Source organism: Rhodococcus sp. EPR-147 (assembly GCF_001647185.1).
GTDB lineage: Bacteria > Actinomycetota > Actinomycetes > Mycobacteriales > Mycobacteriaceae > Rhodococcoides.
The window spans coordinates 1-47643 of record NZ_LVCU01000158.1; the positions used below are offsets into that span (position 1 = coordinate 1).

46 protein-coding genes and 1 pseudogene are annotated in these 47643 nt (G+C 64.5%); 24 read left to right on the plus strand and 23 right to left on the minus strand.

Annotation, left to right across the window (positions count from 1 at the left end; all coding sequences use genetic code 11):
- On the plus strand, nt 1–536 hold a 536-nt coding region (locus A2J02_RS07680; protein ID WP_197477970.1), incomplete at its 5' end, for an acyl-ACP desaturase.
- A gap of 21 nt (nt 537–557) precedes the next feature.
- Here the strand turns inward: A2J02_RS07680 and A2J02_RS07685 are convergent.
- The 4 genes from A2J02_RS07685 to A2J02_RS07700 form a co-directional block, all read right to left on the minus strand.
- On the minus strand, nt 558–1250 hold the full coding sequence (locus A2J02_RS07685; RefSeq protein WP_068048841.1) for a response regulator: 693 nt from the start codon (nt 1248–1250) through the stop codon (nt 558–560).
- On the minus strand, nt 1243–2925 hold the full coding sequence (locus tag A2J02_RS07690) for an ATP-binding protein (RefSeq protein ID WP_442971458.1): 1683 nt from the start codon (nt 2923–2925) through the stop codon (nt 1243–1245). The genes A2J02_RS07685 and A2J02_RS07690 overlap by 8 nt, the downstream gene beginning before the upstream one ends.
- Before the next feature lie 47 nt (nt 2926–2972).
- Complete coding sequence (locus A2J02_RS07695; protein WP_094640452.1) at nt 2973–4358, minus strand: GntP family permease; 1386 nt, start codon at nt 4356–4358, stop codon at nt 2973–2975.
- A 90-nt stretch (nt 4359–4448) separates the two neighbouring features.
- Nucleotides 4449–5462, minus strand: a complete 1014-nt coding sequence (locus A2J02_RS07700; RefSeq protein WP_068048947.1) for a Bug family tripartite tricarboxylate transporter substrate binding protein — start codon at nt 5460–5462, stop codon at nt 4449–4451.
- Nucleotides 5463–5571: 109 nt separating this feature from the next.
- Between A2J02_RS07700 and A2J02_RS07705 the strand changes: the two genes are divergently transcribed.
- A complete protein-coding gene (locus A2J02_RS07705; protein WP_068048949.1) occupies nt 5572–6276 on the plus strand; it encodes a M50 family metallopeptidase in 705 nt (234 codons plus the stop codon).
- Between the two features lie 25 nt (nt 6277–6301).
- Here the strand turns inward: A2J02_RS07705 and A2J02_RS07710 are convergent, their stop codons facing one another.
- Nucleotides 6302–6772 (minus strand): YdeI/OmpD-associated family protein, encoded by a 471-nt coding sequence (locus A2J02_RS07710; protein WP_068048844.1) that lies wholly within the window; start codon nt 6770–6772, stop codon nt 6302–6304.
- Nucleotides 6773–6902: 130 nt separating this feature from the next.
- On the opposite strand from A2J02_RS07710, the gene A2J02_RS07715 reads away from it, so the two are divergent.
- A complete protein-coding gene (locus A2J02_RS07715) occupies nt 6903–7865 on the plus strand; it encodes an SMI1/KNR4 family protein (RefSeq protein ID WP_068048847.1) in 963 nt (320 codons plus the stop codon).
- A gap of 40 nt (nt 7866–7905) precedes the next feature.
- Nucleotides 7906–8514, plus strand: a complete 609-nt coding sequence (locus tag A2J02_RS07720; RefSeq protein WP_068048850.1) for a YdeI/OmpD-associated family protein — start codon at nt 7906–7908, stop codon at nt 8512–8514.
- A gap of 7 nt (nt 8515–8521) precedes the next feature.
- Here the strand turns inward: A2J02_RS07720 and A2J02_RS07725 are convergent, their stop codons facing one another.
- Entirely contained in the window at nt 8522–9100 is a 579-nt protein-coding gene (locus A2J02_RS07725; RefSeq protein ID WP_068048854.1) for a TetR/AcrR family transcriptional regulator, read from the minus strand.
- A 56-nt stretch (nt 9101–9156) separates the two neighbouring features.
- Here A2J02_RS07725 and heR point away from each other — a divergent pair, with 56 nt between their 5' ends.
- Together heR and A2J02_RS07735 are read left to right on the plus strand one after the other, a co-directional pair.
- A complete protein-coding gene (heR, locus tag A2J02_RS07730; RefSeq protein ID WP_068048857.1) occupies nt 9157–9939 on the plus strand; it encodes a heliorhodopsin HeR in 783 nt (260 codons plus the stop codon).
- Nucleotides 9936–10721, plus strand: coding sequence for an SDR family oxidoreductase (locus A2J02_RS07735; RefSeq protein WP_068048860.1), 786 nt, complete (start codon nt 9936–9938; stop codon nt 10719–10721). The genes heR and A2J02_RS07735 overlap by 4 nt, the downstream gene beginning before the upstream one ends.
- Here A2J02_RS07735 and A2J02_RS07740 read toward each other — a convergent pair.
- The gene (locus A2J02_RS07740) at nt 10718–12121 is read right to left on the minus strand and encodes a GntP family permease (protein ID WP_068048863.1); all 1404 of its coding nucleotides are present in this window, start codon (nt 12119–12121) and stop codon (nt 10718–10720) included. The two genes, A2J02_RS07735 and A2J02_RS07740, sit on opposite strands and share 4 nt — an antisense overlap.
- A 116-nt stretch (nt 12122–12237) precedes the next feature.
- Here A2J02_RS07740 and A2J02_RS07745 point away from each other — a divergent pair, with 116 nt between their 5' ends.
- The 5 genes from A2J02_RS07745 (at nt 12238) to fabG (ending at nt 16625) form a co-directional block, all read left to right on the plus strand.
- A complete protein-coding gene (locus A2J02_RS07745; protein ID WP_156516141.1) occupies nt 12238–13203 on the plus strand; it encodes a lysophospholipid acyltransferase family protein in 966 nt (321 codons plus the stop codon).
- Between the two features lie 96 nt (nt 13204–13299).
- Nucleotides 13300–14295 (plus strand): ABC transporter ATP-binding protein, encoded by a 996-nt coding sequence (locus A2J02_RS07750; RefSeq protein WP_068048870.1) that lies wholly within the window; start codon nt 13300–13302, stop codon nt 14293–14295.
- On the plus strand, nt 14292–15047 hold the full coding sequence (locus A2J02_RS07755) for an ABC transporter permease (protein WP_068048873.1): 756 nt from the start codon (nt 14292–14294) through the stop codon (nt 15045–15047). Before A2J02_RS07750 ends, A2J02_RS07755 begins: the two co-directional genes overlap by 4 nt.
- Before the next feature lie 15 nt (nt 15048–15062).
- Nucleotides 15063–15800, plus strand: coding sequence for a lysophospholipid acyltransferase family protein (locus A2J02_RS07760; protein ID WP_068048876.1), 738 nt, complete (start codon nt 15063–15065; stop codon nt 15798–15800).
- A 66-nt stretch (nt 15801–15866) separates the two neighbouring features.
- Entirely contained in the window at nt 15867–16625 is a 759-nt protein-coding gene (fabG, locus tag A2J02_RS07765; RefSeq protein WP_068048880.1) for a 3-oxoacyl-ACP reductase FabG, read from the plus strand.
- Nucleotides 16626–16704: 79 nt separating this feature from the next.
- Here fabG and A2J02_RS07770 read toward each other — a convergent pair whose 3' ends face one another.
- The 5 genes from A2J02_RS07770 to A2J02_RS07790 all read right to left on the minus strand — a co-directional run bounded on the left by A2J02_RS07770 (nt 16705) and on the right by A2J02_RS07790 (nt 21440).
- Entirely contained in the window at nt 16705–17598 is an 894-nt protein-coding gene (locus tag A2J02_RS07770) for a glucose 1-dehydrogenase (protein WP_068048953.1), read from the minus strand.
- 123 nt (nt 17599–17721) lie between these two features.
- A complete protein-coding gene (locus A2J02_RS07775) occupies nt 17722–18516 on the minus strand; it encodes an SDR family NAD(P)-dependent oxidoreductase (protein ID WP_068048883.1) in 795 nt (264 codons plus the stop codon).
- Between the two features lie 117 nt (nt 18517–18633).
- The gene (locus A2J02_RS07780; protein WP_269454870.1) at nt 18634–19482 is read right to left on the minus strand and encodes a 3-hydroxybutyryl-CoA dehydrogenase; all 849 of its coding nucleotides are present in this window, start codon (nt 19480–19482) and stop codon (nt 18634–18636) included.
- Nucleotides 19483–19487: 5 nt separating this feature from the next.
- The gene (locus tag A2J02_RS07785) at nt 19488–20645 is read right to left on the minus strand and encodes an acyl-CoA dehydrogenase (RefSeq protein WP_068048956.1); all 1158 of its coding nucleotides are present in this window, start codon (nt 20643–20645) and stop codon (nt 19488–19490) included.
- A gap of 147 nt (nt 20646–20792) precedes the next feature.
- Nucleotides 20793–21440, minus strand: coding sequence for a TetR family transcriptional regulator (locus A2J02_RS07790; protein WP_068048888.1), 648 nt, complete (start codon nt 21438–21440; stop codon nt 20793–20795).
- Between the two features lie 116 nt (nt 21441–21556).
- Between A2J02_RS07790 and A2J02_RS07795 the strand changes: the two genes are divergently transcribed.
- The 3 genes and pseudogenes from A2J02_RS07795 to A2J02_RS07805 all read left to right on the plus strand — a co-directional run bounded on the left by A2J02_RS07795 (nt 21557) and on the right by A2J02_RS07805 (nt 25149).
- The gene (locus A2J02_RS07795) at nt 21557–21901 is read left to right on the plus strand and encodes an ArsR/SmtB family transcription factor (RefSeq protein ID WP_068048960.1); all 345 of its coding nucleotides are present in this window, start codon (nt 21557–21559) and stop codon (nt 21899–21901) included.
- 109 nt (nt 21902–22010) lie between these two features.
- The gene (locus A2J02_RS07800; RefSeq protein ID WP_068048891.1) at nt 22011–23708 is read left to right on the plus strand and encodes a SulP family inorganic anion transporter; all 1698 of its coding nucleotides are present in this window, start codon (nt 22011–22013) and stop codon (nt 23706–23708) included.
- Nucleotides 23709–23748: 40 nt separating this feature from the next.
- Nucleotides 23749–25149 (plus strand): annotated as a pseudogene (locus A2J02_RS07805) (xylulokinase).
- Nucleotides 25150–25186: 37 nt separating this feature from the next.
- Here A2J02_RS07805 and A2J02_RS07810 read toward each other — a convergent pair.
- The 7 genes from A2J02_RS07810 to A2J02_RS07840 form a co-directional block, all read right to left on the minus strand.
- The gene (locus tag A2J02_RS07810) at nt 25187–26260 is read right to left on the minus strand and encodes an SDR family oxidoreductase (protein WP_068048894.1); all 1074 of its coding nucleotides are present in this window, start codon (nt 26258–26260) and stop codon (nt 25187–25189) included.
- A gap of 65 nt (nt 26261–26325) precedes the next feature.
- Nucleotides 26326–27063 (minus strand): sulfite exporter TauE/SafE family protein, encoded by a 738-nt coding sequence (locus A2J02_RS07815; protein WP_082898695.1) that lies wholly within the window; start codon nt 27061–27063, stop codon nt 26326–26328.
- Complete coding sequence (locus A2J02_RS07820) at nt 27063–28058, minus strand: ABC transporter ATP-binding protein (RefSeq protein WP_068048897.1); 996 nt, start codon at nt 28056–28058, stop codon at nt 27063–27065. The genes A2J02_RS07815 and A2J02_RS07820 overlap by 1 nt, the downstream gene beginning before the upstream one ends.
- Entirely contained in the window at nt 28051–29070 is a 1020-nt protein-coding gene (locus A2J02_RS07825) for an ABC transporter ATP-binding protein (RefSeq protein ID WP_068048900.1), read from the minus strand. Before A2J02_RS07825 ends, A2J02_RS07820 begins: the two co-directional genes overlap by 8 nt.
- On the minus strand, nt 29067–30053 hold the full coding sequence (locus A2J02_RS07830; RefSeq protein WP_068048902.1) for an ABC transporter permease: 987 nt from the start codon (nt 30051–30053) through the stop codon (nt 29067–29069). The genes A2J02_RS07825 and A2J02_RS07830 overlap by 4 nt, the downstream gene beginning before the upstream one ends.
- A gap of 8 nt (nt 30054–30061) precedes the next feature.
- On the minus strand, nt 30062–30991 hold the full coding sequence (locus tag A2J02_RS07835; protein ID WP_068048905.1) for an ABC transporter permease: 930 nt from the start codon (nt 30989–30991) through the stop codon (nt 30062–30064).
- A 1-nt stretch (nt 30992) separates the two neighbouring features.
- Nucleotides 30993–32570 carry an ABC transporter substrate-binding protein gene (locus A2J02_RS07840; RefSeq protein WP_068048908.1) on the minus strand — a complete coding sequence of 526 codons (1578 nt, stop codon included), beginning with the start codon at nt 32568–32570 and terminating at the stop codon, nt 30993–30995.
- 339 nt (nt 32571–32909) lie between these two features.
- Here A2J02_RS07840 and A2J02_RS07845 point away from each other — a divergent pair, with 339 nt between their 5' ends.
- The 3 genes from A2J02_RS07845 to A2J02_RS07855 all read left to right on the plus strand — a co-directional run bounded on the left by A2J02_RS07845 (nt 32910) and on the right by A2J02_RS07855 (nt 34835).
- A complete protein-coding gene (locus A2J02_RS07845) occupies nt 32910–33905 on the plus strand; it encodes a 2-hydroxyacid dehydrogenase (RefSeq protein WP_068048911.1) in 996 nt (331 codons plus the stop codon).
- A complete protein-coding gene (locus tag A2J02_RS07850) occupies nt 33902–34297 on the plus strand; it encodes a universal stress protein (protein ID WP_068048913.1) in 396 nt (131 codons plus the stop codon). Before A2J02_RS07845 ends, A2J02_RS07850 begins: the two co-directional genes overlap by 4 nt.
- Nucleotides 34298–34499: 202 nt before the next feature.
- The gene (locus A2J02_RS07855; protein WP_068048916.1) at nt 34500–34835 is read left to right on the plus strand and encodes a hypothetical protein; all 336 of its coding nucleotides are present in this window, start codon (nt 34500–34502) and stop codon (nt 34833–34835) included.
- Nucleotides 34836–35137: 302 nt separating this feature from the next.
- On the opposite strand, the gene A2J02_RS07860 is transcribed toward A2J02_RS07855, so the two are convergent.
- A complete protein-coding gene (locus tag A2J02_RS07860; RefSeq protein WP_068048920.1) occupies nt 35138–36031 on the minus strand; it encodes a LysR substrate-binding domain-containing protein in 894 nt (297 codons plus the stop codon).
- Between the two features lie 154 nt (nt 36032–36185).
- On the opposite strand from A2J02_RS07860, the gene A2J02_RS07865 reads away from it, so the two are divergent.
- Together A2J02_RS07865 and A2J02_RS07870 are read left to right on the plus strand one after the other, a co-directional pair.
- Complete coding sequence (locus A2J02_RS07865) at nt 36186–37694, plus strand: SulP family inorganic anion transporter (protein ID WP_231911423.1); 1509 nt, start codon at nt 36186–36188, stop codon at nt 37692–37694.
- A gap of 30 nt (nt 37695–37724) precedes the next feature.
- Nucleotides 37725–38132: a MerR family transcriptional regulator gene (locus A2J02_RS07870; RefSeq protein WP_068048924.1), complete on the plus strand. Its 408-nt coding sequence runs from the start codon at nt 37725–37727 to the stop codon at nt 38130–38132.
- Between the two features lie 8 nt (nt 38133–38140).
- Here the strand turns inward: A2J02_RS07870 and A2J02_RS07875 are convergent, their stop codons facing one another.
- Both A2J02_RS07875 and A2J02_RS07880 read right to left on the minus strand, forming a co-directional pair.
- Nucleotides 38141–39397: a lipase family protein gene (locus A2J02_RS07875; RefSeq protein ID WP_068048927.1), complete on the minus strand. Its 1257-nt coding sequence runs from the start codon at nt 39395–39397 to the stop codon at nt 38141–38143.
- A gap of 158 nt (nt 39398–39555) precedes the next feature.
- On the minus strand, nt 39556–41142 hold the full coding sequence (locus A2J02_RS07880; RefSeq protein ID WP_442971459.1) for a ribonuclease J: 1587 nt from the start codon (nt 41140–41142) through the stop codon (nt 39556–39558).
- A gap of 378 nt (nt 41143–41520) precedes the next feature.
- On the opposite strand from A2J02_RS07880, the gene A2J02_RS07885 reads away from it, so the two are divergent.
- The 4 genes from A2J02_RS07885 to A2J02_RS07900 are packed head-to-tail and all read left to right on the plus strand — an operon-like array spanning nt 41521 to nt 46107.
- A complete protein-coding gene (locus A2J02_RS07885; RefSeq protein WP_068048933.1) occupies nt 41521–43011 on the plus strand; it encodes a SulP family inorganic anion transporter in 1491 nt (496 codons plus the stop codon).
- Nucleotides 43012–43067: 56 nt separating this feature from the next.
- The gene (locus tag A2J02_RS07890; protein ID WP_231893764.1) at nt 43068–44606 is read left to right on the plus strand and encodes a flavin-containing monooxygenase; all 1539 of its coding nucleotides are present in this window, start codon (nt 43068–43070) and stop codon (nt 44604–44606) included.
- Nucleotides 44603–45448 (plus strand): SDR family NAD(P)-dependent oxidoreductase, encoded by an 846-nt coding sequence (locus tag A2J02_RS07895; protein WP_068048936.1) that lies wholly within the window; start codon nt 44603–44605, stop codon nt 45446–45448. Before A2J02_RS07890 ends, A2J02_RS07895 begins: the two co-directional genes overlap by 4 nt.
- Nucleotides 45445–46107 (plus strand): TetR/AcrR family transcriptional regulator, encoded by a 663-nt coding sequence (locus tag A2J02_RS07900; protein WP_068048938.1) that lies wholly within the window; start codon nt 45445–45447, stop codon nt 46105–46107. The genes A2J02_RS07895 and A2J02_RS07900 overlap by 4 nt, the downstream gene beginning before the upstream one ends.
- On the opposite strand, the gene A2J02_RS07905 is transcribed toward A2J02_RS07900, so the two are convergent.
- Complete coding sequence (locus tag A2J02_RS07905; protein WP_068048971.1) at nt 46104–47036, minus strand: alpha/beta hydrolase; 933 nt, start codon at nt 47034–47036, stop codon at nt 46104–46106. The genes A2J02_RS07900 and A2J02_RS07905 overlap by 4 nt on opposite strands.
- A gap of 81 nt (nt 47037–47117) precedes the next feature.
- Between A2J02_RS07905 and A2J02_RS07910 the strand changes: the two genes are divergently transcribed.
- A partial coding sequence (locus tag A2J02_RS07910) for a TetR/AcrR family transcriptional regulator (RefSeq protein WP_068048941.1) occupies nt 47118–47643 on the plus strand: 526 nt, incomplete at its 3' end.

Sequence of the window (47643 nt, forward strand, 5' to 3'; positions counted from 1 at the left end):
ACGTCTCGCCCGCGGGGTCGCAGGTCGGTCTGCTGCACTCGGTCGCCTACGTGACCTTCCAGGAACTCGCCACCCGCGTCTCGCACCGCAACACCGGCAAGGTCTGCGACGATCCGATCGCCGACCGGATGCTCCAGCGCATCGCCGCCGACGAGAACCTGCACATGATCTTCTACCGCAACATCACCGGCGCAGCGATGGACATCTCGCCCGATCAGACGTTGCAGGCGGTCTCGGACATCGTGACGAACTTCGTCATGCCCGGTGCCGGGATGCCGAACTTCCGCCGCAACGGTGTACTGATGGCCAAGCACGGGATCTACGACCTGCGTCAGCACCTCGAGGACGTCGTCTGGCCGGTTCTGCGCAAGTGGAGCGTATTCGAGCGCAACGACTTCACCGCACGCGGTGAGAACAAGCGCGAAGAACTCGCCGCGTTCCTCGAAGACCTCGAGCGGCAGGCCACCAAGTTCGAGGAGATGCGTGATCGGTCCCTCGCCCGCGAACGCGCGAAGGCCGAAGCACGCGCGTCCTAGTGCCTGCGGCGAAGCCGCTGTTCAGGTCGAGTCGGTTGCTCGGTATCGGTGTACCGGCCTTCCGGCGCGGCCGTATTCGAGTCGGACCGTGAGGACCCCCGTAGAGGCATAGTGCTCCAGGTATCGCCGCGCGCTCACCCGCGAGAGACCGGCGAGGTCTGCGCATTCACTGGCCGATACCTCGCCGCCCTCGCGAACTGTCCGTAGCACCAGCGACCCGGTTTCCTGGCTCAGCCCCTTCGGCAGGCTCGGGCCCGCGGACGGACTCGGTGCCCCGAACAGCGAGTCGATCACCGACTGGTTCATGCCTTTCGAGCTCGACAGCGCACGAGCTCGTCGGCGGAAGTTTCCGAGTTTTTCCAGTAGCTGTGGGTACTCGAACGGCTTCACCAGATAGTCGGCGGCTCCACCGTGCAGCGCACGGCGCACGGTGTCCAGCTCTCGGGCTGCGGTGACGACGACGACTGCCACGCCGTTACCTTCGCTACGCAGACGTTGCAGCGCGTCGAGTCCCGAGCGGTCCGGGAGATGGACGTCGAGCAGCACCAGATCGGGTGCAAGCGTGCGGACTGCAGCGACCGCATCTGCCGCGGTGTGAACCACGCCGACGGTGCGAAAACCAGGGGTGGCATCGACGAATCGTCGGTGTATGTCTGCAACCATGAAATCGTCGTCGACGACGAGGACCTCGTAGGTGCGGTCCGATTCACTCATCTGTCCCGTCACTTCCGACGCCTGCCACGCGCGCGTTCCCGTGTCGCGGTGATTCGTGGTCGTACGGAATACGCACTGTGAATCGTGCACCGCCGGTTCCCGGAGCATCGTCGACCTCGGCGGTGCCACCATGCTGGGTGCTGACGATCCGGACGAGCGCGAGTCCGATGCCTCGCCCTCCCGGTGTCTCCGTCTTCGATGTGACGCCGCGCGAGAAGATTTCGGCGCGCATGCTGTCGGGAACACCTGGTCCGGAATCGGCGACCTGCATCTCGATGCCGTCGGAATCATCGATGTCGACCACGACGCGGGCACCCGTGCTTCCGGTCGACGCATCCACGGCGTTGTCGATCAGGTTGCCGAGCACGGTGATGATGTCGGTGGCGAGCATGGGATCCAAGGTCTGCAGCCGAGAGGTCGGATTCAGTTCCAGCGCAACACCGGTCTCGGCAGCCAACGATGTCTTCGCGATCAACAATGCCGCGACGGCCGGGTCGGAGATACTTCGGGTGACGGCGTCACTGATTTCTGCTCGACGGCGTGTCAGTGCACCGACGAAGTCCGTCACTGCGTCGTGGTCGCAGAGTTGAGTCAGACCCGAAATGGTGTGCAACTGGTTGGCGAATTCATGAGTCTGCGCACGCAATGTGTCGGTGACCGACTTGTGGGAGGACAGCTGACTCTGCAGCCGAGCCAGCTCGGTGCTGTCACGCATGGTGGTGACCGTACCGATACGTCGGCCCCTGCTCGAGGCCGACCGCCGACTGAGCACCAGCATTCTCGTCGCCGTCGGGAGCACCACATCGCCGCTGTCCTGAGCGTCGATCAGGTACCGGCGGACAACTGGATCCAAGGGAACCTCGTGAATACTGTGGCCGATCACCGTGCCTGCACCGGAAGCATGCTCGGTCAGGCCGAGGAGTTCGGCGGCGCTGTCGTTGAGGACCGTGATCACACCCTCCGTGTTGACTGCAATCACACCCTCACCGATGCTGTGCAGCAACGCTTCTCGATGATCAGCGAGACTGGCGATCTCCTCGACCTCCAGCCCGCGTGTGTGGGTCTTGATACGCCGAGAGAGCAGCAAGGAACCGATGAGCCCGAGGACTGCTCCGAGTCCGAGATACAACAGCAGCGGTGCCCCGGCATCGGCGACGAGGCGCCAGGTGGACGGGTACATCGAGCTGACGGCAACAACGGCCAGAACCTCGCCTGTCGGCGCGAGAACCGGGACGTGACCCGAGATCGATTCTTGTCCGTCGACCCGGACGTCGCCGGTCCAGGCCCGTCCGTCCTCGGCATCACTCGCACCGAGTTCCCCGGCGATCCCGACGCGATCCGGAACGGAGGAAGCGACGATCACGGATCTGCCCACGTCGGTCGCGTCCAACACGACGACGTCGGCGACGGATGCCCCGGACAGGTCGACGGCCCGGTCCACCTCCGGTGCCAAGACCTTGTCTGCTTCGACGGATGCAACCTGTTCGCGGACAACAGGAGTCGAGGCGAGGTTCTCGGCAACGGCGAGGAGGCGTCCGCCCTGGGTGTCGCGGAATTCCACACCGGCCTGGTGCACCGAGACGCCTGCTACCGCGACCAGGACCACGGCGACGACGACCAGCTGCAACAGCAGAACCTGGCCTGCCAGGCTGCGCGGTGCCGGTCGTCGTCGCATGTGCCTCATGATGCCTGCAACCCCCTCCGACCGTGTCGAGTACGGAGTCAGATCGACGCCAGGACGTACACGACCGACGACAAGGCGAACCCGACGAGCGAGATCAGGGTCTTGATGACACTCCACGTCTTGAACGTCGTCGGGACGTCCATACCCAGAAGCTTGCCGATGAGCCAGAAGCTGGCGTCGTTGACGTGGGGGAAGATCGACGACCCTGCAGCGAGGGCGAGGATCATCGCGACCGTCTGCACCGGATTCAGCCCCGCTGCCATGATCGAAGCACCGAGGAGCCCGGCCGACGTGGTGATGGCCACGGTGGCAGTGCCGAGGGCGATGCGCAGGATGGCTGCGACGGCGAAGGTGGAGACGATGAGCGGAAGACCCAGGTCGCGAAGCGTCTCGGCGAGGGCGTCACCGATGCCGCTGGCGAGCAACACCGCGCCGAACATCCCGCCGGCCCCGGTGATGAGTACGACGGGAGCGATCGGCTTGAGCGCGTTGTCGAGCAGATCCTCCACGAACGTGGCCGTGCGGCCGCGACGAAGTGCGAGCACATAGATCGAGACCATGACCGTGATGAGCAGAGCGACGGGAGTGGATCCGATGACCTGCGGGACGGTGACCAGCGGCGAGTTCTCGTCGAGGCTGCCGGTTCTGGCCGCTGTTGTGAGCGCCGTGTTGGCGAAGATGAGCAGCAGCGGGAGCATGAGCAGCGCGATGATCACACCCGGCTTGGGAGGGTTCTCCACCGTCTCCACCTGCGGGCCACCGCTCAGCAGATCCGGCACCGGGAGGTAGATCCGCTTGCCGATGAAGGTGCCGTACAGATGGCCGGCGATGAACCAGGTGGGCACTGCCACGAGGATGCCGATCAGGATCGTCAGTCCGACGTCGCCGCCCAACAGGATGGTCGATGCGACGGCACCTGGGTGCGGCGGTAGAAACACGTGCATGGTCGACAGTGCCGCTGCAGCGGGCAGGGCGTACAGCAGGACGCTTCCGCCGAGCCGCCGAGCCACGCCGAAGATGATGGGGAGCATCACCATGAAAGCGGCGTCGAAGAAGATCGGGAACCCGAACAGCAGCGACGCGACTCCCAGCGCGAACGGGGCGCGCTTGTCGCCGAACTTTCGGACGAGCGCACTGGACAGCGCCTGTGCTCCGCCGCTGATCTCGGCGAGCCGGCCGAACATGGCACCCAATCCCACGAGAAGTGCAACTTCACCGAGGGTGGTACCGAATCCGTCGATCAGTACGTCCTGGATCTCCGAGATCGGAATGCGCGCAGCGAAAGCCGTTCCGAGAGAGACGATCACAAGTGCCAGAAGCGGATGTACCTTCAGCTTGATGATCATCAGCAGTAGTACCGCGATGGCGATGCCGGCGATCGACAGCAGCGCCGTTGTGGAAAGGGTTTGGACCCAGTCGTCCACGAGATGTCCTTCCGTGATTCGATCAGCGCACGGCGAAGCCTCGCAGTGCACTGTTGGACGCCGACCTCGATCGGCAGTTCGGGGTGGTTGTTACCGGGTGATGCCGAATTCGGCCAAGGTGGTTCTTGCTCGAATATCTTCTGCCGCAATGAATTCCGAGAAATCATCCCCAGTGAGGAACGAGTCGGTCCATCCGCGCAGAGGCATCGCGGCCTGCCATTCGTCCGTGTCGCGCATACGGGTCAGCGCGTCGACCAAGCCGTTCCGGGCCGAGTCCGAAATGCCGGGTGGAGCTACGAATCCGCGCCAATTGGTGAATTCGAGCGGGATACCGGACTCGGTGAGTGTCGGGGCGTCGTACGCGGCGGTGACACCGCGGGACCGTGCGTCGGGTGCCTTCGATACTGCGAGGATGCGAAGCGAACCACTGTCGACTTGATCGATGTACTCACCCGCTCCTGCCACGCCCACGTCCACAGTGCCGTCGAGTACTGCCGCGAGGAGATCGCCGGCACCGTCGAACGTCACCAGGTTCAGGGCCTCGGTGTCGATGTCGGCTGCACGGGCCAACTCCACGGTGAACAGGTGATCGGGCCCGCCCAACGCAGAGCCCACGCCGACGACCACCTGCTGCGGTCCGCGACGCCAGGCGTCGAGGAAGCCATTCAACGACGGCATCGGAGAGCCCGATCGAACGACGAGAGCTTCCGGTTCGTCCACCAGCCGTGCAAGTGCGGTGGCGTCCGACAGTCCCCAAGGTGCCTCGGCCACCTGCGCGACTCCGACAACACCCACCCCGACCATGCCGATCAACGCACTGTTGCCTGCCTCACGAACGAGCCTGGCCAGCGCGACGGAACCGCCACCGCCGATGACGTTGAACTTCTCGATGGGCCCGGTCAGGCCGTGCTTCTCGAGAATGCGCGACGCGGTTCTGGCAGTCACGTCGTAACCGCCGCCCGGAGTGTTGGGGATGAGCATCCGTAGATCCGACGGAGTCGTCGACCGACCGAAACCGGTACAACCGGCCGAGAATGCCATCGGCAACGTCGCCAGACACGCCAGCGCGCGCCGTCGCGTCATCGAGCTCGGTGGATTCGTCATCGTGCGTTCATCTTGACCCACGGCCGTGACCGCCGTCACCCATAGGTAACCAATGATCACAAAGTTCTTTGTGGTCCTGCGGTGCTTCGGCGTTGCCGCATACTGGGGTGTGAACGAATTCTGGGACCGCATTTCCGCGGTGAGTCCTGATCCGCCGGTGTGGATCGTCCAAGTTGCCGCGCTGGCCGCTCTTGTCATCGTGGTACTGCCGCAGACCTGGCGCATCGCCCGCAACGTCGTGACCATCGCGCACGAGGGTGCGCACCTGTTCGTTGCGCTGATCACCGGCCGACAGCTGATGGGCCTGCGACTGCACTCCGACACCTCGGGCGTCGCTATCTCGAAGGGCAAGCCCACCGGCCTCGGCGTCATCGCGATGACCTTCGCCGGCTACGTGGGGCCGTCGCTGCTCGGTCTCGGCGCCGCGTTCGTGCTCGGAACCCAGCATGCAGTCGCGGTGTTGTGGATCGGCGTCGTGTCGATTGCGTTGATGCTGTTGATGATTCGCAACATCTACGGGCTGCTCTCACTCGTCGTCGTCGGCGCTGCCCTGTTCGTCGTGTCCTGGTGGGGCACCGGAGAGCAACAGGTCGCGGCGGCGTACTTCATCACGTTCTTCCTGCTGATCGCCGGTCCGCGTCCCGTTCTCGAACTGCAGAAATCACGCATCGCAGGACGGGCCAGGGACTCCGACGCCGATCAGCTGGCTCGGTTGACCTTCCTCCCCGGCATCGTCTGGGTCGGCCTGTTCCTGCTCGTCACCGTCGGCTCACTGGCGTTGGGGGCGTGGCGAATTCTGATGCCGGTGCAGTGACGGGAAGCCGGGTGGTCCTACCGGTCTACGAATTGTCGGTCAACATCCTCACCAGTCGGGCCACCCGATCTGCGCGGGTCTGCTCGCGCGCCGCGTTGTCGATCGGCATCAACAATTGGCGCCGTTCGCTCGCGCGCTTGCGCTCCCAGGCCGCTGTGCACTGTGCGTTCTCCATCGCCTCCTCGAGGTCTTTCGGAACCGGCACCAGATCGGGGTCGGCCGGCTCGAACTCGCACGACAACAGATCACCGATGTGGACGCCCAATCGGCGCTGAAGGCCCGCACCCACATAGACGAAGGACCCGGGCATCACATCTGCATCAGCCTTGTTCAGTCCCAAGTTGAGGCTGAGGCCGTCGATCGAACCGTCGATCCGGCGCGTCGGCCATCGCTTCGCAGCCTCGACCAATTCTGCCGGGACTCGGACGATGGCATACGTGTTCTTGCCCCACGTCAACGGTTCGAGCACTCCGTCGAATCGAATGCGATCACTCACGATTACCTCGCATCGTAGACACACCGCTGAGGGAAAATTCGCCCACGATCGCAGCATAAACGAACGATCTTTGCGGAACGGAGACTCGCATCGAACCCCCACGCAGATCGAGACCCGTTAGGTTCGAGTCGTGAACCTCACCGAAGTATGGGCGGCATACTTGGCAACGCTCCGTGACCGTGCGCCCGTCACCGCCGCCTCGATTCGACCCCCACGGACATCGGATGAGCGAGAGTCTGCGGAACGTGCGACGACCCCGTGGACGGACGAGTTGCGCGAGTTCTACGGACTGCACGACGGGCAGCACGAAACCTACGGCGAGGAGTACGTGCCGGTCGGCTCCGTGCTGCCGGACTTCACTCTCTGCTCGCTCGACCGAGCTGTGGATCGGCACCGGTTCAGTCTCGAAAATCTGCATCCGATCGACGATCTGGGTGAGGACTGGCCGGCCGAAGTGCTTGCTCAGGAGGCAGGTGAGACGGCCGAGATGTTCGTCCCGGCATATGTTCCGATCGCCGAAGACGGTTCAGGCAGCACACTTTACGTCGACACGCGCCCGGGTGCTCGGCAAGGCTGTATCCGCAGTTTCTCGTACGATTCCGCAGACCAAGGCGCGCCCTGGTTCGACTCCCTGACCGAGTACATCGCAGCGGTGCACCGCAGCGTCGAGACCGGATCGGCGATCTACGACGACGTGACGCCCACGTTCGTGGAGGGCGTGCTCCATTGGCGTGACCCCGCGCTATCGGAGGGATCGATGGCATACGCGGCTACTCTGCCAGTCGTGCGAGTGCCATTCCCGCTCATCGATTTTCGCCCATCGCAGCTCTCGGCCGACGACGACCTGATCGATCTCGACCATGTCCGCCGCATCGTCGTCGAGACTGCTCGGAGGCTGCATCCGTCGGCCGTTGTGGAGGACGCCCGAGCGTTATATCGGCAGGTGCCGCGTGTGCGCGGTGCCAACATGAACTGGTGGGTGTCGATGGATGGATCGGAGGTGGTCTACACCGCGATCGTCACCGGAGAAGATCACGACGTCATCGTCCTGGAGCTTCCATCCGGGGGATGCGTCTTCGAAGTGGACGAGTGAGACGAGCGTTGGACTGGTCCCGACGAACGAAGGGATACGCATGGCCGTCATGGACGACGCACCGAGAGTGCATGCCCAGACACGTGCGCAGTGGCGGACGTGGCTGTCCGCCCATCACGGAACTGCGGAATCGGCGTGGCTGGTGTCGTGGAAGAAGGCCACTGGAAAACCGGCGATCAGCTACGACGACGCCGTCGCGGAAGCGCTCGCGGTGGGGTGGGTGGACAGTCGACCCCGCAAGCTGGACGACGAGCGAACCATGTTGTATTTCTCGCCCCGCAAACCCACGAGCGCGTGGTCCCGTCCGAACAAGATCCGTATCGAGACCCTCCGTGAAGCAGGCCTGATGCTTCCCGCAGGGGAGCGGGCCGTCGAGGCTGCCGTGGCCAACGGAGCATGGACCGTTCTCGACGAGGTCGAGGATCTGATCGTTCCCGAGGACCTGGCCGCCGCCTTCGCCGAACACGTTGATGCGGAGAGCAATTGGAGCCAGTTTCCGCCGTCCGCGCGTCGCGGGATTCTGGAGTGGATCGTGACCGCCAAGCGGCCCGAGACCCGAGCCTCTCGAGTGCACGAGACGGCTCGGCTCGCTTCGATCGGCGAGCGCGCAGCTCGATGGCAACCCAGGCGGGACCGACAGCCGGGGTAGCCGGCCGTCACGAGCGAAGCGATCCTCGAAAGATGATGTCCAGCAATCGGCGTCGCGCCTCGGTAGGCGATAGCTGTTCCTGCAGCACGTGAGAGGTCATCGAGGTGATCCCCGCGATGACAAGCCCGGCCAGCATCTCGACGTCCACATCGGCCCGAAGACGTCCTTGCCTGCCCAGAACCGACAGCAGCCCGTGTACATCTGCGCGGAACCGTTCGATGTGTCCGGTGACGGCCTGCGGCGGCGATCCCAGTGCGGCCGTCGTGAGCAGGGCCCTCGTCGGAGATTCGACGAAATAGTTCAACTGCAGGTCGATGTAGTCACCCAGCACCGTCATCGGATCCGACCCTGCGCCCCGGTCCAACACGTCCTGAAGCCGCGCCTCGACGCGCACCACTTCCTGCTCGACCCAGGCTTCCAGAATCCGAGGCACGTCCGGAAAGTAGCTGTACAGAGTAGGTCGGGACACCTTCGCACGCGCGGCTACCGCGGACATCGTCATGCGCCCGGTCCCCTGCTGGCCGGCCAATTCGATCGCGGCGAGCATGATCCGTTGGCGAGCGGACAGCTCGTCGTCCGTCTTCACAGCGTTCTCCCCACCACTCCTTGTCAGCAGCCTTACAACCTGTAAGGCTAACGGTCATGGCACGCACTCCGCACCCGGCCGTCGCGACCGAGCATCCTCTGTCTCCGGACAGGCTGAGGCGACTCCGCATCTGGAACCTCTCGCTGTCCGCGCTGCACGCTGTTCAGGCCATCGCGGTGCTCGTCATCGCATCCGACTTCGCCATCGATGTGACCACCGCCTACCCCGCGGGACCGCCGGGAACGGTGGTCCCGCAAGCGCAGGAAGCGTTCGCGGTTCCCATCGGTATCGCGGTCGCCGTCTTCCTCGCACTGGCGGCGGTGGATCACTTCGTCACCGGGGTTCCACTACGAAAGTCGTACGAACGCAACCTCTCTCGCGGTATCAACCCGTTTCGATGGCTCGAGTACAGCGTCAGCGCCACGATCATGGTGGTCCTCATCGCGCTGTATGCCGGCATCACGCAGATCAGCGCGCTGATCGCGATCGTGGGTGCCAACGTCGCGATGATCCTGTTCGGCTGGCTCCAGGAGCGCTTCAACCAACCTGGACAGCGACCGGACCTCACCGCGTTCTGGTTCGGCTGTGTCGCCGGTGCCGCACCCTGGGTAGCGATCACCGTGAACCTCGTCGGGGCTTCGGAGGTACCCGGGTTCGTCTACGGAATCTTCTTCTCGCTGTTCGTCTTCTTCATGAGCTTCGCGGCCAACCAATGGCTGCAGTACCGAAGGATCGGGCCGTGGAAGGACTACGCATTCGGCGAGTTCGTCTACCTCGTACTCAGCCTCGCCGCGAAATCTGCTCTGGCCTGGCAGATCGTTGCCGGGTCGCTCGCATGATCGGACGCGGAAGGTCACACCCGGGGTCCTTCGACGACGACGTGGTTCTCATCACCGGCGCGACGTCGGGCATCGGTGCCGGACTCGCCACCCGGTTCCACGCTCGTGGGGCCCACGTCGTCGTCACCGGTCGCGACAGCGTGCGCCTGAGTGCGATGGCCGCGGAGCACCCCGGCATGACGCCGATCGTCATGGACGTCTGCGACCCGGAATCCGTGGGCCGCGCGATAGCGGAGATCGCCGCGTCGATTCCGCATCTGACGACCCTGATCAACAATGCCGGAGTCCAACGCCCACTGGACTTCTCGGCGCAGGAGCAGCCGGCGAGTGCCGAGATCGCCGACGAGATCGCCACCAATTTCACCGGCCTCGTCAACGTCACCTCGGCAGCGCTGCCCCTCCTGCGCCGTGCTCCTCGCGCGAGGGTGGTGCACGTGGGCTCCGGCCTCGGCTTCGTTCCGCTCACCGGCGCTCCCGTGTACTCCGCGACCAAGGCAGCCGTGCATTCGTTCACCGTCAGTCTTCGGCATCAACTGCGCCGAACCACCGTTCAGGTCGTCGAACTCGTCCCGCCGGTAGTCGACACACCGTTGCACCGCAGCATGGACAGCGCGCCGCCGATGGCGATGCCGTTGGAGAAGTTCCTCGACAAGACGATGGCCGGACTCGACAGTGGCCGCGACGAGATAGCCATCGGACTGGGCCGAGTGTCGATCCTCGGGTCGAGGCTTGCCCCTTCGATCTTGCTCGGACTCGTCAATCGAGGCAGTCCACCCCGCTAGAACACCACCCACAGCAGCGATGCCAGGGCGAAGATCGCCAGTCCCAGTGTCGTTTCCATGACGGTCCAGGTCTTGAGGGTCGTCTTCTCGTCCATGCCGAAGAAGCGGCTGACGAGCCAGAAGCCGGAGTCGTTGACGTGGGAGAGCACGGTGGCTCCGGCGGCCAGGGCGAACACCAACAGCGCGATCTTGAAGTTGCTCAGATCCAATTCGGCCACCTGCGCGGATATCAGTCCGGCGGTCGTGGTGAGAGCGACGGTGGCCGAACCCTGGGCGACGCGTAGCGCGGTGGCGATCAGGAAGGCCTGCAGCAGGATCGGCAGTCCGAGGCCGGACAGCGAGGAGGTGAGCGACTGCCCGATGCCGCTGGCCCGGAGCACGCCACCGAACATGCCGCCGGCACCGGTGATCAGGATGATCGAGCAGATGGGCCCGAGCGCCTGATCCATGTACTTGGCACCGTCGGCCACCGGGAAGCGTCCCGGCGCGAGGATGAACAGAGCCAGCAGCAGCGTGATGAGCAGCGCGATCGGTGTCTGACCGATGAGCGTCAGCGCTGCGGCCCAGGTCTCGTCTCCGGTCAGCACACCCGACGTGGTCAGTGTGTTGACGACGGTGTTGAGAGAGATCAACACCAGAGGCGTCAGCAGAATGAACAGCACCGCACCGAACTTCGGAGCCGGATCGCGCAGCGCGGCCATTTCCTTGTCGTGCTCCTCGGAGTTGGCAGCGCCGTCGGAGAAGAGATCTGCAGGCAAGGTGTGGAACCGCTTACCGAGCTGGGTACCGACGAGGTAGGAGCCGACGAACCAGGAGACGACGGCAACGGGAACGCCGACGAGCAGTACCGATCCGATGTCGCCGCCGAGGAGTTCGGTGGCAGCGACCGGACCGGGGTGCGGGGGAACGATGGCGTGCATCGCGGCAAATGCGCCTGCGGTCGGGAGGGCATACAGCAGCACCGATCCGCCGAAACGTTTGGCGACGGTGAAGATGATCGGCAGGAAGACGACGAGGCCCGCGTCGAAGAAGATGGGGAAGCCGAAGATGAGTGCGGCGACACCGAGCGCCAGAGGTGCGCGTTTGGCCCCGAATCGGTTGATCAGGGTATCGGCCAATACCTGTGCACCACCGGTGATTTCGAGCAGTCTGCCGACCATCACGCCGAGGGCGACGAGCAGCGCCACCGAGCCGAGCGTGGAACTGAAGCCCGAGAGCAGGGCCGACGGCACGTCCGCCAGTGGGATTCCGGCCGCGACGGCGGTGACCGCGCTGACCAGGACCAGGGAGACGAAGGCGTGCAGTTTCACCTTCATGATGAGGAAAAGCAGGATTGCAACGGCTGCGGCGGCGATCAGCAGCAGAGCTGTCGTTCCGTATGCCGGTTCGATCGGATCCATCGGTATACCTCGTTCGCTCGGCTCGAATTTTGACCATAACGGACACTCGGGACGTCGCGTGGGGTTACGAGCGCTGGTTGTGAGTCGGCTTCGGACGGGTGGAGTACCGTGCGGGTATGAGTGATGGGGATCACGTACTGGGTGGGGACGGCTCCGAAGAACCGACGAAGGAGCAGCTGCGCGAGCAAGCGCAGCGGTACGCCGCGGCTGCGCGTCTGAAGATGAAAGCGCGTCGGGAGAAGTCGTCCGGGGGCCTCGGAGCGGTGGTTGCCGAACGCGCAGGCGGCTGGGACCTCGATGATCAGAACACCGTGGCAATGGACCGGCAGCAACGACTCTGGAACGGGGTGATGGACCGCTACTTCCGGATGGAGATCGACGGTTGGGAGACCATTCCGGAGTCGCCGGTGCTGGTGGTCGGCGTGCACTCGGGTGCGCCGTTCGTCTGGGACGCGTGGACCGTCGGCGCTCAGTGGTGGCGGCACTTCGGTGAGAAACGCATCCTGCACGGAACCGCGCACGATGCCTTGATGGCGTTCCCGTTGATCGGAAAAGTCTTTCGATCCATGGGGGTGCTTCCCGCGGCACCGGACTCGATGTCGACGGCACTGGCCGAGGGCCGGGACGTCATCGTGTGGCCTGGCGGTGAGGTCGATTCGTTGCGGCCCTGGAGCAAACGGGACGAGGCCACTCGCGGTGGTCGAACCGGCTTCATCAAGCTCGCCATTCGGATGGGTGTGCCCATCGTGCCGGTGGCGACGGTGGGTGGGGCCGACGCGATGCCGGTGCTCATTCGCGGTGACAAGCTGTCGAAAGCGTTGAAGCTGGACAAGATTGCGCGGTTGAAGGTGTTCCCGATCGCGATCTCGCTGCCGTGGATCATTGCGCCCGCCGCGCTTCCGCAGATTCCGTTGCCCGCGAAGATTCGCACTCGATTCATGCCGCCGGTCGAACTGGACCACGATCCGGCTCGATGCGAGGACGAGGCGTACGTCGACGCCAAGTACGACGAGGTCCGCGCGAGCATTCAGTCCGGGATGGACGCCCTCGCCCGCAAACGGAAGTTCCCCGTCTTCGGCTGATCGACCGCCGCACTGGCATCGCGGACCGAAGCTGACCGCGATCGTTTCTACCGTCTCCGTCGTAGGGATTCACCGCTACGACGAGGGGCGTCACAGATGATCGAAACTTCGGGATTGACCAAGACTTTTCAGCAAGGCAAGAAGACCGTCGAGGCGGTACGCGGCATCGATCTGACGATCGGTGAGGGAGAGCTGGTGGCTCTGCTCGGCCCCAACGGGGCAGGCAAGTCGACCACTCTGCGGATGCTGACCACGTTGCTGGCACCGACGTCGGGATCGGCCCGCATCGCCGGATTCGACGTGGGCAAAGACCGGGATCGAGTCCGCCGCAGCCTGGGCTACGTGGGTCAGGGCAACGGTGCGGGCCACAATCAGCGCGTCCGGGACGAGCTGGTGGTGCAAGGGCAGTGCTACGGCATGACGCGTCGCCGATCAGGCAGTCGCGCAGACGAATTGATCGAGGCACTCGAACTCGGCGAGCTCGCGACTCGTACCGTGTCGACGCTGTCCGGCGGGCAGCGTCGACGACTCGACATCGCACTGGGTCTGGTGCATCGGCCGCCGTTGCTGTTTCTCGACGAACCGACCACCGGCATGGACCCGCAGAGCCGGGCGAACCTGTGGGACCACATTCTGCGGCTGAGGCGAGAGATGGGCACCACCATCGTGCTCACCACGCACTATCTCGACGAGGCCGATTCGATGGCCGAGCGGGTGATCGTCGTCGATCGCGGCACCGTCATCGCCGACGACACCGCCACCGCACTGAAATCGGAACTGGCAGGTGATCTGATCGTCCTCACCGTGTCCGACGCGTCGGCGCTGGCTGCGCTTCTCGGTGGCGTAGCCGGTGTCAGGGACGTGACGGTGGCGGGTTCGCGTCTGAACATCCGGGTCGAGCGGGCCGAGGTGGTTCTTCCGGATCTCCTTCGGCTGAGCGAGTCTCATGGGATCACGGTGCACACGGCAGATACGACGCGACCGACCCTCGACGACGTGTTCCTCGGCCTCACCGGGCGCAGTCTCCGTGAGAGCGCCGCGACGGGTTCCGCATCCCTCGAAAACGCAAGCACAGCAGGAGAACTCCGATGAGCGTTCTGTCGGGAAGTACGTTGGTGATGGGCCGCGAACTGCGGCCGATGCTCCGCGATCCGTTCACGGTGATCTTCAGTCTCATCCAACCGTTGATCCTGCTCGCACTGTTCGGCCCACTGCTCACCGAGGTGCCCGGCCTCGGGGACGGAAGCGTCTGGGACTGGTTCGTTCCGGGGGTCCTCGCGATGATCACCATTTTCGGAACCTCCATGACGGGCTCGAATTTGTTGGCGGAGTTGCAGCAGGGTTCGCACGAACGAATGTTGGTGACCCCGTTGCCGCGATCGGCGCTGCTCGTCGGGCGCGCGTTCAAGGAGATGGTGCCGCTGGCTGCTCAGGCCGTCTTGATCATCCTGGTCGCGTTGCCACTCGGCCTGTCCGTGAATCCGATCGGTGCGGTCGTGGGCATCGTGCTGCTGGGCGTGTTCGGTGTCGGGCTCGGCGCGTTGTCCTACACGCTGGCTTTGGCTGTGCGCGGACAGGATTGGGTGTTCTGGTCGATACAGCAGACTCTGATGTTCCCACTGCTCATCCTGTCGGGCACGATGCTGCCGCTCACCACTGCCCCGGGATGGATGCAGTTCCTGGTGAACATCAACCCGCTCGGGTACCTGGTCGATGCCGAACGTGCACTGTTCGCGGGAGACTTCACGAGTTCGACGGTGACGGCCGGTGTTGTCGCGGCCGTGGCTACCGCTGCGGTCGGACTTACCGTCGGTATCCGGGCTATGGGTTCCTCGCGGGTGTGAGGCTAAGCTCGGCTCATGGATCGGCCTGCGGTAATTCTCGAAAACGATGTGACCGTGTACGACTTCTATCTGCGTCATCAGCAGAATCGTCAGGTTGCGAGGTTGGCTTATGCGACCCTGGCCAGGCGATTCCGCCCGAGGGTGTCGTATCCCGACGGTGCCCGTGAGGAGTTGCGTCGTCTCGTTTACGACAACACGCGTCTGCTCATCGCGGTCAATCATCTGACCGAGAACGATCCGTACACCCTCGCAGCGGCGGCATGGGCGTCGCCGCTGCGTCCGGTCATCGGTCGCACACGGGTGCTGGCCAAGGACGAGCTGTTCCAGGAACCCAAGCAGCGCAAGCGAATCGACATGATGGGCGGTATCCCCGTCTTCCGCGGCAAGAATCACGGCATGCGGGCCGTCAGCGCCGCGGGCAACCGCATGATGGACGTCAGTGCCGAGCGGATGAAGCGAGGCGACGATCTGGCGGTGTTCCCCGAGGGAACCTGTAATCTCGAGGATCCGACGACGGTGCAGCACGTCGGCAGCGGCATCGGCCACATCGCGATGCGGGCGCGCAAACTCGGGGTCGAGCCGGTGCTGATCTGTATAGGTCTGAGCTACGGTCCCGGTGCGCCGAAGGTGAAGCAGGCCAGCGTCTACATTGACACGCCCATCACCGATTTGCCCGAGAAGCCGATCGACATCACCCGGGTGGTGGCAGAGGGAATGCAGAAGGCACTCGACGGAGCGGTGGCTGCGTACTGATCGCATTGTCGGTGTTGATAGAAACAGAGGACAGTTATCGAGTTCGGCGTCGTAAGGGAGATATTCGTGAGTGATCAGATCAAGACGGCCATTGTCACCGGTAGTGCGCGAGGAATCGGTGCTGCGGTAGCCAAGCGGCTGGCCAAGGACGGCTTCGGAGTTGCCGTGGTCGACCTCGACGAGGCCGCGTGCAGCGACACCGTCGGAGCGATTCAGTCGGCAGGCGGGCAGGCAGTGGCCATCGGTGCCAACGTTGCCGACGAGGAATCGGTGCAGACCGCCGTCGATCGCATTGCAAGTGAATTCGGTGCGCCGACCGTACTGATCAACAACGCGGGCATCACTCGCGACAACCTGCTGTTCAAGATGACGGTGCAGGACTGGGATTCCGTTCTCGGCGTACACCTGCGCGGATCGTTCCTGATGACCCGCGCGGTCCAGAAGCACATGATCGACGCCAAGTGGGGACGCATCGTCAACCTGTCGAGCACGTCTGCCCTCGGCAACCGCGGACAGGCCAACTACTCCGCAGCCAAGGCCGGCATGCAGGGCTTCACCAAGACCCTGGCCATCGAACTCGGCAAGTTCGGCGTCACCGCCAACGCCATTGCCCCGGGATTCATCGAGACGGAGATGACGGCAGCCACCGCAGAACGCGTCGGGATGCCGTTCGAGGACTTCAAAGCCGCTGCTGCGTCGCAGATTCCGGTCAATCGCGTCGGACATCCCGATGACATCGCGCACCTGGCGTCGTTCTTCGTCAGCGAGGGTGCGGGCTTCATCTCGGGTCAGGTCGTCTACGCCGCCGGTGGGCCGAAGGACTGACCTCTCCTGAACGCGTGAATGGACCATTCACCAGCCCAGACGGGTGTGAATGGTCCATTCACGCCGAACGGGTGACGATCTACGGCGTCGGCATACCACCGTTGACGTTCAGTGTGTCGCCGGTGACGTAACCCGATTCGGCCGACGACAGGTAGACGTACGCACCGGCGATCTCGGCGGGCTGTCCTGCGCGTCCGAGCGGTGTTTCCTTGCCGAATTCCGGCAGTGCCGAAGTCGGCTGGCCGCCGGCTGCCTGCAGCGGTGTCCAGAACGGTCCCGGCGCAACGACATTGACGCGGATTCCCTTCGGCGCCAACTGCTGTGCGAGGGCCTTGCTGATGGTGTTGATGGCCATCTTCGTGGTCGCGTAGTCCACCAGTCCGGGTGACGGTGTGTATGCCTGGATCGAGCTGGTGTTGACGATGGTCGAGCCGGCGGGCATGTGCGGCACCGCTTCCTGGATGATCCAGAACAGTGCGTAGACGTTGGTTTTGAACGTCTGATCGAATTGCTCGGACGTCAGGTCGGCCAGATCTTCGACGAACTGCTGCTTACCTGCGACGTTGATCAGCAGGTCGAGGCCACCGAGCTCGTCGACGGCAGTACGCACGATGCCGCGCGCGGCCTGCTCGTCGGTGAGATCTGCCGGTGCCAGGACTGCGGTGCGGCCGGCGTCGCGGATCAACTGCGCAACCTCCTGCGCGTCCTTCTCTTCTGCCGGTAGGTAATTGAGAACCACGTCGGCGCCCTCGCGTGCGATGGCAATGGCTGCTGCTCGTCCGATTCCGGAATCGGCCCCGGTGATCAAGGCCTTGCGGCCGGTGAGGCGTCCGGATCCGCGGTACGTCTGCTCCCCGTGGTCGGCGAGGGGCTGAAGATCTGCGGCCAGGCCGGGCGGATCCTGGTGCTGCTCCGGGAAGCCGTCCTGGCGGTACTGCGTGACGGGGTTGGTGAAGGTGTACTGATCGCTCACTGTGGAATCGTCTCCGAATACGGTGAAATGCGTGAAGAACCTCTGCTTGATTCCGTGTATCTCACGCATGCCCCGAAGCGGTCGGCCACAAACTGTGACCGACCGGACCGCTCTGCGAAAAACTCAGGGCAGAATCGCGTCGACGTAGCCGCCGTCGACTCGTAGAGCGCCACCGGTGGTTGCACAGGCCTGCTCGGAGCTCAGGTAGACGATCATGTTGCCGATCTCCCTCGGCTCGATCAAACGTCCGATGAGCGATTGTGGCCTGTGCTCCTTCATGAATTGCGCCTGCGCCTCGTCCCAGGGGAGGTCGTCGCCGACGAGTTCGCCGACGAACTTCTCGACGCCCTCGGTGTGGGTGGGACCCACGATCACGGAATTGACCGTAACTCCGCTTCCTGCAGCAGCTTTCGCGAATCCACGGGTCACTGCGAGCAGGGCGGTCTTCGTCATTCCGTAGTGGATCATCTCCTCGGGAATCACGACTGCGGAATCGCTGCAGATATTCTGGATTCGGCCCCAGCCCGCCTCGGTCATCGCCGGCAGATACGTGCGGATCAGCCGGATTGCCGAGAGCACATTCACCTCGAAATAGCGTCGCCATTCGTCGTCGTCGATGTCGAGAGCGGGTTTTGCTCCGAAGATGCCGAGGTTGTTCACCAGAATGTCGACCACCGGCACCTTGGCGAGCAACGTCTCGACCCCGTCGGCCGTCGCGAGATCGGCAGCAACGACGATCACCCGCGCACCCGGCACTGCCGTCAGCAACTGTTCCTCGGCCGAATCCAGCGCCGACTCGCTGCGGCCGTTGAGGACCACGCGCGCACCGGCGCGGGCAAGTTCGGTGGCAATCGCGAATCCGATGCCCTGACTGGAGCCGGAAATCAAAGCGGTGCGGCCGTCGAGATCGATGTTCATGGAGCCTCCCAGAGTTGTGGAACGGCTCCAGTGTGCGCCTCCCTGACGGATGAATGTGGCATTCAGCTACTCCAAGAAGCTGAATGCCACATTGATCCAGAAGGGGCGAAGGGACTACTACGAATACGAGTAGAAACCCTTACCGGTTTTGCGACCCAGCATCCCGGCGTCCACCATGCGCTGCAGCAGCGGCGGCGGCGCGTAGTGCGGCTCGCGGAACTCCGCGTACAGCGACTCTGCGACCGCGAGGGTGACGTCGAGGCCGACGGTGTCGGTCAGGCGCAACGGTCCCATGGGGTGTGCGCAACCGTTGACCATGCCCTCGTCGATGTCCTCGGCGCTGGCGAAGCCGGACTCGAGCATGCGGATGGCCGAGACCATGTACGGGATGAGCAGTGCGTTGACGATGAATCCTGCGCGATCCCCGGCGCGAATCGTTTTCTTGCCCAGCGTGTTTCCGGCGTAGTCCGTCACCGCTGCGACGGTCTCCTCGCTGGTGAGCAGGCTGACGACGATCTCCACCAACGGCAGTACCGGCACCGGGTTGAAGAAGTGCACGCCGACGACCTTGTCGGGACGCTTGGTCGCGTTGGCCATCTTGATGACCGGGATCGACGAGGTGTTCGTGGCCAGGATTCCCTCGGGCTTGACGATGGAATCGAGCTTGCCGAACAGGTCCAGCTTGAGCGACTCGATCTCCGGTGCTGCCTCCACCACGAGATCGCGGTCCGCGAAGTCGTTGATATCGAGCGTCAACGCGATTGCAGCACGGGCCTTCTCGGCCGCGTCGGCTTCGATGCGACCGGACTTCACGGCACGAGCGAAGGACTTGTCGAGGCGGGCCTCTGCGGCGTCGGCCGTCGCCTGGCTCGTCTCCAGGATCAGTACGGAACTGCCGGAGCGAGCACACATTTCGGCGATGCCGGCACCCATGGTGCCGCCGCCGATGACACCTACCAGGTTGATGTCGCTCATTTGAGCAGCGCCCGCGACATGACGACACGCTGAATCTGGTTGGTGCCCTCGTAGATCTGGGTGATCTTGGCGTCGCGCATCATGCGCTCGACCGGGAAGTCGGTGGTGTAGCCGGCACCGCCGAAGAGCTGCACGGCGTCGGTGGTGACCTCCATGGCCACGTCCGAGGCGAAGCACTTGGCAGCCGCGGAGATGAACCCGAGGTTCTTCTCGCCGCGCTCGGCGCGGGCTGCGGAGCTGTAGACCATCAGGCGGGCGGCTTCGACCTTCATCGCCATGTCGGCGAGCATGAACTGCACTGCCTGGAAGCTCGAGATCGAGGTGCCGAACTGCTTGCGGTCCTTGGTGTATGCGATGGCCGCGTCGAGGGCACCCTGTGCCAGGCCGACGGCCTGTGCGCCGATGGTGGGGCGCGTGTGGTCGAGTGTTTCCAGCGCGGTCTTGAAGCCGGTACCGGGCTCGCCGATGATGCGATCGCCGGGAATCTTGCAGTTCTCGAAGTACAGCTCGGCGGTGGGCGAACCCTTGATGCCGAGCTTCTTCTCCTTGGGGCCGACGACGAATCCCTCGTCGTCCTTGTGCACGATGAACGAGGAAATGCCGTTGGCGCCCTTGTCGGGATCGGTCACGGCCATGACGGTGTACCAATCGGACTTGCCGCCGTTGGTGATCCAACACTTGGAGCCGTTGAGGATCCAGTCGTCACCATCGGCCTTGGCGCGGGTGCGCATGCTCGCCGCGTCGGATCCCGCTTCGCGCTCGGACAAGGCGTACGACGCCATCGCGCCACCGGCGAGGGAAGGCAGGACCTGCTTCTTGAGTTCCTCGGAGCCCTTGAGGATCAGGCCCATCGTGCCGAGCTTGTTGACCGCGGGGATCAGCGAGGACGAGCCGCAGACGCGTGCGACCTCTTCGATGACGATGCAGGCAGCGACGGAATCGGCACCCTGGCCGTCGTATTCCTCGGGAACGTGGATGGCGTTGAAGCCGGAAGCGTTGAGCGCTTTGAGTGCTTCCTCGGGGAAGCGGGAGTCCTCGTCGACCTCTTTGGCGTACGGAGCGATCTCCTTCTCCGAGAGCGCCCGAATGGCTGCGCGCAGTTCGTTGTGCTCGTCGGGCGATTGGTACAGATCGAAGTCGGGATTTCCGGCCATGTCGGCCACGCTCCTCGGTGTGTCGGGGGTGGCACTGCCCACGGAGGGCACTCAGTGCCAAGGATTGCCTCAGTGTACGTCCGAATTGGTACCTGTTCAAGACCGAGTCTCCGGCATCCGGCACTCAGTGCCATCGCGTCGGGTGGCTCAGGTGCTTGTGTGATCGGCCAACGCGTCGACGACTTTGCTGACGGACGTGCCCCGGGGGAACGACGCGACGACGATCTCACCGAGGAACTGCGCGCGGACCTGCGCGAGTGCCGAACGCAGATCCTCCACGGACGTCGGGAGGCCGTCGCGGATCATCCGACGAAGGATGTAGTTGTGCGTCGCGGTCACCGTGGCGGAGAACTGCAGGATCTCGAGGTGCGGGTGATCGGGCAGAACACGCTGCAGATAGTCGACGAAGAGTCTGTCGTAGCGAAACACGGTGACGATTTCTCGATCGCGCAGCGCGGGGATCTTGTGCACCACCTGGTAGCGCAAGCGCGACATGTCCTGCCAGTCGGAGAACCGCTCGTACACCAGCTGCGCGGCATCGCACACGGCCCGCCAGGGATCGCCCTCGTTCGCTTCCAGGAACGCGCCGGCCTGCTCGAGCAGTATTTCGTGATCGGCGAAGACGACGTCTTCCTTGGCGCGGAACTGACGAAAGAATGTCCGACGCGAGATGCCGGCGGCACCGGCGATGTCGTCTACCGTCGTCGACTCGTAGCCCTTGACGGAGAACAGGTCGAGGGCCGCCGTGGCCACGGTGAGCCTGAAGTCGGTGGATTCTTCGGGGTCTCCGCGCATGGGAGTGAAGGTAGCCGAGTTTCGGGACGGGCAGGGAGGTCGTCCACTTCGGTCTGTTGATTGCTAGTGTTCGCAAGTAGCCTGCTGCGCGGTGGCGGGTGCCACGGGAGGACTTCATGGCCACGGATTCGAGCCGGCCGCTCTACAGAATGAAAGCCGATTTCTTCAAGACGTTGGCGCATCCCGCCCGTATTCGCGTGCTGGAGTTGTTGAGCGAGCGCGAACACGCCGTGTCCGAGATGCTGCCGGAAATCGGCATCGAGCCGGCCAATCTGTCTCAGCAATTGTCCATCCTGCGGCGCGCCGGTCTCATCGAAGGCACTCGGGAAGGCCTGTCGGTGTCCTACACGTTGACGTCGCCGAAGGTGGCCGACCTGTTGGTCGTCGCGCGGGAAATACTCACGGGAGTGGTGGCCAACCAGGCCGAGCTGCTGGAAGGCGAGTCCGGAGCGCGCACCTGACTCGACGGCCCGTGATGGTCTGACTCACGTCTTGTGTTCACCTGGTTCATTACTTGCTAAACTTAGCAAGTAGATCGATCAGGATCGATGAGTTCTCAGAAAGCGTCACATGTCCGAACCGACGAAACCTTCCCGCAGGACCGACGCCCTCAGTGCTGTGACAGCGCTGCTGCCCAGGTGGAGCGAGTGGAAACCGGCCCTCCGCGCACCCGGCGCGGATCTGCTGGCCGGGCTGATCGTTGCCCTGGTCGCGTTGCCTCTGGCACTCGGCTTCGGCGTCAGCACCGGGCTGGGTGCGGCGGCGGGCCTGACCACGGCGATCATCGCGGGAGTCGTCGCCGCGGTATTCGGCGGATCGAGATTTCAGGTGTCCGGGCCGACCGGCGCCATGACGGTGGTGCTCGTCCCCATCGTCGCCGAGTACGGGCCGACCGGAGTACTCGCCGTCGGACTGATGGCCGGAATCATTCTGCTGGCGCTCGCCGGTGCAGGAGTCGGTCGAGCCGTCCGGTACATGCCGGCACCCGTCATCGAGGGATTCACCGCAGGCATCGCCGTCGTCATTGCGCTGCAACAGGTTCCGTCGGCCCTGGGTATCACCGACGCCGAGGGCGAGAAGGTGTGGCAGTCCGCGTTCGACGCGGTGCGCTCGTTCGTCTCGAACGCGAGCGTTCTGACGCCCACCGTGGCCGTCACGGTCGCGATCGTCATGCTGGTCGGCGGCCGCGTGGCTCCGAAAATCCCGTTCTCCCTGGTTGCGGTCGCGGGAGCAACGGTGATCACTCAACTGTTCGACCTCGACATCGCCCGCATCGGCACCATTCCGTCGTCGTTGTCCGCCCCGAGCCTGAGCTTCTTCCACCTCGGTGACGTGACGGCGTTGTTGGCACCGGCGTTCGCCGTCGCTGCGCTGGCTGCACTGGAATCGCTGCTGTCCGCGACCGCGGCGGACTCGATGGGCGTCGGCGCGCGGCACAATCCCGATCGTGAGCTGTTCGGGCAGGGACTGGCCAACATCGCCGCGCCGTTGTTCGGCGGGATTCCCGCCACCGGTGCCATCGCCCGTACTGCCGTCAACGTTCGATCCGGGGCACGGACCAGGCTCTCGGCGCTCACCCACGCGGTGATCCTCGCCGCCATCATGTACTCCGCCGCGGGATTGGTGGCCGACATTCCCCTCGCCGCTCTGGCCGGGGTGCTCCTGGCGACAACGGTGCGCATGGTCGAAACAGCCTCCATCCGAGCAATTTCCCGCGCCGGTCGCGGCGACACCGTGGTGATGGCGTCGACTTTTCTCGTCACGGTTCTCTTCGATCTGGTGACGGCTGTGGCGGTCGGCGTCGGGTTCGCTGCGGTGCTGGCACTGCGCGCCGTCGCGCGATCCGCCACGGTCGAGCAGGTACCGCTCGATGCACTCGACGCGGTCTCGAAGGAAGAAGAAGGCCTGCTGCGCGAACACATCGTCGCCTACCGGATCGACGGTGCACTGTTCTTCGGAGCTGCGCACAGCTTCCTGCTCGAGCTCGCCGACGTGTCGGACGTGAAAGTGGTGATCCTGCGCATGTCGCGAGTGACCACCATCGATGCCACCGGAGCTCTGGTCCTGAAGGACACGATCACCGAACTCGAACATCGCCACATCACCGTCCTCATCTCCGCAGCCAAACCCGAACACCTGCGTCCGCTGACGGCGCTGGGCGTGTTCACCACCAAGGACGACGAAGCGCGCCGTGTTTTCGAGACAACGCCGCAGGCCATCGCCTACGCGCGCACGTTGGTGACCGAGGCAACCGCGCCTCGCGGGTAGGGTCGTAGATCACACTTGCGTAGGAAAGGACCCGCTCACCGTGGCTCTCGTTGCCGGAATCGACTCCTCCACCCAATCGTGCAAAGTCTTCGTTCGTGACGCCGAGTCGGGGGACTTGGTCCGCCAGGGGCGAGCAGTGCATCCCGACGGCACCTAGATCGACCCGCAGCGCTGGAAAGATGCGCTCGACGAGGCGATCGCTGCCGCAGGCGGACTCGACGACGTGGACGCGGTGTCGGTGGGCGCGCAGCAGCACGGCATGGTCTGCCTCGACGACAACGGATCCGTGGTCCGTAAAGCTTTGCTGTGGAACGACACTCGATCGGCGCAGGCCGCGACGGACTTGGTGTCCGAGTTGGGCGAAAAGGAAGGCACCGACGGCGGGCAGGCCTGGGCCGACGCCGTCGGAGTGGTTCCGTTGGCTTCGATCACGGTCGCCAAGCTGCGATGGCTCGCCGACCACGAACCCGAGAATGCCGATCGCACTGCGGCGGTGTGCCTTCCGCACGATTGGCTGAGCTGGCAGCTCGGCGGGGCATCGGGGCTCGACGCTCTGGCCACCGATCGAGGCGACGCCAGTGGCACTGGGTACTTCTCCGCGGCCACTGACGAATATCGAACGGATCTGCTGCAGTTCGGTTTTCGGGGTCGTAACCCACTGCTGCCCCGCGTGGCTGCACCCAACGAGGCCATCGGCCGCACTCGCAGCGGGGCACTGATCGGGCCGGGGACCGGAGACAATGCCGCGGCAGCCCTCGCCCTCGACGCTCAGCCCGGCGATGTGGTGGTCTCGATCGGCACCTCCGGCGTCGTATCTGCCGTGACCTCGGTTGCGGCCGCGGACGGTTCGGGTCTGGTCGCCGGATTCGCCGACGCCACCGGCCGGCAGTTGCCGTTGGTGTGCACTCTCAACGCTGCTCGCGTCCTCGATGCGACGGCGCGGATGCTGGGCGTCGATCACGACGAGTTGTCGCGGTTGGCGCTGTCGACGACGAGCGACGGTGTGGTGATGGTGCCGTACTTCGAGGGCGAGCGCACCCCCAACCGTCCCGATGCATCCGGTGCGATTCATGGCCTGCGACTGAACAATTCGACACCGGGCCACCTCGCGCGAGCGGCCGTCGAAGGACTGCTGTGCGGTTTGGCCGACGGTATCGACCATCTGCGTTCGCAGGGGGTCGAGACGAAGCGGGTGCTGCTCATCGGCGGCGGTGCGAAGTCCGCTGCACTGCGCGAGTTGGCCCCGGCCATACTCGGCGTTCCGGTGATCGTGCCCGAGCCGGGTGAATACGTCGCCGACGGTGCCGCGCGCCAGGCGGCGTGGGCACTGGCCGGGACCAGCGAGCCGCCGACCTGGGAGCAGGCCGCGTCGAAGACATACGAGGCCGACCCGACCCCGGCGGTACGGGAGCGCTACGCGCAGGTGAGCGGAAACTCGTAGCAGGGGTCGAGTTTCCGTGCACGTGCGGCGCAGCCGCTCAGGGAATCAGACGCGCATCTCTGTAGCGCTGGATCACCGAGGCGATGGCATCCGGTGTGGATCGGAAGCCGAGGAACCCGGCGTTCTTCGATTTGTTCATGTCGGTCAGGCATTCCATGTCGCGGCCGAGGTCGCCGTCGGTGTGCCACCACGACGCGAGCCGTGAGACGTCGCTTTCGACCAGATCGTGCTTCTCGGCGATGCGCTTCCACGTTGCGGCCGCGTCGGACATGCGGGGTTCGAGTGGACGCGGCTCGCTGTCGTAGCCCTCGGGCTCGACGCCGAAGTGCGCGGCGAACTGCGGCCACAGCCAGCGCCAGCGGAAGACGTCACCGTTGGCGATGTTGAACGCCTCGTTGTGTGCGTTGTCGTCGGTTGCGGCCCACACCATCTGCTCGGCGAGCAGGTCCGCGTCGGTGAGGTCGGTGAGGCCGTTCCACTGTGTCTCGGAACCGGGGAAGACGAACTTCTCGCCGAGCTCCTTGCAGATCGCTGCGTACACGGACAGCGTCAACATCATGTTCATCGCGTTGCCGACCGCGAATCCGGAGATGGTGTGCGCGCGGTGCACACTCCAACCGAATCCGAACTTCTCGGCACCGGCGAACAATTCGTCTTCCTGCGCGTAGTAGAAGTTGGGAGTGTCGAGGCGATCCTCGGTCTCGTGGAACGGCGTCTCGGCCATCACTGCCTCACCGTAGGCATCGAACGGTCCGAGGTAGTGCTTGAGGCCGGTCATCAACGCGACGTGCTTCACCGAGTCGAGGGGGCCGAGCACGTTCAGCACGTTGCGTAGCGTCGCCGAGTTGACCTCGATGTTCTCCTGCTCGGAGTCCTTCTTCATCCATGCGGTGAAGAACACGACCTCGGGGCGGACGTCGTTCAGCGCCTCCTCGAGCGAGGCCGGGTCGAGCAGATCGGCGGCCACACCGATGACGCCGTCGACCGGAGTGCTGCCACTACGGCTGAGTCCGTACGTGTCCCAGCCTGCGTCGAGAGCAACGCGGCACAAGGCTTGTCCGGAGATGCCGGTGGCACCGACGATCAATGCGCGGGTGTTGTTCGTAGTCATCGACACCGACTACCCGATCGACGCGTTCCGACACGAGATGGCGATTCAACTCACTATTTCGTGAGTTAGGCGAGCGCCGACACCTGCTGGACAACGAGCACGAGCGCGCCGACGGCGGAGACGGTGATCGCGACGATGCGCAGCCGTCGACGATCGAGGACTTTGTTGACCACCCGGGAGAGCAGGAAACCGAGAATCGTCGCCGGGGCCAGGAACACGAACAGCGTTGCCGTATGGGCATCCACCGCGCCGGCAACCGCGAGTACCGCCAGCGAGATCAGCGAGCCGACGAGGAAGAAGCAGCTCATGGTGCTGCGCAGTTCGGCTCCGGTATTGCGTTGCCACACCAGTGCCATCGGGGGTCCGCCGATCGAGGTGGCCGTTCCCAGAATTCCCGACGCGGCCCCGGCCACCACCAGATTTCGTCTGTGCGGCAACGGGACCCAACCGAACGACGTCAGTGCGACGCCGCAGAGCACCACCAGCGCCAGCAGGATGGCCAGTCCGCGCTCGGGTAGCAGCACGAGCAGTAGTGCGCCCACCACAGAACCGGGGAGGCGACCGGCGAGCGCCCACCCTGCACCCGAGAGGTCGAGGGCGGTGCGATCGCGAATCAGAACGAGCACACTGACCACGACGGCCAGCATGATGAGCGTCGCCGGGATCAGGCCGGGGTCGACGATCGCCACGATGGGCGCGGCGAGCATACCCATGCCGAATCCGATGGACGCCTGCATCGCCGACGCGAAGAAGATGGCCAGCGCGACGACGACGAATCCGGTGATGCTCAGGTGTGTCGCCATCACGTCCCGGCGGCGACGAGGCCGAGATTGCCTGCGACGAGGGGATAGTGGCATTCGGCGATGTGATCGGCCTCGTCCGCGTCGAGCGCCACCGGGGGTGCCTCACTCGCACACAGGTCGGTTGCCTTCCAGCAGCGCGTGCGGAACCGACATCCCGACGGCGGATTCAGCGGCGACGGTACCTCGCCCTTCAGCAGGATCTTCGTCCCGCGATTCGACGCGTCCAGAGTGGGTGCGGCCGACATCAATGCTGCGGTGTACGGGTGGGCGGGACGCTCGAATACTGCCTCGGTGGCTCCGGATTCGACGATGCGCCCCAGGTACATCACCGCGACTCGGTCGGCGACGTGTCGCACCACCGACAGATCGTGCGAGATGAACACGTAGGAGATGCCGAGTTGCTTCTGTAGATCGTTGAGCAGGTTGAGCACCTGCGCCTGTACCGAGAGATCGAGTGCCGAGACCGGCTCGTCGCAGATGATCACGTCGGGGTTCAGCGCCAGCGCCCGCGCGATGCCGAGGCGTTGGCGTTGACCGCCGGAGAACTCCTGCGGGAAGCGGTTCTCGTCGCTCGGGCGCAGGCCCACCAGGTGCAGCAGTTCGCGGACCCGTGCGGAGCGATCGCGGCGAGTCTTGTACAGGCCCTTGTGGGTTCGCCACGGCTCGCCGATGATGTCGCCTGCAGTCATGCGTGAGTTCAGGGAACCGTACGGGTCCTGGAACACCATTTGCACGCGTCGACGCCACGCGAGGAGTTCCTTGCCGCGCAGCGCGAACGGATCGACGCCGTCGAACGCGACCGTGCCCGAGTCGGGTCGTTCGAGCATCATCAGGGTGCGCGCGAGAGTGGACTTGCCGCAGCCGGATTCGCCGACCAGGCCTAGGGTCTCACCGCGTCGCAGATCCAGGTCGATGGCGTCGAGGGCACGGAGCTTGCCGCGGCCGACGTCGAAGGTCTTGTTCAGGCTGCGCACGGTCAACAGTTGCTCAGGCATGACTGGTTACCTCGTTCGGGAAGTGGCAGGCCGACATTCGGCCGGTACCGACGGATTCGAGCGGCGGGCGAGCACTGATGCAGATGTCGCGGGAGAGGGGGCAGCGGGCCTGGTACACACACCCGTCGGGAATGGAATGCAGGTCCGGTGGCGTGCCGCCGATGGACTTGAGATCCTCACCGCGGACGGCGTGGACCGGCACCGAGTCGAGCAGTCCCTTCGTGTACGGATGGCGTGGTTCACCGAACACCTCGGACACCGGTCCGGTCTCGACCACGTTGCCCGCGTACATGATGGCGACCCGATCGGCCTCCTCGGCCACCAGCGCGAGGTCGTGGGTGATCAGCACGACGGCCATGTCGTGTTCGGTACGTAATTCCTTGAGCAGAGCCATGATCTGGGCCTGGACCGTGACGTCGAGCGCGGTGGTGGGTTCGTCGGCCAGCAGTACCGACGGACTCAGGGCCACGGCCATGGCGATCAGCAGACGTTGGCGCATACCACCGGAGAACTGGTGTGGGTACGAGTCCGCGCGTGATTCGGGCTCGGGAATTCCCACTCGGGTCATCAGCGCGATGGCTTCCGCGCGTGCTTGCTTGGCGGACATACCCCGGTGGATCCGAAACGGTTCGGCCAGTTGGGTTCCGACGGTGTAGACGGGATTGAGGGCCGTCAGTGCATCCTGGAAGACGATGGCCAGTTCGGTGGCCGCGATGGTGCGTCGCACCTTGGTCTTGGCGGTGACCAGATCGACGTCGCCCAGCTCCACCGAGCCGCCGGTGATGTCGGCGATCGGTTCGAGCAACCCGACGACGGCCTGGGCGGTCATCGACTTGCCGCAACCGGATTCACCCAGCAGAGCCAGGGTTTCACCGCGTCGGGCGGTGAAGGTGACGTTGTCGACGGCGCGAATGACACCCGACGGCGTCCGCAGATCGACGGTCAGTCCGCGAACGTCGAGGGCGACGCTGCCGGTGTCGGGTCGCTGGGGTGCGGTTGCCGGTGCGCTCATGAGACGACCTTTCGTACGGGGAGCAGGCGAGAGCGCTTGGAGCGGGGGACGTTGAGTCGCCACCGCTGCGCCGGGTCGGTGGCGATGCGCGCCCAGGCAGCGAGCACGGTGGCCGAGACGGTCGTCAGCACGATGGCCAGACCGGGGAAGAACGAGAGCCACCAGGCGGTCTGCAGGTAGGTGCGGCCCTGCGAGACCATCAGTCCCCACGAGACGTCCGGTGGCTGAATGCCGATGCCCAGGAAGCTCAACGACGATTCGGCGAGAATGACGAAACAAAAGTCCAGGGTGGCGACTGTGAGCAGGGTCGGCAGCAGAATCGGGGCCACATGCCGGCGGATCACCGATCCGCTCTTCGCGCCGAAGGTGCGGGCGGCGTCGACGAACAACCGACTCTGCAGCTCGGCGGACTCGGCGCGGGCGGTACGTAGGTAGATCGGAATGCGCGTAACGGTGAGGACCAGAACGATGTTCGCGGCACTGGGCGAGAAGACGTAGAGCACCACGACGGCCATCAGCAGGGACGGGAAGCTGAGGATGACGTCGGCGACGCGCATGGCCGCGGTCTCACGCCAGCCGCGATGGAAGCCGGCCCACATCCCGATGAACGAGCCGATGATCGCCGAGAGGATCACGGCCGGAACGGCCACCGAGAGTGTGGTTCTGCTGGCCACGATCAGCCGGGCCAGCATGCTGCGTCCCAGCGGATCCGTGCCGAGGATGTTCATCCACCCGGTGTCGAGGGTGAACGGCGGCAGATTCGAGCGGTCGAGATCCTGATCGGTGGCGGCGTCACCGACCAGCATCGGGCCGAAGATCGCGGTGAGGAAGACCAGTACCAGGATCGCGGCGGCGACGGTGGCGACCCGGTCGCGCAGCAGCAGCTTCCACAGCGGGGCCGACGCCTTGCGGGCTTCCACCGGAACCGACGGTGGAACATCCTCGGGCTCGGATGTTTTCGGTGCTTCGAAGTCGAGTGACATGTTCTTACCTAGACCTTCACCTTGTCGCGAACCCGGGCGTCGAGCAGTGCGTAGCAGGCATCGATGACGATGTTGAGCACGAATATGCTCACCGCCGTCAACAACACGGCCGCCTGCAGAACAGCGAAATCGCGCTGCAGGATGGCGTCGATCATCAACTTTCCGATGCCGGGCCAGCCGAAGATGGCCTCGACGACCACCGCGCCGTTGACGAGCCCGACCATCAGGTCGCCGGCAACCGTGAGCGCCGGTGCAGCGGCGTTGCGTAGAGCGTGGTGGGTGACGACTCGAAGATCGCCTGCGCCTTTGCTTCTCGCGAGGCGAACGTACGGTGCCGACAGCGCCGAGACCATCGCGCCGCGCACCACCTGTGTCAGTACGCCGAGCGGGCGAATGAGCAGGGTGGCGATCGGCAGCACCCAGGAGAGCATTCCGCTGTCCACGCCCGAGGTGGGCAGCCAGCCGAACAGGATGGCGAAGACGTAGACACCCATGATGGCGAACCAGAAATCGGGGATGGACGCGGCCGTCATAGACAGCAGACTCGAGATGCGATCGGCCAGCGAATTCGGTCGGTAGGCAGCCCAGCATCCGATGATCACAGCGCCGAGGATGGCGAGGAACATCGTCGCGAACGCCAGCTGCAGCGTCGCGGGGAACGCGCGCAGTGCCATCGCCGACGCGTCCTCGCCGGTGCGCAGCGACTGCCCGAAGTCGAGTTGAACGACGCCCTTGAAGTAGTCCATCAGTTGCGTCAGGACCGGCTGGTCGAAGCCGTTGGTGGCGCGGAACGCCTCGCGTTGGGCCTGGGTTGCAGACTCGGGCAGGTACAGGCTGGTGGGGTCGCCGGTGAGCCGAGCGAGGAAGAACACGCCCAGCAGAACGACGAACAGCGGGATCAGGCTGGTGTAGATCCGTCGGCGCAGGAATCTGAACATGTCAGGGCCTCTCGGTGTCGGCGCGGGTCATGGCGGCGAGGTGCATTTCGTCGACCGTGGCCGAGTTGGGGGTGTAATCGACCGAGGATGCCTTGGCGAGCACCCCGTTCATGTGCGCGATGTAGGCCATCTGCATGATGTCCTTCGGTTCGTCGGCGAACACCTGCGCGTAGGCGGCCTGCCTGTCCTCGCCGGTGAGAGCCCCCGCGGCAGCGATCTTCCGGTCGAATTCAGGTGTGCCGTAGGCACTCTGGAATCCGTCACTGGTGAAGTACTGATCGACGGTGAACGCGGAGTCGCCGGCTTGATTGCCGTGCTGAATCACCAGCAGATACGGGCCGACGTCGGGGAACGGCCGCTCCTGGTACTCGGCGGTGCCTGCTGCGTCCATCATTTCGATCGTGACGTTCATGCCGATCTTGGACAGTGAGTTCTGGATGACCTCCACCGTCTCGTTGATCTTCGGGAACTGCCCGGTGCGTCCGATCAGGCGGATCTCGGTATCGACGGGTACGCCATCGGCCCTGGCCTCGTCGATCAGTGTGCGGGCCTTGTCCATGTCGTAGGGCCACGGTGTCAAGTCCTCGTTGAAGCCGACGACACCCTCGGAGATCAATTGTTCTGCAGGGGAACCGAGTCCACGGAACAGTGCCTTGACGATGCCCTCGCGATTGATGGCGTAGTTGATCGCCTGGCGTACGCGCATGTCGTCCAGGGGCGGTTGCATGGCCTGGATGCGCAGCGCTGTGGTTTCGTTGTTGGGGTACGCGACTCCCAGATCGCCTGCGCCGTCCTCCGGTCCGACCGAGGTGGCGATCTCGGCCTCACCGTTGGTGACCATCGATGCGCGGACGCTGCCCTCGCTGCGCCACTGGTACTCGGCCCTGGCGTACTCGGGCTTCGGGCCCCAGTAGGTTTCGTTGCGCACCAGCGAGAGCTTCTGGCCGTAATCCCAGCGCTCGATCGCGAACGGTCCCGTTCCGATCGGCTCGCGTACCCGCTCGGTGTAGCTCGAGGTGCGGGGCACCATCTCCACGAACGAGAGCCGAAGCGGCAGAATGGGATCGGGCTCGGGCGACTGCACGTTCAGCGTCATCGGGTCGACTGCGGTGACCACCAGGTTCGCGTCGCCGAACACGTACCCCTCGACGTTGCAGCCCAGTTCGGAATTGACGGTGCGATCGATCGAGAACGCGGCGTCCTCGGCCTCGAAGGGACTGCCGTCGCTGAACGTCACGCCGGGGTGGATGGTGAACGTCCATTCGGTGTCGGAGGTCTGCTCCCACGAATCGGCGAGCTTGGGCTCGAGATCGCCGGTGCTGGGGTTGCGTTCCATGAGCGGCTCGGTGATGTTCGAGCGCGTCACCACACCCACCGACGTCAACGAGACGTCGCAGGCTTCGAGGGTCGGCGGCTCCTGCGGCAGAACGATGCGAAGAGTATCTGCGCGGGCGGCTCCGCCGTTGTTGGAGTTGGCGACGGTGCATCCGCTCGCGACAAGTGAAAGTGACAGCGCGCCAACGGCTATTGCGGCGACGCGGTGGGTCCGTCCCTGCTGCACGAAGAGTGCAGGGCTCATGGTGGCCTCCAGTGGGAAAAAGGATCCGCGTCTGCAAGTCGCAGCCGAATCTGTGACGGTAGACACACGGTATGAGCGGGTCATCTCCACCGTCAACCGGACGAAATCGACTTTTCGTCCAGTTCTGTGGGTCACAGTGACGGCTTGACTGCGGTCCGAGTCACAGCATTGCTGGACTGACCAGGCAAGATGCATGACGACCCCGGCAGAGCTGCATCGGCGACGCGTCGTTCATGCCGTTTGGGTATCGGTCCATGTTATTTCCGTGTTGGACAGGTATTCGAAGGGCGGCATACCGTACAGGAAACGCGCACGCTCCACCATCTCGCGAGGAGAACCATGGTCACCGTCAGCTCGCAGAAAACCTCTGTGTCTCAATCCGATTCGCAACGAGGCGGTCGAGTTCTCCGAGTGGGACCGCTGAAGCCGTCGTTGATGGACACCCTGGTTACCGAGTACGACGCGCTGGAACTGCCCGAGGGCGACGATCGCGACGAGTTCCTGTCCGAGCACGGTGCGTCGATCTCTGCGGTGGTCACCTCCGGCCGCACCGGCGTCGATGCTGCGTTGATGGAACGGTTGCCGCAGCTCGGAGCCGTTGTGAACTTCGGCGTCGGCTACGACACCACCGACGTCGACGCGGCAGCCGAACGCGGCGTCGTCGTCAGCAACACCCCCGAGGTGTTGACGGACTGTGTGGCCGACCTCGCCGTCGGTCTGGTGATCGACACCGTGCGCGGCCTGTCCTCGGCCGAGCGATTCGTGCGCGCCGGCCGCTGGCCCACCGAGGGCAACACGCCACTGACGCGTCAGGTCACCGGCAAGCGTGTCGGAATCATCGGCCTCGGCCGCATCGGCTCGGCAATTGCCGATCGGCTCAACGGGTTTCGCTGCGAGATCTCGTACCACAATCGCAACGAGATCGACGGTTCGCCCTACGTTTACGCTGCCGGCCCGACAGCGCTCGCCGAGAACGTCGACATATTGATCATCGCCGCGTCCGGCGGTTCGGGTACTGCGCATCTGGTCGATCGCGCAGTGCTCGAAGCTCTGGGACCGCAGGGATACCTGATCAACGTGGCCCGCGGAAGCGTCGTCGACGAGGAGGCGCTCATCGAGTTGCTCGCTGCGGGGAAGCTCGCCGGAGCGGGCCTGGACGTCTTCGCGCACGAACCGGCCGTACCCGACGCCCTGTTGGCGATGGACAACGTGGTGCTGCTGCCGCACGTGGGCAGCGCAACGGTGGAGACGCGGGCTGCGATGGAAGCGCTCACGCTCGAGAACCTCGATCGCTTTCTGGCCGACGGCACCCTCGTCACGCCGGTGACGCAGTGACCGTCGTCGTCGGCTACTCGCCGACCGCCGAGGGAAAAGGCGCGCTGCCCTTCGCTTTTCGCGAGGCACACATGCGTGGTACGGACCTGATCGTCGTCGCCGAGGACAGCAGTGCATCCGATGCCGACTTCGGTGCGGTCGTCGAATCCGCCCGCGAGGAGGCGTCGGCCATCGGGGTGGCGGCGAAAATTCACGACAACGAAGCGGGCCGCTCGCATGCCGACAATCTGATCGACCTGTCGTTCGACGAACAGACGCAACTGGTCGTCATCGGCATCAGGCGTCGATCACCCGTCGGAAAGCTGTTCATGGGCAGCATCTCTCAGCGCGTTCTCCTCGAGGCGCACTGCCCGGTGACGGCCGTCAAGCCGCCGGTGGGGACGCCGCGATAGTTCGGTCGGGTGGCCTGCGTTCGTGCATTCGGTAGTGAGGTCGGCGGCGGAGGATGCCAGTGAGCTGTTGACGTTGCAGCGCGCTGCAACTGGCATGTCGATTTCGTGTCGGTGGGTCGGGCTACGGTCCTTCTTGCTCACGGGAGAGCGTGGTGGGTCACCCGCCGCGCATTGACCCGGCCGCAGGAAAGGAACCCGGTCAGTGCCAGCACAAGCCTGGATCACCCTCATCGTCGGTTCGATTGCCGTCGTCGGCGTGGTGGGGACCGTCAGCCAGCGCACTCGGGCGGACAACCGTTCTCAATCCTGGCAACGCATCACCTGGTGCCTCGAGAGGACCGTCAGCGAGAACGACGACGAAGCCGCACTCGGCTGGAAAGTGTTCGGCACCGTTGCCACGACTCCGTTCATCGCGCGCACCGATCGCGACACGCTGCAGGCGATCGCAGATCTCACCGTGAAGCCACAGGACGACCTGGCGGAACCTGCCGAAACCGGCGACAATGAAAACGACACAGAGACGGAGGACCCCCGATGACCACCCCCGAGAACCGCCCCGCGGGCCGTGGACGCTCGATGAAAGTCCGGTCCGCAGCCGCCGAAGCATCCATCAAGCTCCGCGAGTACGACAATAAGCCCGTCCCGCAATGGCTCCGTGATGTCGCAGCTGGCAAAGACACCAAGCCGCCCAGAGATTGAGCAACCCACGAACCCGACAATGCCCGCTCCCAACCAGGTGCGGGCCTTCGTTGGCTTTCGAGGCGCGCCGTATTCACACGAGCACTCGACCGAGACCGGCTTCGGGCACTGTCAAACCACGGCTCGATCAGCAGGAAAAAATCACGACCACTCCCGCGTCGGCAGCACATCGGTCATGAAGCGGTGCAGTGCCGGATTGTCGTTGTCCACTCTCCATGCCGCGTCGAGTTCGACGGGGCGTTCCTTGACCGTCCGAACCGGCCGGAACACAACACCTTCCGGCCGCATGGTCGATGCCGACTCCGGTACCAGAGCCAATCCGATTCCGGAACGAACGAGCACCAGCATCGTGTGCACCTGCGTCACGTACTGCACGTAGCGCGGAGACACCCCGACGATGGTGAAGGTACTGATCAGCAGTTCGTGGAAGTACCGCGCGTCGACCGGTGAATACATGATGATCGGCTGCTCGTCGAAGTCCTCCACCGACAGTTCGCTCTTCTCGGCCAGCGGATGAGTGTCGGGCATCGCCGCGATCAACGACTCGTGCAGCACCGGCCGCGACGCGATGCCCGGACGCTTGAGCGGTGGCCTGGCCAACCCGAGATCGATATCGCCGACGGCCAAGGATTCCATCTGCACCGCCGAGACCATCTCGCGTAGAACGAGTTTCACGTCGGGTAACTTCTCGCGTGCGGCGTCGAGCAGCTGCGGTAGCACCGCATGCGCCGATGCGCCGGTGAATCCGACGACGACGGTCCCCAGGTCTCCGGTGGGGACACGTCGCACAGTGAGGAGGGCGCCCTCGGCGAGGTCGAGGATGCGTCGGGCCTCGGGAAGGAATGCCAATCCCGCGGCCGTCAGGGTCACCGATCGGCTGGTGCGGTCGATCAGCTGCACGCCGACTTCGCTTTCGAGCTGTTGGATCTGCCTGCTCAGGGGCGGCTGCGTCATGTGCAGTCGCTCGGCAGCGCGGCCGAAGTGCAGTTCCTCGGCCACGGCGATGAAGCAGGACAACCTGTTGAGCGAGAACATCGATTCATTCCTTGCATCGCGCTGGCGGTTTCGGCGTGCCTTGTCACATCAATCTAGCGGAGAGCCGACAGCGGCGACGAGTAGCAACCTTCCCTCCGGTAAGAGTAGAGTCGCCCGCGCAGGACGTCCCCTGCACTCATCGAATGGAGCCGTCGTGTCTCGAGCTGCCCAGGTGCCTGCCACCGCCGTCGAAGACGTCTCGGTGCTGGGTGCATTGCGATCGCCGAAGCGGCTGAAGACCGAAGTGCTCGCAGGCCTGGTCGTGGCGCTGGCGTTGATTCCGGAAGCCATTTCGTTCTCGATCATCGCCGGCGTGGATCCGCGCGTCGGGCTGTTCGCGTCGTTCACGATGGCCGTCACCATCTCCATCGTCGGCGGCCGGCCGGCGATGATCTCCGCGGCCACCGGAGCGATTGCGCTGGTCGTCGCTCCCTTGGCGCGCGAGTACGGTCTCGACTATCTGATCGCAGCAGTGATTCTCGGCGGAGTGCTGCAGGTCGTGCTCAGCGTTCTCGGTGTCGCGAAGTTGATGCGATTCATTCCGCGCAGCGTCATGGTCGGATTCGTCAACGCGCTGGCGATCCTGATCTTCAGCTCCCAGGTGCCGTACCTGATCGGGGTGCCGTGGTTGGTCTACCCGATGTTCGCCGTGGGCCTGCTCATCATGTTCTTCCTGCCCAAGCTGACGACCATCGTGCCGGCACCGCTGATCGCGATCGTGATACTCACCGGCGTCACACTCGTCTTCGCGTTGGCGGTTCCGGATGTGGGCGACGAGGGCGAACTGCCGTCCTCGCTGCCGTCGTTCCTGATTCCGGACGTGCCGTTCACGTTCGACACACTGTCGATCATCGCGCCGTTCGCACTTGCGATCGCGCTCGTCGGCCTGCTGGAGTCTCTGATGACGGCCAAGCTCGTCGACGACATCACCGATTCGCATTCCGACAAGACCCGCGAGGGTTGGGGCCAGGGCGTGGCGAATCTGGTCACCGGATTCACCGGCGGTATGGGGGGCTGCGCGATGATCGGCCAGACCATGATCAACGTCAAGGTCTCCGGTGCGCGTACGCGGATCTCGACATTCTTGGCCGGAGTCTTCCTGCTGATCCTGGTCGTCGGCCTCGGCGACATCGTCGCGCTCATTCCGATGGCCGCACTCGTCGCGGTGATGATCATGGTCTCCATCGGCACTTTCGACTGGCACAGCATTCATCCGAAGACGTTGCGGCGCATGCCCAAGAGCGAGACCCTGGTCATGGTGGCCACGGTTGCGGTCACCGTCGTCACCCACAACCTCGCCTACGGCGTGTTGGTCGGTGTGGTCACCGCGATGGTGCTGTTCGCCCGACGGGTGGCCCACCTGACCGAGGTCGTCGATGTGGCTCATCCCGACGAGGACACCCGGGTCTACGCGGTGAAGGGTGAGTTGTTCTTCGCGTCGAGCAACGATCTGATCTATCAGTTCGACTACGTGGGAGATCCGAAGAACGTCGTCATCGACATGTCGGAGTCGCACATCTGGGACGCGTCGACCGTCGCGACCCTCGATGCCATCACCACCAAGTACGCAGCGAAGGGCAAGACGGTCGAGATCGTCGGTCTGAACGCGCCGTCGATCGAGCGGCACGAGCGCCTCAGTGGAAACCTCGGTGCCGAACACTGACTAGGGTGGGCGGTCGAGGAGAGGCGGCACATGGCAGACGACGGCATGCACATGCAGATCGGGCAGGTAGCTCAGAGAACCGAGCTGTCCATCCGTACGGTGCGTCACTACGACGACGTCGGCCTGGTCACGCCCTCTGCTCGGACCGTCGGCGGCTTCCGGCTGTACACCGAGTCCGATGTCGAACGCCTGCTCGTCATCCGTCGGATGAAGCCTCTGGACTTCACGCTGGCCGAGATGAAGCAGCTACTCGAATCCCTCGACGTTCTGGGCGATGCGAACGCGACCGACGACGATCGGTCGTCGGCCGCGGCTTTCGTGCGTGAATGCCACGCCAAGGCAGAGGAAAGCTGCCGCACGTTGCGGCGGCAGCTCGCCTACGCCGAGGAACTGACCGAGGTGCTGTCGACTCGCGGGGCACCAGCCCGGAGCGAGTAGGTTCGGCTCTAGCGGCCGAAGCTACTGCATCCAGGTCGAACCGGAATTCCCGCGAGGCGGTCGTCCAACCACGCGAATGCACCGGGAGCTCCACTGCCGGCAACGATGCTGTGCTCACCCAGGTATTCCTCGAGGCGGACGTCGGCTCCGCGTGAACACCACTTGTCGAACACGGCCTCGGGACCTTCCTTCGGAATCCAGAACTCCTGCTGTCCGTGATATAGGAACACCGGTGCCGTCGGGGTTCCGCCGTCTCCCAATCGATTCTGATCGGCAACTGCGAGCGCCAGCGGCGAATCGAACGCATCGGGAGTGATGGACAGTGACTCGATGCGGATCGGAGCAACGATTCCGAACGGTGCAATCCCGACGATGCACAGGTCCTTCGACGCCTGTGCGAGCCGCCACCCGTCGTCGTTGTAGAGCGACAACATCTCCGGGTACTCGCGCGCAACGCCCATCGCTGCCGCGAGGAACACCGCCGACGCTGCGTTGCCGTTCATGGACTGACGTAGCAGCGCGAAGTCGGTGGGCGTTCCGCCGAACGCTGCGCCGACGATGTTCAGTTCGGGGGCGTAGGCCGGAGCCTCCTGCACGGCCCAGCCCGATGCGATCGCCCCACCCGAGTAGCCCGTAATACCCAGGGGCGCAGTCGGATCGAGGCCGAGCGCGGCGGTCGTGACCGCACCGCGCAGACCGTCGAGTACGGCGTGCGCCGCCATCGGTCCGACGGCGTACGCATGGCGTGGCCCCTGATGGTCGGTGACTACGACGGCGTAGCCCCGCGCCAGAAGCAGCTGCACGGGCGCCAATTCCGGAGCGATGCCCCGTTGCATGGTCCACGATGGCTCACACGTGGCGCCGAGCGAATCGATGGCCATGTTGTAGGCAACAACAGGGCGTGGACCCGGCGAGGTCCAGGGCGCGGTCGGGACGATGACGCTGGTGACGATGGCAGCGGGGCGGTCCTTCGCGTCGGTCGAGGCGACCAGCAGTTGGGTGGTGGTGACCGGGGTGACAAGTGGTCCGACGGTGACGCTGCGGGTCCGCAGAACTGTTCCGGGAGCGGCTGTTTCGTATCCGGGCGGCGGAACGACCCACGGATCGTCGAGTGGTGTCGCGGCGATCGATTCGGCGGTTCGCGGTGGATTCTGGAAATCGCCGAGTGGATCGGCACCCGCCGACCATTGCCCGCCCGACACCACCAACGAAACCGCAGCGACCGCCGCTGTACACCGACGGCCGAACTTCGCGTACTTCCCCATCTGAGACCCCCCGGTCCAAGTTCCGGATCGTTACCGGAGCTTTCCAAACGACTCTAGGGGCCGAAACCATCTACAGGGGCCGAACGCACTATTTTCTCGGATCGAACCACGACGAATTGCTTCGGCGTCACGTCACCTCGCCACTCACACGAGACGCTTCAGCCGTCGACGACCACCGGGACGATGAGGGGCTGACGGCCAAGGGTCTGCTTGGCCCATCGCGCCGATTCCTGCACGATGCGCTTCTCGATGTGCTCGCGTGAGGCGACGTTCCCGTCGCTCTCGCGGGTCAGAGTCTTGCCGATCGCCTTGGCGAGTGAGTCGAAAGCGTTGGCCTCGTGGGCGAATCCGCGTCCGATGAAGTCGACGTCGTCGACCAGCAGGCCGGTGTCGGGGTCCACGATCGCGATGACGGTCAGCACGCCCTCGTTCGCGAGCAGGCGACGTTCGGCCAGCGAATCCTCCGTCACACCGCCGACGGCACTGCCGTCGACGTAGATCAGTTCGATGGGGACGGAGCCGGTGATCTGCGCGACGCCGTCGAACAGATCGATGACGCTTCCGTTCTCGGCGATCAACACTCGATCGCGGGGAACGCCGGTCCTGATCGCGAGATCGGCGTTGGCGCGCAGATGCCGCGACTCACCGTGTACGGGAAGCACATTGGCGGGCTCGAGGATGTTGTAGCAGTAGACGAGCTCGCCTGCGCTGGCGTGACCGGAGACGTGCACCTTCGCATTTCCCTTGTGCACCACGCGTGCACCCTTGTCGACGAGACCGTTGATGACGCGGTAGATCGCGTTCTCGTTTCCGGGAATGAGGCTGCTCGCCATCAGCACGGTGTCGCCGTCGCCGACCTTGATCTGATGCTCACCCGACGCCATCCGCGACAGCGCGGCGAGAGGCTCGCCTTGCGATCCGGTGCAGATCAGCGTGATCTTGTTCGCCGGAAGACGGTTGAGCTTCGGTAGATCGACGACGAGCCCGTCGGGCACATCGAGGTAATTCAGATCGGTTGCAATCTTCATGTTGCGCACCATCGATCTGCCCACGAACGCAACCTTGCGGCCCTGCGCATGCGCGGCGTCGAGTACCTGTTGAATGCGGTGCACGTGACTGGCGAAGCTCGACACGATCACGCGCCCCGTCGTTTCGCGGAACACCTTCTCGATGGCCGGGACCAGATCGCGTTCGGAGACCATGAACCCGGGAACTTCGGCGTTGGTGGAGTCGACGAGAAGCAGATCGAGCCCTTCCTCGCCGAGGCGTGCGAAGCTACGGAGATCGGTGATCCGGCCGTCCAGCGGGAACTGGTCCATCTTGAAGTCGCCGGTGTGCAGCACAAGCCCGGCGTCGGTGCGAATGGCGATGGCGAGACCGTCGGGAATCGAGTGGTTGACGGCGATGAACTCGAGCTCGAACGGGCCTTCCTGACGGGTTTGCCCCGCCTCGACCTCGATCAGCTTTGTCGATACCTTGAACTCCTCGAACTTGGCAGCGAGGAAGTGCAGCGTCAGCCGCGACGAGATGACGGGGATGTCGCCGCGCTCGCGCAGCAGGTACGGGACGCCACCGATGTGATCCTCGTGTCCGTGGGTGAGGACGATCGCAACGACGTCGTCGAGACGATCGCGGATGCAACTCCGGTCGGGGAGGATGACGTCGACGCCGGGCTGGTGCTCTTCGGGGAACAGGACGCCGCAGTCGACGATCAGCAGTTTTCCGTCGTATTCGAAGACCGTCATGTTCCGACCGATCTCGCCGAGACCGCCGGTCGCGATCACGCGAAGGTGCCCTGCCTGGAGCGCGGAGGAGGATCGCTTTCTCGGTGCGGCGGGGGATCTGCGGTTCCGTGGTGATCTCGACATGCCTCTTACGCTACGGGGGGCCTCCGACCTGGTGTCGACCCCGGTCCGAAGACTGTCGATTTGCGTCAACTCTACTGTTGCGTAAGAGTAGGGATCAGTTTCCCGACTGTTTCTCCCCCACCTGATGTGTGCGGGACGCGTGAGATGCCCATCGGGCTCCACGAACAAAGCCTTCGGGCGCAGCGATGCGCCCACCCATGGACGAGAGCGGCCGTTGGTCGGCACGTGAAGTCCATCGATCACGAATGGAGAGATATGAGCGACTCCGCCGAGCGGATTCCTACCGTCATGGGTGCCCTGCGGTCCCCCCGAATGCTCAAAACCGAGGTGCTGGCCGGCCTGGTTGTCGCGTTGGCGCTGATCCCCGAGGCCATCGCGTTCTCGATCATTGCCGGCGTCGATCCGCGAGTGGGCCTGTTCGCGTCCTTCACGATGGCCGTGTCCATCGCGTTCCTGGGCGGTCGCCCCGCGATGATCTCCGCGGCCACCGGAGCGATTGCCCTGGTCATCGCCCCGGTCGCCAAGCAGTACGGCCTCGACTACTTCATCGCCACCGTCATCCTCGCCGGCGTCCTCCAGGTGGTTCTCGGGGTCCTCGGCGTTGCCAAGCTGATGCGCTTCATTCCTCGCAGCGTCATGGTGGGCTTCGTCAACGCACTGGCAATTCTGATCTTCACCTCGCAGTTTCCGTCGCTCATCGGCGTTCCGTGGCTGGTGTACCCGTTGGTGGCCGTCGGTCTGCTGATCATGTTCCTGCTCCCCAAGGTCACCTCCGTCGTTCCCGCACCTCTGGTCGCCATCGTGCTGCTGACCGTTGCCACGGTGGTGTTCGCGCTGAACGTCCCCAACGTCGGCGGTGAAGGCGAGCTGCCGTCGAGCCTGCCCGCACTGCTGTTTCCCGACGTTCCCCTGAACCTCGAAACCCTGAGCATCATCGCTCCGTACGCGTTGGCCATGGCCATCGTCGGGCTGCTCGAGTCGTTGCTCACCGCCAAGCTCGTCGACGACGTCACCGACACGCACTCGAACAAGACCCGCGAGAGCTGGGGCCAGGGCGCAGCCAACGTCATCACCGGCTTCTTCGGCGGCATGGGTGGTTGCGCGATGGTCGGCCAGACGATGATCAACGTCAAGGCCTCGGGTGCCCGGACGCGCATCTCGACGTTCCTCGCCGGTGTGTTTCTGCTGATTCTCGTGGTCGGGCTCGGCGACATCGTGGCGTTGATTCCGATGGCCGCGCTGGCGGCCGTCATGATCATGGTCGCGATCGGCACGATGGATTGGTACAGCATTCATCCGAAGACGTTGCGGCGCATGCCCAGGAGTGAAACAGCAGTCATGCTGGCAACCGTGGTCGTCACCGTCGCCACCCACAACCTGGCCTACGGAGTCGTGGTGGGAGTGGTCACCGCGATGGTGCTGTTCGCGCGACGGGTGGCCCACCTGACCGAGGTCGTCGATGTGGCTCATCCCGACGAGGACACTCGCGCGTATGCGGTGAAGGGTGAGTTGTTCTTCGCGTCGAGCAACGATCTGATCTATCAGTTCGACTACGTGGGAGATCCGAAGAACGTCGTCATCGATATGTCGGAGTCGCACATCTGGGACGCGTCGACCGTGGCGACCCTCGATGCCATCACCTCGAAGTACGAGGCGAAGGGCAAACATGTCCGGATCATCGGACTGAACGCCGCATCTGCCGAACGGCACGTTCGATTGAGTGGGCAGCTGTCCGGCGGGCACTGACGCAGCAAGTCCGGTTCCGAAACCATTGCGGAATCGCGCGTCATCACTTTAAAGTGATGACGCGCGTCATCGGATCGCGTTTCGTGCGGGAGGGGTTCGTCAGCATGCATGTTCACACCGCGGTGATCATCGGCAGCGGTTTCGGTGGCCAGTGCGCCGCGAAAGCACTGCTCGATCGGGGAATCGACGACCTCGTGATTCTCGAAAGGCGTCCCTTCCTCGGTGGCACGTGGAAGCAGAACCGCTACCCGGGTGCAGCCGTCGATGTGCAGAGTCCGCTCTACTCGATTGCGTCGGAGCCGTTCGAGTGGACGCGGATGTTCGCCGAACGTGAGGAACTCGATCGGTACACCCAGCACGTGCTCGATTCCAACGGGTTGCCTGCTCGAACACATGCGAACACGGATGTGCAGAAGATCGAATGGGTCGGTGATCACTGGGCAATTTCCACCTCGCGCGGCGAGTATGCGGCGAAGTTCGTGGTCAATGCCTCGGGACCCCTCAGCACTCCCGTCGTGCCACCGTTCCCTGGCCGAGAGAAGTTTCAGGGCAAGCAGTTCCACACGAACGAATGGGACACCGAGTACGGCCACGCCGGCAAGCGGGTGGCCATCGTCGGCAGCGGTGCCAGTGCCGCACAGGTGATTCCTGCGATCCAACCCGACGTGGAACAGCTGCACGTTTTCCAGCGCACCCCGCACTGGGTGATGCCCCGTCACGATCGCGAATTCACGCCGTGGCAGCGCAGGTTGCTGAAGTTGGAACCGATCCGCAGGCTGGTCCGCGCGGGGATCTACTGGAGTCTCGAAACTCGCATCATCGGCTTCAAGTACTCGCGGACTATGTTGAAGGCGGTGGCGCAGCGAACTGCGTTGAAACACATCGAGTCTCAGGTGCCGGATTCCGAGCTTCGAGCGAAGGTCACCCCTGACTACGTCATCGGGTGCAAGAGGGTTCTGCTGTCCAACACGCTCTATCCCGCGCTGGGGCAGGCGAACGTCACCCTGCACGGCAAGAACGACGGCATCTCGGAAATCACCGAGACCGGAATTGTCACCACCACAGGCGAACACGTCGATGTCGATCTTCTGGTGTGGTCCACCGGATACGACGCCACCGACGGCGTCATATCGTACCCGGTGATCGGACGTGACGGCCGAGCCCTGTCCGACGTCTGGGATCCCTACCCACGTGCCTACCTCGGTACCACGATTCCTGGATTCCCCAACCTGTTCGTCGTCACCGGGCCGAACACCGGAATCGGCCACACCTCTGCGATCTTCCTCATCGAGGCGCAGATGGAGTACATCGTGCGGGCCGTCGACGCCGTCCGGCAGGTGGGTGCGACGGCCATCGAGGTCACCGCAGCTGCCGAGCAGGAATACACCGACACGATTCATCGCGAGATGGAGGGCACAGTCTGGAAGGACGGTGGCTGCCACAGCTGGTACCAGTCCAAATCCGGACACGTCGTGGCCATGTTCCCCGGGTTCAGCTTCACATTCCGCCGGTGGGCCAAGCGTTTTCGGCCCGAGGCCCATCACATCCACCGGTCGTCCACCGAGGCGACGACGAAGGACGAGGTATCGGCATGAGCAAGCACACCGGCCAGGTCGCGCTGATCACCGGCGCGGCAGGCGGAATCGGTTCCGCCGTTGCCACTGCGCTGCATCGACGCGGTGCCTCGATCGTTCTGGTCGATATGAAGTCCACCGATCTCGAATCGGTGGCGGCGAAGCTGGGTAACCAGCGCGTGGCGATCGCGTACGCCGACGTCACGGTGCGCGAGCAGCTCGACGCAGCCGTCGCAACCGCGATCGACACTTTCGGCACGCTCGACATGGTGATGGCCAACGCCGGAATCTCCAGCGGTGCGAAGGCATCGACCGTTCGCTCCGTGGACGACGGAGTCTTCGAGCGGGTCATCGGCGTCAACCTGATCGGCGTGTGGAACACGGTGCGGGCCGCTCTGCCGCACATCGTCGAGTCCGGGGGCTACGTGCTGCTCACCTCGTCCACGTACGCGTACCTCAACGGCCTGGCGAATGCGCCGTACGCGGCTTCGAAGGCGGCGGTCGAGCAGCTCGGTCGTGCTTTGCGGGCGGAACTTGCGGGCACGAAAGCGACTGCTGGAGTGCTGTATCCGGGATGGGTGGCGACGCCGATCGCCGAGGTCGCATTCGGCGGCGACGACGTGGCGACGGCCATGATCGACCGGGCTTTTCCCTCGCCCCTGCTCCGTCCGATCACGCCGGACAAGCTCGCGCGCGTGGCCGTTCGAGGTATCGGACGGCGGGCTGCGCGTATCGCCGTCCCCGGTCGCTGGATCCCGATCTCGATACTGCGCGGCATCGTGAACCCGATCATGGACGCCGCGATGGAACGGGACGCCGAATTGATCCGTCTGACTGCCGAATTGGATGCCCGACGGTCATGAGCACGGTGTCCGAAGCCGCAGGTCGCGCCTACGGCGGTGAGAGCGCGGCCGACCGCGACGATCGCAGGCGGCGGCAGCTGCTCGACGCCGGGCTACGGGTGTTCGGCAGCGTCGGATACCGCGCCGCGACGGTCCGCGGACTGTGCCGCGAGGCCAAGATCGCCGATCGAGACTTCTATCGGCACTTCGACAAGACCGAGGACTTGCTGCTCGCTGTCTACGCCGAATGCATTGCACGCCTCACCGATTCGGTATCCGACGCAATCGTGCAGGTGGATCGGGACGGTGATCTCAGGGATGTTGCGAAGCAGTTGCTCGACCCCTTCTTCCAGGTCATCGAAGATCCGCACCTGGCCCGAGTGGTGTGGATGGAGGTGCTCGCGGTCAGCCCCCGCGTCGAGCAGACGTACCTGACGGTGATGCAGCAATTCGGAACACTGCTGCTCGGCTACCTTCGTACGTTCGCGGGCGAGGTTCCCTCGGGCCCCGATCTGGATGTCGACCTGCTCGCCACCGCGGCCATCGGCGGCATCAGCCACACCGCGATGACCTGGTATCAGAGTGGCTACGCCGCAGACCGACGCATCGTCGTCGCGACCATCGCGACCATGCTCGCCAACATCGTCGCGCCCCTCGCTGCGGAATCAGTGCGCCACTAGACCTGGCTCACCGGCACAACCCTTTTCAGGAATGCGAGTTGTTCCTCGATGATGGTCGGGAACAGTGGCTGCACGTAGGGGTCGAAGTGCCCACCCTTGTGGATGTGCACGGTGGCGTCGGGAATCCTGCGCGCGACCTGCTGGCACACCGCCGCCGGCGTGATGGCGTCCTCCGACATGATCTGTACCAGTACCGGACAGGTGATCTTCGACGCGGTTCTACCGGGCGAGTACAGCCCGATGCGTAGAAGGATCCGTGCTGCAACGGTTTCGGGGTAGGCACCGGATTCGAGCCCGGACTCGGCGAGAAGTTTGTCGCGGCCGGGCGCGGCGTCGGGCGTGGCCATCACAGCGACATCACCGGGGTGGCCGACGGATTCGACGTACCGGGGGGATTTCCCGCGCACTGCGCGGATCTGGTCGATCACTGCCGATGGGGCGAGCTTCATGGTGCGCCGAAGTCCGGTGGCGCGCACGGCAGCGATGCCGTCGACGTGCGGAACCTGAGCGATGACAGCGGCGAAATTCTCTCCGGCACCTGCCCTGGTGAGCACGTGTCCGCCGGCGAAGGAGGTGCCCCAACCGACGATGCGAGCGGAGTCCACACCGTCGAGAGTCCTGGCGTAGGCGACGGCGTTGGTCCAGTCGACGAGTTGCTTGCCGATGTCCAGGAGCTGCCGCGGCTGGCCGTCGCTGTCGCCGAAGTGGCGGTAGTCGAAGACGAGAACCGTGTAGCCGGCGCGGGCGAAGATCTCCGCGTAGGCGAAGAGGCGAATGGCACGCGGGGTGCCGAATCCGTGGGCCATCACCACGGCCGGTGTGTCGGCGGTGGCTCCGGTCGGCCTATACACCGCAGCGGCGCAGCGCACTCCCTCGGAGTCGAACCATTCGTCGGTGCGGGTGTATCCGGCCTGGTCGTCGGCGCTCATGTGGTGGTCCTTCGTCTGGTCCTTGATCGGCATTCAAGAAGCTAGCACTGTCTTGAATGCCGATCAAGATAGGATGTCGAGATGCCGCGCAACCGTCGACCCGTCGATCGCGCCGAGAAGCGCTCCGAGATCGTGAGCGCCGCTCGGTCGCTGTTCGTCGACGACGGCTACGAGCACACGCCGATGGGGCGGATCGCGACTGCGGCCGGAGTGACCACCAATACGATCTACTGGTATTTCGGTGACAAGGACGAGCTACTCGTCGGGGTGCTGGACGAGATTCACACCGATGCGCTTGCTCGGTTCGCCGCGCTCACCGGGCTCTCGGTGAACGAGCAGGTCCTCTGGGTGGTGGAGGAGCTCGAGAAGTATCACCGGCTGGTCGACACAGTGCACTCCCGCACCTCGGTATCCTCGTGTCTCGACAAATGGCACAACAATTTTCACTCGTTGTGGGAGCAGTGGATCGCCGCCGAGCTACGCCGCGAGGAGGTCGGTGAAGCCGAGATCGAACCGACGACTCGCATGATCGTCTTCGTCGTCGAGGCCATGTTGACGCACCCGCAGGACGAGTCGTCGAAGCGGGCGATCATCGATCTGCTCTTCC

Excerpts from the sequence above, each read along its gene's own strand:
- A2J02_RS07885 (WP_068048933.1), top strand. The coding sequence starts at position 41,521 with ATGAGCGACTCCGCCGAGCGGATTCCTACCGTCATGGGTGCCCTGCGG.
- A2J02_RS07685 (WP_068048841.1), bottom strand. The coding sequence starts at position 1,250 with ATGAGTGAATCGGACCGCACCTACGAGGTCCTCGTCGTCGACGACGAT.
- A2J02_RS07690 (WP_442971458.1), bottom strand. The coding sequence starts at position 2,925 with ATGCGACGACGACCGGCACCGCGCAGCCTGGCAGGCCAGGTTCTGCTG.
- A2J02_RS07905 (WP_068048971.1), bottom strand. The coding sequence starts at position 47,036 with ATGAGCGCCGACGACCAGGCCGGATACACCCGCACCGACGAATGGTTC.
- A2J02_RS07880 (WP_442971459.1), bottom strand. The coding sequence starts at position 41,142 with ATGACGGTCTTCGAATACGACGGAAAACTGCTGATCGTCGACTGCGGC.
- A2J02_RS07870 (WP_068048924.1), top strand. The coding sequence starts at position 37,725 with ATGGCAGACGACGGCATGCACATGCAGATCGGGCAGGTAGCTCAGAGA.
- A2J02_RS07820 (WP_068048897.1), bottom strand. The coding sequence starts at position 28,058 with ATGCCTGAGCAACTGTTGACCGTGCGCAGCCTGAACAAGACCTTCGAC.
- A2J02_RS07775 (WP_068048883.1), bottom strand. The coding sequence starts at position 18,516 with ATGAACATCGATCTCGACGGCCGCACCGCTTTGATTTCCGGCTCCAGT.
- A2J02_RS07790 (WP_068048888.1), bottom strand. The coding sequence starts at position 21,440 with ATGCGCGGAGACCCCGAAGAATCCACCGACTTCAGGCTCACCGTGGCC.
- A2J02_RS07825 (WP_068048900.1), bottom strand. The coding sequence starts at position 29,070 with ATGAGCGCACCGGCAACCGCACCCCAGCGACCCGACACCGGCAGCGTC.
- A2J02_RS07795 (WP_068048960.1), top strand. The coding sequence starts at position 21,557 with ATGGCCACGGATTCGAGCCGGCCGCTCTACAGAATGAAAGCCGATTTC.
- A2J02_RS07760 (WP_068048876.1), top strand. The coding sequence starts at position 15,063 with ATGGATCGGCCTGCGGTAATTCTCGAAAACGATGTGACCGTGTACGAC.
- A2J02_RS07810 (WP_068048894.1), bottom strand. The coding sequence starts at position 26,260 with ATGACTACGAACAACACCCGCGCATTGATCGTCGGTGCCACCGGCATC.
- A2J02_RS07720 (WP_068048850.1), top strand. The coding sequence starts at position 7,906 with ATGGCCGTCATGGACGACGCACCGAGAGTGCATGCCCAGACACGTGCG.
- A2J02_RS07700 (WP_068048947.1), bottom strand. The coding sequence starts at position 5,462 with ATGACGAATCCACCGAGCTCGATGACGCGACGGCGCGCGCTGGCGTGT.
- A2J02_RS07860 (WP_068048920.1), bottom strand. The coding sequence starts at position 36,031 with ATGTTCTCGCTCAACAGGTTGTCCTGCTTCATCGCCGTGGCCGAGGAA.
- A2J02_RS07815 (WP_082898695.1), bottom strand. The coding sequence starts at position 27,063 with ATGGCGACACACCTGAGCATCACCGGATTCGTCGTCGTCGCGCTGGCC.
- A2J02_RS07740 (WP_068048863.1), bottom strand. The coding sequence starts at position 12,121 with ATGGATCCGATCGAACCGGCATACGGAACGACAGCTCTGCTGCTGATC.
- A2J02_RS07800 (WP_068048891.1), top strand. The coding sequence starts at position 22,011 with ATGTCCGAACCGACGAAACCTTCCCGCAGGACCGACGCCCTCAGTGCT.
- A2J02_RS07835 (WP_068048905.1), bottom strand. The coding sequence starts at position 30,991 with ATGTTCAGATTCCTGCGCCGACGGATCTACACCAGCCTGATCCCGCTG.
- A2J02_RS07840 (WP_068048908.1), bottom strand. The coding sequence starts at position 32,570 with ATGAGCCCTGCACTCTTCGTGCAGCAGGGACGGACCCACCGCGTCGCC.
- A2J02_RS07755 (WP_068048873.1), top strand. The coding sequence starts at position 14,292 with ATGAGCGTTCTGTCGGGAAGTACGTTGGTGATGGGCCGCGAACTGCGG.
- A2J02_RS07900 (WP_068048938.1), top strand. The coding sequence starts at position 45,445 with ATGAGCACGGTGTCCGAAGCCGCAGGTCGCGCCTACGGCGGTGAGAGC.
- A2J02_RS07890 (WP_231893764.1), top strand. The coding sequence starts at position 43,068 with ATGACGCGCGTCATCGGATCGCGTTTCGTGCGGGAGGGGTTCGTCAGC.
- A2J02_RS07745 (WP_156516141.1), top strand. The coding sequence starts at position 12,238 with ATGAGTGATGGGGATCACGTACTGGGTGGGGACGGCTCCGAAGAACCG.
- A2J02_RS07830 (WP_068048902.1), bottom strand. The coding sequence starts at position 30,053 with ATGTCACTCGACTTCGAAGCACCGAAAACATCCGAGCCCGAGGATGTT.
- A2J02_RS07750 (WP_068048870.1), top strand. The coding sequence starts at position 13,300 with ATGATCGAAACTTCGGGATTGACCAAGACTTTTCAGCAAGGCAAGAAG.
- A2J02_RS07785 (WP_068048956.1), bottom strand. The coding sequence starts at position 20,645 with ATGGCCGGAAATCCCGACTTCGATCTGTACCAATCGCCCGACGAGCAC.
- A2J02_RS07895 (WP_068048936.1), top strand. The coding sequence starts at position 44,603 with ATGAGCAAGCACACCGGCCAGGTCGCGCTGATCACCGGCGCGGCAGGC.
- A2J02_RS07875 (WP_068048927.1), bottom strand. The coding sequence starts at position 39,397 with ATGGGGAAGTACGCGAAGTTCGGCCGTCGGTGTACAGCGGCGGTCGCT.
- heR (WP_068048857.1), top strand. The coding sequence starts at position 9,157 with ATGGCACGCACTCCGCACCCGGCCGTCGCGACCGAGCATCCTCTGTCT.
- A2J02_RS07735 (WP_068048860.1), top strand. The coding sequence starts at position 9,936 with ATGATCGGACGCGGAAGGTCACACCCGGGGTCCTTCGACGACGACGTG.
- A2J02_RS07845 (WP_068048911.1), top strand. The coding sequence starts at position 32,910 with ATGGTCACCGTCAGCTCGCAGAAAACCTCTGTGTCTCAATCCGATTCG.